This window comes from Micromonospora sp. DT44, assembly GCF_049841635.1.
Classification (GTDB): Bacteria; Actinomycetota; Actinomycetes; order Mycobacteriales; family Micromonosporaceae; genus Micromonospora.
The window spans coordinates 35432-91542 of the sequence record NZ_JBNCKS010000023.1 but is presented as its reverse complement, the minus strand read 5'-3'; the positions used below and the strand labels follow the sequence as shown (position 1 = coordinate 91542).

The 56111-nt window shown below is 72.1% G+C and carries 51 protein-coding genes (1 of these 51 cut by a window edge); 36 read left to right on the top strand and 15 right to left on the bottom strand.

Annotation, left to right across the window (positions count from 1 at the left end):
• Positions 1 to 990: the 5' portion of an acyltransferase family protein gene (locus ACLQ25_RS15700; RefSeq protein WP_425731596.1), read on the bottom strand. The gene continues 162 nt to the left of window position 1, outside the view; only the first 990 of its 1152 coding nucleotides appear in the window; it begins with the start codon at positions 988 to 990; its stop codon lies off the left edge, out of view.
• A gap of 531 nt (positions 991 to 1521) precedes the next feature.
• On the opposite strand from ACLQ25_RS15700, the gene ileS reads away from it, so the two are divergent.
• The gene (gene ileS / locus ACLQ25_RS15695) at positions 1522 to 4716 is read left to right on the top strand and encodes an isoleucine--tRNA ligase (protein ID WP_425731595.1); all 3195 of its coding nucleotides are present in this window, start codon (positions 1522 to 1524) and stop codon (positions 4714 to 4716) included.
• Between the two features lie 96 nt (positions 4717 to 4812).
• The gene (locus ACLQ25_RS15690) at positions 4813 to 5502 is read left to right on the top strand and encodes a lysophospholipid acyltransferase family protein (RefSeq protein ID WP_425731594.1); all 690 of its coding nucleotides are present in this window, start codon (positions 4813 to 4815) and stop codon (positions 5500 to 5502) included.
• A 48-nt stretch (positions 5503 to 5550) separates the two neighbouring features.
• On the opposite strand, the gene ACLQ25_RS15685 is transcribed toward ACLQ25_RS15690, so the two are convergent.
• Positions 5551 to 7143 (bottom strand): hypothetical protein, encoded by a 1593-nt coding sequence (locus ACLQ25_RS15685; protein WP_425731593.1) that lies wholly within the window; start codon positions 7141 to 7143, stop codon positions 5551 to 5553.
• 151 nt (positions 7144 to 7294) lie between these two features.
• Here ACLQ25_RS15685 and ACLQ25_RS15680 point away from each other — a divergent pair, with 151 nt between their 5' ends.
• The 8 genes from ACLQ25_RS15680 to ACLQ25_RS15645 all read left to right on the top strand — a co-directional run bounded on the left by ACLQ25_RS15680 (position 7295) and on the right by ACLQ25_RS15645 (position 16855).
• Entirely contained in the window at positions 7295 to 9298 is a 2004-nt protein-coding gene (locus tag ACLQ25_RS15680; RefSeq protein ID WP_425731592.1) for a TIGR03960 family B12-binding radical SAM protein, read from the top strand.
• Between the two features lie 168 nt (positions 9299 to 9466).
• Complete coding sequence (locus tag ACLQ25_RS15675) at positions 9467 to 10186, top strand: TIGR03936 family radical SAM-associated protein (RefSeq protein WP_425731606.1); 720 nt, start codon at positions 9467 to 9469, stop codon at positions 10184 to 10186.
• A gap of 131 nt (positions 10187 to 10317) precedes the next feature.
• Positions 10318 to 13401 (top strand): Rne/Rng family ribonuclease, encoded by a 3084-nt coding sequence (locus tag ACLQ25_RS15670; RefSeq protein ID WP_425731591.1) that lies wholly within the window; start codon positions 10318 to 10320, stop codon positions 13399 to 13401.
• Positions 13402 to 13542: 141 nt separating this feature from the next.
• Positions 13543 to 14019: a hypothetical protein gene (locus ACLQ25_RS15665; RefSeq protein ID WP_425731590.1), complete on the top strand. Its 477-nt coding sequence runs from the start codon at positions 13543 to 13545 to the stop codon at positions 14017 to 14019.
• A gap of 166 nt (positions 14020 to 14185) precedes the next feature.
• The gene (gene rplU / locus ACLQ25_RS15660) at positions 14186 to 14500 is read left to right on the top strand and encodes a 50S ribosomal protein L21 (RefSeq protein WP_007464063.1); all 315 of its coding nucleotides are present in this window, start codon (positions 14186 to 14188) and stop codon (positions 14498 to 14500) included.
• 11 nt (positions 14501 to 14511) lie between these two features.
• A complete protein-coding gene (gene rpmA / locus ACLQ25_RS15655) occupies positions 14512 to 14766 on the top strand; it encodes a 50S ribosomal protein L27 (protein WP_043966727.1) in 255 nt (84 codons plus the stop codon).
• 93 nt (positions 14767 to 14859) lie between these two features.
• Positions 14860 to 16335, top strand: coding sequence for a GTPase ObgE (obgE, locus tag ACLQ25_RS15650; RefSeq protein WP_425731589.1), 1476 nt, complete (start codon positions 14860 to 14862; stop codon positions 16333 to 16335).
• Positions 16336 to 16405: 70 nt separating this feature from the next.
• A complete protein-coding gene (locus tag ACLQ25_RS15645) occupies positions 16406 to 16855 on the top strand; it encodes a GNAT family N-acetyltransferase (protein ID WP_425731588.1) in 450 nt (149 codons plus the stop codon).
• A gap of 156 nt (positions 16856 to 17011) precedes the next feature.
• Here ACLQ25_RS15645 and ACLQ25_RS15640 read toward each other — a convergent pair whose 3' ends face one another.
• Positions 17012 to 17503, bottom strand: a complete 492-nt coding sequence (locus ACLQ25_RS15640) for a DUF4383 domain-containing protein (protein WP_425731587.1) — start codon at positions 17501 to 17503, stop codon at positions 17012 to 17014.
• 231 nt (positions 17504 to 17734) lie between these two features.
• Between ACLQ25_RS15640 and ACLQ25_RS15635 the strand changes: the two genes are divergently transcribed.
• Genes ACLQ25_RS15635 through ACLQ25_RS15625 form a run of 3 tightly spaced genes read left to right on the top strand, consistent with a single transcriptional unit; the run spans position 17735 to position 19678 of the window.
• Positions 17735 to 18532, top strand: coding sequence for a hypothetical protein (locus ACLQ25_RS15635; RefSeq protein ID WP_425731586.1), 798 nt, complete (start codon positions 17735 to 17737; stop codon positions 18530 to 18532).
• A gap of 31 nt (positions 18533 to 18563) precedes the next feature.
• Positions 18564 to 19031, top strand: a complete 468-nt coding sequence (locus tag ACLQ25_RS15630; protein ID WP_425731585.1) for a phage holin family protein — start codon at positions 18564 to 18566, stop codon at positions 19029 to 19031.
• A complete protein-coding gene (locus ACLQ25_RS15625; protein WP_425731584.1) occupies positions 19028 to 19678 on the top strand; it encodes a DUF3618 domain-containing protein in 651 nt (216 codons plus the stop codon). The genes ACLQ25_RS15630 and ACLQ25_RS15625 overlap by 4 nt, the downstream gene beginning before the upstream one ends.
• 98 nt (positions 19679 to 19776) lie before the next feature.
• On the opposite strand, the gene ACLQ25_RS15620 is transcribed toward ACLQ25_RS15625, so the two are convergent.
• Positions 19777 to 20817 (bottom strand): glycosyltransferase, encoded by a 1041-nt coding sequence (locus ACLQ25_RS15620; RefSeq protein ID WP_425731583.1) that lies wholly within the window; start codon positions 20815 to 20817, stop codon positions 19777 to 19779.
• A gap of 116 nt (positions 20818 to 20933) precedes the next feature.
• Positions 20934 to 22178, bottom strand: coding sequence for a cytochrome P450 (locus ACLQ25_RS15615; RefSeq protein ID WP_425731582.1), 1245 nt, complete (start codon positions 22176 to 22178; stop codon positions 20934 to 20936).
• A gap of 219 nt (positions 22179 to 22397) precedes the next feature.
• On the opposite strand from ACLQ25_RS15615, the gene ACLQ25_RS15610 reads away from it, so the two are divergent.
• On the top strand, positions 22398 to 22784 hold the full coding sequence (locus tag ACLQ25_RS15610; protein WP_425731581.1) for a hypothetical protein: 387 nt from the start codon (positions 22398 to 22400) through the stop codon (positions 22782 to 22784).
• Between the two features lie 142 nt (positions 22785 to 22926).
• Here ACLQ25_RS15610 and ACLQ25_RS15605 read toward each other — a convergent pair whose 3' ends face one another.
• Positions 22927 to 23145, bottom strand: coding sequence for a DUF397 domain-containing protein (locus tag ACLQ25_RS15605; RefSeq protein WP_355053179.1), 219 nt, complete (start codon positions 23143 to 23145; stop codon positions 22927 to 22929).
• Between the two features lie 69 nt (positions 23146 to 23214).
• On the opposite strand from ACLQ25_RS15605, the gene pepN reads away from it, so the two are divergent.
• Positions 23215 to 25731: an aminopeptidase N gene (pepN, locus tag ACLQ25_RS15600; protein ID WP_425731580.1), complete on the top strand. Its 2517-nt coding sequence runs from the start codon at positions 23215 to 23217 to the stop codon at positions 25729 to 25731.
• A gap of 83 nt (positions 25732 to 25814) precedes the next feature.
• Here pepN and ACLQ25_RS15595 read toward each other — a convergent pair whose 3' ends face one another.
• Complete coding sequence (locus tag ACLQ25_RS15595; RefSeq protein ID WP_425731579.1) at positions 25815 to 27038, bottom strand: FAD-dependent monooxygenase; 1224 nt, start codon at positions 27036 to 27038, stop codon at positions 25815 to 25817.
• Positions 27039 to 27198: 160 nt separating this feature from the next.
• Complete coding sequence (locus ACLQ25_RS15590; protein ID WP_425731578.1) at positions 27199 to 27858, bottom strand: PadR family transcriptional regulator; 660 nt, start codon at positions 27856 to 27858, stop codon at positions 27199 to 27201.
• Positions 27859 to 27964: 106 nt separating this feature from the next.
• Between ACLQ25_RS15590 and nadD the strand changes: the two genes are divergently transcribed.
• The 5 genes from nadD (at position 27965) to ACLQ25_RS15565 (ending at position 31407) form a co-directional block, all read left to right on the top strand.
• Positions 27965 to 28561, top strand: coding sequence for a nicotinate-nucleotide adenylyltransferase (nadD, locus tag ACLQ25_RS15585; RefSeq protein ID WP_421472705.1), 597 nt, complete (start codon positions 27965 to 27967; stop codon positions 28559 to 28561).
• A 110-nt stretch (positions 28562 to 28671) separates the two neighbouring features.
• Positions 28672 to 29079, top strand: coding sequence for a ribosome silencing factor (gene rsfS / locus ACLQ25_RS15580; protein WP_425731577.1), 408 nt, complete (start codon positions 28672 to 28674; stop codon positions 29077 to 29079).
• Positions 29076 to 29705, top strand: a complete 630-nt coding sequence (locus ACLQ25_RS15575) for a histidine phosphatase family protein (RefSeq protein ID WP_425731576.1) — start codon at positions 29076 to 29078, stop codon at positions 29703 to 29705. Before rsfS ends, ACLQ25_RS15575 begins: the two co-directional genes overlap by 4 nt.
• 69 nt (positions 29706 to 29774) lie before the next feature.
• Entirely contained in the window at positions 29775 to 30629 is an 855-nt protein-coding gene (locus ACLQ25_RS15570) for a DegV family protein (protein ID WP_425731575.1), read from the top strand.
• Positions 30630 to 30633: 4 nt separating this feature from the next.
• Positions 30634 to 31407: an SDR family NAD(P)-dependent oxidoreductase gene (locus tag ACLQ25_RS15565; protein WP_425731574.1), complete on the top strand. Its 774-nt coding sequence runs from the start codon at positions 30634 to 30636 to the stop codon at positions 31405 to 31407.
• 51 nt (positions 31408 to 31458) lie between these two features.
• Here ACLQ25_RS15565 and ACLQ25_RS15560 read toward each other — a convergent pair whose 3' ends face one another.
• Positions 31459 to 32937 (bottom strand): arabinofuranosidase catalytic domain-containing protein, encoded by a 1479-nt coding sequence (locus tag ACLQ25_RS15560; RefSeq protein ID WP_425731573.1) that lies wholly within the window; start codon positions 32935 to 32937, stop codon positions 31459 to 31461.
• A gap of 204 nt (positions 32938 to 33141) precedes the next feature.
• Here ACLQ25_RS15560 and ACLQ25_RS15555 point away from each other — a divergent pair, with 204 nt between their 5' ends.
• From ACLQ25_RS15555 to ACLQ25_RS15540, 4 genes are all read left to right on the top strand, one after another.
• Positions 33142 to 33906, top strand: coding sequence for a helix-hairpin-helix domain-containing protein (locus ACLQ25_RS15555; protein ID WP_425731572.1), 765 nt, complete (start codon positions 33142 to 33144; stop codon positions 33904 to 33906).
• Positions 33903 to 36287 carry a ComEC/Rec2 family competence protein gene (locus ACLQ25_RS15550; protein ID WP_425731571.1) on the top strand — a complete coding sequence of 795 codons (2385 nt, stop codon included), beginning with the start codon at positions 33903 to 33905 and terminating at the stop codon, positions 36285 to 36287. Before ACLQ25_RS15555 ends, ACLQ25_RS15550 begins: the two co-directional genes overlap by 4 nt.
• 155 nt (positions 36288 to 36442) lie before the next feature.
• Entirely contained in the window at positions 36443 to 37423 is a 981-nt protein-coding gene (holA, locus tag ACLQ25_RS15545; RefSeq protein WP_425731570.1) for a DNA polymerase III subunit delta, read from the top strand.
• Positions 37420 to 37833: a hypothetical protein gene (locus tag ACLQ25_RS15540; protein ID WP_425731569.1), complete on the top strand. Its 414-nt coding sequence runs from the start codon at positions 37420 to 37422 to the stop codon at positions 37831 to 37833. The genes holA and ACLQ25_RS15540 overlap by 4 nt, the downstream gene beginning before the upstream one ends.
• A gap of 193 nt (positions 37834 to 38026) precedes the next feature.
• Here the strand turns inward: ACLQ25_RS15540 and rpsT are convergent, their stop codons facing one another.
• Both rpsT and ACLQ25_RS15530 read right to left on the bottom strand, forming a co-directional pair.
• On the bottom strand, positions 38027 to 38293 hold the full coding sequence (gene rpsT / locus ACLQ25_RS15535) for a 30S ribosomal protein S20 (protein WP_355053192.1): 267 nt from the start codon (positions 38291 to 38293) through the stop codon (positions 38027 to 38029).
• A gap of 268 nt (positions 38294 to 38561) precedes the next feature.
• Positions 38562 to 39545 (bottom strand): phosphotransferase, encoded by a 984-nt coding sequence (locus ACLQ25_RS15530; RefSeq protein WP_425731568.1) that lies wholly within the window; start codon positions 39543 to 39545, stop codon positions 38562 to 38564.
• 61 nt (positions 39546 to 39606) lie between these two features.
• On the opposite strand from ACLQ25_RS15530, the gene ACLQ25_RS15525 reads away from it, so the two are divergent.
• The 7 genes from ACLQ25_RS15525 to ACLQ25_RS15495 all read left to right on the top strand — a co-directional run bounded on the left by ACLQ25_RS15525 (position 39607) and on the right by ACLQ25_RS15495 (position 46895).
• Complete coding sequence (locus ACLQ25_RS15525; RefSeq protein WP_425731567.1) at positions 39607 to 40143, top strand: DUF4240 domain-containing protein; 537 nt, start codon at positions 39607 to 39609, stop codon at positions 40141 to 40143.
• 117 nt (positions 40144 to 40260) lie between these two features.
• Positions 40261 to 42138: a translation elongation factor 4 gene (gene lepA, locus ACLQ25_RS15520; protein WP_425731566.1), complete on the top strand. Its 1878-nt coding sequence runs from the start codon at positions 40261 to 40263 to the stop codon at positions 42136 to 42138.
• A 487-nt stretch (positions 42139 to 42625) separates the two neighbouring features.
• Complete coding sequence (locus tag ACLQ25_RS15515; RefSeq protein ID WP_053656080.1) at positions 42626 to 42910, top strand: GlsB/YeaQ/YmgE family stress response membrane protein; 285 nt, start codon at positions 42626 to 42628, stop codon at positions 42908 to 42910.
• 226 nt (positions 42911 to 43136) lie between these two features.
• The gene (locus ACLQ25_RS15510; protein WP_425731565.1) at positions 43137 to 44423 is read left to right on the top strand and encodes a sugar ABC transporter substrate-binding protein; all 1287 of its coding nucleotides are present in this window, start codon (positions 43137 to 43139) and stop codon (positions 44421 to 44423) included.
• The gene (locus ACLQ25_RS15505) at positions 44420 to 45406 is read left to right on the top strand and encodes a carbohydrate ABC transporter permease (protein WP_425731564.1); all 987 of its coding nucleotides are present in this window, start codon (positions 44420 to 44422) and stop codon (positions 45404 to 45406) included. The genes ACLQ25_RS15510 and ACLQ25_RS15505 overlap by 4 nt, the downstream gene beginning before the upstream one ends.
• Positions 45403 to 46233 (top strand): carbohydrate ABC transporter permease, encoded by an 831-nt coding sequence (locus ACLQ25_RS15500; protein WP_425731563.1) that lies wholly within the window; start codon positions 45403 to 45405, stop codon positions 46231 to 46233. Before ACLQ25_RS15505 ends, ACLQ25_RS15500 begins: the two co-directional genes overlap by 4 nt.
• A 20-nt stretch (positions 46234 to 46253) precedes the next feature.
• Positions 46254 to 46895, top strand: coding sequence for an MOSC domain-containing protein (locus ACLQ25_RS15495; protein ID WP_425731562.1), 642 nt, complete (start codon positions 46254 to 46256; stop codon positions 46893 to 46895).
• A gap of 51 nt (positions 46896 to 46946) precedes the next feature.
• Here ACLQ25_RS15495 and ACLQ25_RS15490 read toward each other — a convergent pair whose 3' ends face one another.
• Both ACLQ25_RS15490 and ACLQ25_RS15485 read right to left on the bottom strand, forming a co-directional pair.
• Complete coding sequence (locus ACLQ25_RS15490; protein WP_355053200.1) at positions 46947 to 47849, bottom strand: phytanoyl-CoA dioxygenase family protein; 903 nt, start codon at positions 47847 to 47849, stop codon at positions 46947 to 46949.
• Between the two features lie 263 nt (positions 47850 to 48112).
• Positions 48113 to 49018, bottom strand: coding sequence for a hypothetical protein (locus ACLQ25_RS15485; RefSeq protein ID WP_425731561.1), 906 nt, complete (start codon positions 49016 to 49018; stop codon positions 48113 to 48115).
• Positions 49019 to 49217: 199 nt separating this feature from the next.
• On the opposite strand from ACLQ25_RS15485, the gene ACLQ25_RS15480 reads away from it, so the two are divergent.
• Positions 49218 to 49982 carry an SDR family NAD(P)-dependent oxidoreductase gene (locus ACLQ25_RS15480; RefSeq protein ID WP_425731560.1) on the top strand — a complete coding sequence of 255 codons (765 nt, stop codon included), beginning with the start codon at positions 49218 to 49220 and terminating at the stop codon, positions 49980 to 49982.
• 55 nt (positions 49983 to 50037) lie between these two features.
• Here ACLQ25_RS15480 and ACLQ25_RS15475 read toward each other — a convergent pair whose 3' ends face one another.
• Positions 50038 to 50847 (bottom strand): enoyl-CoA hydratase-related protein, encoded by an 810-nt coding sequence (locus ACLQ25_RS15475; protein ID WP_425731559.1) that lies wholly within the window; start codon positions 50845 to 50847, stop codon positions 50038 to 50040.
• Positions 50848 to 50866: 19 nt separating this feature from the next.
• Between ACLQ25_RS15475 and hemW the strand changes: the two genes are divergently transcribed.
• Positions 50867 to 52090: a radical SAM family heme chaperone HemW gene (hemW, locus tag ACLQ25_RS15470; protein WP_425731605.1), complete on the top strand. Its 1224-nt coding sequence runs from the start codon at positions 50867 to 50869 to the stop codon at positions 52088 to 52090.
• A 62-nt stretch (positions 52091 to 52152) separates the two neighbouring features.
• Here hemW and ACLQ25_RS15465 read toward each other — a convergent pair whose 3' ends face one another.
• Positions 52153 to 52794, bottom strand: coding sequence for a DUF4870 domain-containing protein (locus tag ACLQ25_RS15465; protein WP_425731558.1), 642 nt, complete (start codon positions 52792 to 52794; stop codon positions 52153 to 52155).
• A gap of 213 nt (positions 52795 to 53007) precedes the next feature.
• Between ACLQ25_RS15465 and hrcA the strand changes: the two genes are divergently transcribed.
• The 3 genes from hrcA (at position 53008) to ACLQ25_RS15450 (ending at position 55988) form a co-directional block, all read left to right on the top strand.
• Positions 53008 to 54030 (top strand): heat-inducible transcriptional repressor HrcA, encoded by a 1023-nt coding sequence (gene hrcA, locus ACLQ25_RS15460; protein WP_355053206.1) that lies wholly within the window; start codon positions 53008 to 53010, stop codon positions 54028 to 54030.
• A gap of 73 nt (positions 54031 to 54103) precedes the next feature.
• Complete coding sequence (gene dnaJ / locus ACLQ25_RS15455; protein ID WP_355053230.1) at positions 54104 to 55252, top strand: molecular chaperone DnaJ; 1149 nt, start codon at positions 54104 to 54106, stop codon at positions 55250 to 55252.
• Position 55253: 1 nt separating this feature from the next.
• Positions 55254 to 55988 carry a 16S rRNA (uracil(1498)-N(3))-methyltransferase gene (locus ACLQ25_RS15450; protein WP_425731557.1) on the top strand — a complete coding sequence of 245 codons (735 nt, stop codon included), beginning with the start codon at positions 55254 to 55256 and terminating at the stop codon, positions 55986 to 55988.
• The last annotated feature ends 123 nt before the right edge of the window (positions 55989 to 56111 follow it).

Sequence of the window (56111 nt, the reverse complement as noted above, 5' to 3'; positions counted from 1 at the left end):
CCAGCGGTAGAGCACGTCCGCGAGGACCAACGCCACCACCACGGCGGCCACGAAGATGCCGGTGCGGTGACTCCCGAGCGCGGGCAGCAGTCCGACCGCCGCGTGCGCCGCGATGGACTGGACCAGGTACATCGAGTACGACCGTTCGCCCACGAACACCAGCGGCCGCAGTCCCAGCACGCGGGCCAGGACGCCGCGCGACAGCAGAGCCGGCAACAGCAGCGCGGCCGCCGTCGCGTAGCAGCCGATCAACGCCTCCTGGCCGAAGCGGGCCGGCCAGTACCGCACGGCCACCTGCACCGCGGCGAAGGCCACGATCACCACGCTGGCGGTGACCGGGTGGGTCAGCGGCCGGAACAGGGCGAAGCCGCGCGGGTGGTGCATCAGCACGGCCGTCAGGCAGCCGAGCAGGATCGCCACGTAGTGGATGGGCCAGCTCAGCCAGGCGATCTGAGGGGGGATCAGCGCGACGAGGAGCACGAGGAGCCCGAGGGTCACGGCGAGCCGGCGACGGAAGGCGACGGTCACCAGCACGAAGGCGATCGCCGGCCAGAGCAGGTAGAACTTCTGCTCGATCCCGATCGTCCAGGAGTGCAGGTACGGGGCGTTGGCCGGCAGGAAGTCGTTGAGCAGCAGCAGGTAGTAGCGCAGCGAGCGTTCGACCGCGTCGGCGGTGCTGTTGAGCCGGGCCAGCGCCCAGGTCAGGAAGAGCACGAGCAGGTACACCGGCATGATCCGGAAGAACCGCCGCAGGTAGAAGGCGCGCAGCGAGATCCGACCGTAGCGGTGTTCCTCCCGCAACAGAAGCGTCGTGATCAGAAAGCCGGAGAGCACGAAGAACAGGTGTACGCCGATCCAGCCGGTCAACCAGGCCCACGACGGGCCGCCGAAGTGGAAGGCGAAGACCATCACGGCCGCGACGGCCCGCAGGCCGTCCAACGCGGGGAATCGACGCATGGCCTGGAACTCGTCGTGGTTCAGCGGACGCACCGGCGAAGTCTGCGCGAGCCCGTCACCGGGGTCAAGCCGCGCTGGCCGCGGGCTTGCGCCCCTCGGACAACAGGGCGGCGCCACTCTCTGGACCACCACCCTCCCAACCCCCCAACCCCACGGTCCCACCCCCGGGGCCTCGCCCTGTTGATCAAGAGGTTCGCGTCAGGATTCGGCGCGAATTTGACGCAAACCTCTTGATCACCGAGGGCGGGAATGGGTGGGGTGCGCGGGAGGGGTGGGGTGGGGGTTTAGTCGGGGGCGGGGGACGGGGTGGGTCTTGTATCGTTGGAGGCCGTAAGGCGATGACCCGGCTATCACCGGTGAGCCTCCGGAAGAACAGCCGGGTGACCGGCCCAGTAGAACCGGACGGGTCCGGCCCGTCACAGCCGACCAATGAGCGGGCGGTCGATCCTGACCGCCAAGCGGGGTGGTACCGCGGGCCACCCGGGGAGCGTCGTTGTCGGCGTACCCCGGACGGTTCGTCCTCGCAGACCCACGTTGAGTGAGCTGCGAGGAGAGCGACAGGCGATGGCCTATCCACTGCACGACCCCGCCGCCGGTGTTCCGGCGAGCCCGGACCTGCCCGCGGTCGAGCGCCGGGTGCTGGAGCACTGGACGGCCGACAAGACCTTCGAGGCCAGCATCGAGGCCCGTCCCGCCGGGACCGACGGCAAGAACGAGTACGTCTTCTACGACGGTCCGCCGTTCGCCAACGGCCTGCCGCACTACGGTCACCTGTTCACCGGGTACGTCAAGGACGTGGTGCCGCGCTACCAGACCATGCGCGGCCGGCACGTGGAGCGGCGCTTCGGCTGGGACTGCCACGGCCTGCCCGCCGAGGTGGTGGCCGAGAAGCAGCTCGGCATCACCAGCAAGGCCGAGATCATCGACCTGGGCGTGGCCCGGTTCAACGAGGCCTGTCGCACCTCGGTGCTGGAGTTCACCCAGGACTGGGAGCGCTACATCAACCGGCAGGCCCGGTGGGTCGACTTCACGAACGACTACAAGACCCTCGACCTGGACTACATGGAAAGCGTCATGTGGGCCTTCAAGACCCTGCACGACAAGGGTCTGATCTACGAGGGTTTCCGGGTGCTGGCGTACTGCTGGCGCTGCGAGACGCCGCTGTCGAACACCGAGACCCGGATGGACGACGTCTACCGGGACCGGCACGACCCGACGCTGACCGTGTGGTTCGGGCTGACCGCCGACGAGTCCGCCCCGGAGCTGTTGCGCGGGCCGGTCAAGCTCGGCGTCTGGACGACCACGCCGTGGACCCTGCCGTCGAATCTGGCGCTCGCCGTCGGCCCGGACATCGAGTACGCGGTGCTGGAGCACCGGGGCTCCCCCGACAGCGAGGGCAGTGGGGAGCGGTTCGTGGTGGGGGCGGCGCGGCTGGCCGCGTATGCCAAGGAACTGGACGGGTACGAGCAGGTCGGCACGGTGTACGGCCGGGACCTGGTCGGACGCCGCTACACGCCGCTGTTCGACTTCCTCGTCGACCAGGCGGGCGACAACGCGTACCAGGTGCTCGGGGCGGAGTTCGTCACCACCGAGGACGGCACCGGGATCGTGCACCTCGCCCCGGCGTTCGGCGAGGACGACCAGAACGTCTGCAACGCCGCCGGCATCCCCACCATCGTCACCGTGGATGACCACACGCGGTTCACCGCGCTGGTCCCGCCGTACCAGGGTGAGCAGGTCTTCGACGTCAACAAGCCGGTGATCCGGGAGCTGAAGGAGCGGGGGGTGGTGCTGCGGCAGGACACCTACACCCACTCGTACCCGCACTGCTGGCGCTGCGACACCCCGCTGGTCTACAAGGCGGTGTCGTCGTGGTTCGTGGCGGTGACCCAGTTCCGGGACCGGATGGTCGAGCTGAACCAGGAGATCAACTGGACGCCCGGCCACATCAAGGACGGCTCGTTCGGCAAGTGGCTGGCCAACGCCCGGGACTGGTCGATCAGCCGGAACCGGTTCTGGGGCTCGCCGATCCCGGCGTGGAAGTCCGACGACCCGAACTACCCGCGCCTGGACGTCTACGGCTCGCTGGCGGACATCGAGCGGGACTTCGGCGTACGCCTGAGCGACCTGCACCGGCCGGCGGTGGACGACCTGGTCCGCCCCAACCCGGACGACCCGACCGGTCAGTCGATGATGCGCCGGGTCCCCGAGGTGCTGGACTGCTGGTTCGAGTCCGGGTCGATGCCGTTCGCCCAGGTGCACTACCCGTTCGAGAACGCGGACTGGTTCGAGCACCACTACCCGGGTGACTTCATCGTCGAGTACATCGGGCAGACCCGCGGCTGGTTCTACACCATGCACGTGCTGGCCACCGCGCTGTTCGACCGGCCGGCGTTCCGCAACTGCCTGAGCCACGGCATCCTGCTCGGCTCGGACGGGCGCAAGATGTCCAAGAGCCTGCGCAACTACCCGGACGTCTACCACGTGTTCGACTCGTACGGGTCGGACGCGATGCGCTGGATGCTGATGTCCTCGCCGGTGCTGCGCGGCGGTGACATGGCCGTCACCGAGACGTTGATCCGGGACTCCGTACGGCAGGTGCTGCTGCCGCTGTGGAACGTCTGGTACTTCTTCTCGCTCTACGCCAACGCCGACGGATACCGGGCCAAGCGGAAGACCGACGCTGAGCCGACCGGCGGCCGGGACGCCGCGGGCACCCTGCTCGACCGGTACATCCTGGCGAAGACCAACGAGCTGGTGTCGACGGTCGGCGCGCAGATGGACGCGTACGACATCTCGGGCGCGTGCGCGACCGTCCGGTCCTACCTGGACGCGCTGACCAACTGGTACGTGCGCCGGTCCCGGGACCGGTTCTGGTCGGGTGACGCCAACGCCTTCGACACGCTGTCGACGGTGCTGGAGACGCTCTGCCGGGTGGTGGCGCCGCTCGCGCCGCTGACCGCGGAGGAGATCTGGCGTGGCCTGACGGGCGAGCGGTCGGTGCACCTGACCGACTGGCCGTCCGCCGAGGAGTTTCCGGCCGACCACGACCTGGTGGCGGCCATGGACAACGTACGGGCGGTCGCCTCGGCGGCGCTGTCGCTGCGCAAGGCCAAGGGGCTGCGCGTACGGCTGCCGCTGTCGACGTTGACCGTGGCGTCCCCGGTGGCCGAGCAACTGCGCCCGTTCGCCGACCTGATCGCCGACGAGGTCAACGTGAAGGCGGTGGAGTTCAGCGCCGAGCTGTCCGCGTACTGCGAGCAGGTGTTGACCGTGGTGCCCCGGGCGCTCGGCCCGCGCGTCGGCAAGCAGGTCCAGCAGGTGATCAAGGCGGTCAAGGCGGGCGACTGGGAGCTGGTCGAGGGCGCGCCGGTGGCGGCCGGCATCACCCTGGCCGAGGGCGAGTACGAGCTTCGTCTCGTGGCCGCCGACGCCGAGCACTCCGCGCCGCTGCCCGGTGGCGAGGGCGTGGTCGTCCTCGACACCGAGGTGACCCCCGAACTGGCCGCCGAGGGTCTGGCCCGCGACGTGGTGCGGGTGGTGCAGCAGGCCCGCCGCGACGCCGACCTGGACGTTTCGGACCGGATCGTGGTGTCGGTGTCGGCGTCCGACGAGGTGCGCGCCGCGGTGGGGGCGTACCTGGAGTTCGTGTCGGGTGAGGTGCTGGCCGACTCGGTCGACTTCGCCGAGGGCCTCGACGGTTTCGCCGGTGAGGTTGGCGAGGGCGAGCGGGTGACGGTCACCGTCCGTCGGTCGTAGAACACGCACGCGGACGCCTCCCACCTCCGTCGGCGAGGTGTGGGGGCGTCCGCTACCGTGACACCGCCTGCTCGCACCTCATCTGCCGGAGGACCAGTGCCCCTGCTCTACACCATCGGCAAGCTCACCGTGGCGCCCGCGCTGCGGTTGGCGTTCCGCCCGACCGTGGAGGGTCTGGAACACGTGCCGGAGACCGGCGGCGCGATCTTCGCCGGTAACCACCTCTCGGTGGCGGACGAGCTGTTCCTCGGCACGGTGGTGCCCCGGCACCTGGCGTTCTGGGCCAAGTCCGAGTACTTCACCGGCACCGGCGCGAAGGGCGCGTTCTCGAAGTTCGTCCTCACCGGTCTGGGCGCCATCCCGGTCGAACGGGCCGGTGGGCGTGCCGCGCTGTCCGCGTTCGACGCCGCGATCCCGGCGTTGCGGGGCGGTGACCTGGTGGTGGTCTATCCGGAGGGCACCCGCTCCCCGGACGGCAAGCTCTACCGGGGCCGGACGGGGGCGGCCCGGCTGGCCATCGCCGCCGGTGTGCCGATCATCCCGGTGGGCACGATCGGCACGGACAGGGCGCAGCCGATCGGGGCCCGGGTACCCCGCCCCGGCACTGCCAAGGTCACCGTGCGGTTCGGGAAGCCGCTGGACTTCACCGGCCGCCCGGACGATCGCACCTCGCTGCGGCAGATGACCGACGAGGTGATGAGCGAGATCCAGAAGCTCACGGGCCAGGAGTACATCCCCCGCTACGCCCCGAAGCGCGCCGACACCGACCCGGCCAGCGAGATCTGACCCCGCCCACGCCGTCCGGATGCCCGCCAGCGGCGGCACGGATGCCGCTCAGCCCTGCTTGGGCTGGACGATCTGCGTACGCAGGGTGTCGAGCAACGTCGCGCTGTCCGAGACGGAGAGCCGGGTGAACACGCCGGTGGCGATGCTGCCGTGGTCGACCGAGGTGCACACCACCACCTCACCCTCGGCTGGCCGGCCGATCGCGCAGCGCTCGTACCGACCCCGTACGCCGGTCCGCACCGTCTCGGGGGCCTCCAGCGCGTAGCGCTCACCGAGCCGCGTGATCTCCTCGTCCGCGTCCGCCTCGGGGGTCAGCCGGAAGCCGGTGCCGCCGAAGACCGTCACCTGCTTGCCGTCCGCCGTCCGGTAGACGCCCGCGAAGGTGTCCTCGGCGAGCAGGTGCTCCTGGCGTACCTCTCTCTCCAACTGCTTGGCCGTCTCGGAGCTGCTGTCGTCCTGCCGCAGGCTCAGGTCGGCGACCTGCTCGGGCAGCGCGACGCTGACCGGGTACTGGGACGAGATCGGCAGGCCGTAGTAGGCGGGGCAACCACAGCAGCAGGCCAGGCTGAGCAGCAGCAGCCACGGCCAGCGACGCCGCCGACGGCGTACCGGAGGAGGCGCGTACCCCTGGGGGTTCTCCCAGCCCGGCGGCGGCGTGGCCGAACGCCGGCCGCGACGCTGCTTCGGCACCCGGGCCGGCGGCGCCGGCCGGACCGGCGCGGCGGGTTGGGGCGGCGAGGCAGGTCGGGCGTGCGGTGGCGGGTAGGCGACCGGCGGCAGGTGGGCCGGCGGTGGCGGGTGGGCGGCGGGTTGGTGGTGGGGCGGCGGCGAGACGGGGTGCGTCCCGACCGGCGGCGGTGAGACGGGATGCGCGCCGACCGGCGGCCCGGGCCACTGCCGGGTGGCCGGCGGGACCGGGTAGCCCAGCGTCGGCGGCAGCGGAGGCAGCTCGGCGGACGGCAGGTCCCATCCGCCGGTGTCCACCCCGGCCCACGGGTCGACCGGGGTGCGGTGCTCGAGCGGCTGCTCCGGCAACGGCGGCGGCGGGGTCGGCTCGGCCGACTCCCCCCAGGCGCGCCGACGCGGCAGCGGAGGTGGAACCGACGCGGATCCGCTCCACCGGGGCGCGGGCGGCGCGGCGGGGGAGTCGGGGGAGTCGGGGCCGTCACCTACGCGCTCGCGGGCCGTGGGCTCAGGCCCGGCAGCCGGCCTCGTCTCGGCTGCGGGCTCCGGGGCAGTCGGGTGCGGCTCGGGCTTGTCGGCCGGGTCCGGCTCAGCCGGGGGCTGCTTCGCCGTCGGGTCGGGCTCGGCCGCCGGCTCGGACAGCGTCGGGTCCGGCTCGGCCGCCGGCTCCTTCGCCGTCTGGTCCGGCTCGGCTGCCGGCTCGGACAGCGTCGGGTCCGGCTCGGCTGCCGGCTCGGACAGCGTCGGGTCCGGCTTCGCCGCGGGCTCGGGCGTCGCCGCCTCCGCCGGGGCGGCGGCGGTCGGTTCGACCGGGGGCTCGGGGCCGTCGGGGGTGGCAGGCTGATCCGGGGGTACGGGTGGGGAGGTCGACTCGTCGGCGACCGCCGGCGCGTCGTCCGGCTTCGGGCCAGGGGTGCGCCCGTCGGCCGGCCGTGCTCCCGGCTGGGGCTCCGGCATCGCGGCAATCTCCTCTCGCGCCGGTCCGAGGTTAGTACCGTGCCGCCACCACCGCCGCCCGGGCACCGGGGCGCGGGCCCGGGGCGGCCGGTCGGCCGGCATCGTGGCGTGCGCGCGGTCACCGACGGGCGGGCGCGTACCCTTGGGCATCATGAGTGCCCCGTCCACGACGCCGCGTGCGGCCGCGACCAATTCGGGCGACGTTTCCAGCTCGGAGCCGTCGATCTGGCCCCGGCTCGAGCCGTTGCTCCCGCAGATCTCCAAGCCGATCCAGTACGTCGGCGGTGAGCTGGGCGCGGTCGTCAAGGACTGGGACGCGGCGACGGTGCGCTGGGCGCTGATGTATCCCGACGCGTACGAGGTGGGCCTGCCCAACCAGGGTGTGCAGATCCTCTACGAGGTGCTCAACGAGCTGCCCGACACCCTCGCCGAGCGGACGTACGCGGTCTGGCCCGACCTGGAGAGCCTGATGCGCACGCACGGCGTGCCGCAGTTCACCGTCGACGCGCACCGGCCGGTGCGCAAGTTCGACGTGTTCGGCATCTCCTTCTCCACCGAGCTGGGCTACACCAACATGCTCACGGCGATCGACCTGGCCGGCATTCCGCTGCTGGCCGTCGACCGTACCGACGCCGACCCGGTGATCGTGGCCGGCGGGCACGCCGCGTTCAACCCGGAGCCGATCGCCGACTTCATCGACGCCGCCGTGCTCGGCGACGGCGAGGAGGCCGTCCTGGAGATCACCGCGATCGTCCGGGAGTGGAAGGCCGAGGGCTCCCCGGGGGGCCGCGACGAACTGCTGCTGCGGCTGGCCCGTACCGAGAGCGTCTACGTGCCGCGCTTCTACGACGTCGACTACCTGCCGGACGGGCGGATCCAGCGGGTCGTGCCGAACCGGGCGGACGTGCCGTTCCGGGTGCACAAGCGCACGACGATGGACCTGGACGCGTGGCCGTACCCGAAGAAGCCCCTCGTGCCGCTCGCCGAGACGGTGCACGAACGGTACGCGGTGGAGATCTTCCGGGGCTGCACCCGGGGCTGCCGCTTCTGCCAGGCCGGCATGATTACGCGCCCGGTGCGGGAGCGGTCGATCACCACCGTGGGGCAGATGGTGCGTGAGGGCCTGGAGTTCTCCGGCTTCAACGAGGTGGGCCTGCTGTCCCTCTCCTCGGCCGACCACTCCGAGATCGGCGACATGTGCTCGGGCCTGGCCCAGCAGTACGAGGGCACGAACGTCTCGCTGTCGCTGCCGTCGACCCGGGTGGACGCCTTCAACATCGACCTCGCGCAGGAGCTGTCCCGCAACGGGCGGCGTACCGGTCTGACCTTCGCCCCGGAGGGCGGGTCGGAGCGGATCCGCAAGGTCATCAACAAGATGGTGTCGAAGGAAGACCTGATCCGCACGGTCGTCACCGCCTACAGCAACGGTTGGCGGCAGGTGAAGCTCTACTTCATGTGCGGCCTGCCCACCGAGACCGACGAGGACGTCCTCGAGATCGCGGAGATGGCCCACGAGGTGATCCGGGCCGGTCGGGCCGCCACCGGCTCCAAGGACATCCGCTGCACGGTTTCCATCGGTGGGTTCGTGCCGAAGCCGCACACCCCGTTCCAGTGGGCCGCGATGGACCGTCCGGAGGTCATCGACCACCGGCTCAAGATCCTCAAGCAGGCCATCAACTCGGACCGCTCGCTGGGCCGGGCCATCGGCTACCGCTACCACGACGGCGAGCCGTCGCTCATCGAAGGCCTGCTCTCCCGGGGTGACCGCCGCGTCGGCTCGGTGATCCGCAAGGTCTGGGAGAACGGCGGCCGGTTCGACGGGTGGAGCGAGCACTTCTCGTACCAGCGCTGGGTGGACGCGGCGGCCGAGACGCTGCCCGCGTTCGGGGTGGACCTCGACTGGTACACCACCCGCCAGCGCGACGAGCTGGAGGTCCTGCCCTGGGACCACCTGGACTCGGGCCTGGACAAGGACTGGCTCTGGCAGGACTGGCAGGATTCGGTCAGCGGGTTCGAGCAGGACGACTGTCGGTGGACCCCGTGCTTCGACTGCGGCGTCTGCCCCTCCATGGACACCGAGATCCAGATCGGCCCGACGGGCAAGAAACTCCTCCCCCTGACGCCGATCACCCCCCTGAAGACCCCCGCCTCCTGACCGACCCCAGCGGGTCGCTCGCGTCGATCATGAAGTTGTTGCCCGCGCCACGGCGTGTCGTCGACAATAACTTCATGATCAACGAGGTGCTGAGTTTCGAGGAGCGAGACGATCAGTAAGAGAAACCAGCCGGAGGGTGGGCAGGCGCCGGTCGTCCAGCGCGCCCGCATCCGGTACGCCAAGCGCGGGCCGCTGCGGTTCACCTCGCACCGGGACTTCGCCCGGGCCTTCGAGCGCGCACTGCGTCGTGCCGCCGTACCGATCGCGTTCTCCCAGGGCTTCACCCCGCACCCGAAGATCTCCTACGCCAGCGCCGCTCCGACCGGGGTGGCCAGCGAGGCGGAGTACCTGGAGATCGGCCTTCAGGCCCTGGTCGACCCGGAGGCGCTGCGCGCCGCGCTCGACGCCGCGCTCTCGCCCGGGCTGGACGTGCTGGAGGTGGTGATCGCCGAGGGTGGCAGCCTGGCCGACCGGATCGAGGCGTCGCACTGGCACATCGAGCTGCCCGAGGTCGACACGGCGACCCTGCGCGCCGCCGTGGACGCTTTCACCGCCGCCGACGAGGTTCTGGTCGAGCGGATGACCAAGCAGGGACGACGCACCTTCGACGCCCGCGGGGCAGTCATATCGATCGATGTCCTTACCCCGGCGCAGACGCCTTCCGAGGTGCCGGCCGTACCGTGTGCGATACTCGAACTGGTCGTACGGCAGGTCACTCCGTCCGTACGGCCCGATGACGTCCTTTCCGGCCTCCGCGTGGTGGCCGACCTGGAGCCGCCGGTCTCACCGAGGGTGACCCGGCTGGCTCAGGGCACGCTGACCGCGCAGGGTGCGATCGTGGATCCGTTGGATGCGGACCGCGGCGGGGCAGCCATCGTTGGGCACTGACCGACGGTCAGTGCTCTTGCAGGCAGACTTCGGCGGTCGCGCACCACGCGCGCCCGGCGGAAACACTTTTGCGGCGACCCTGCGTGGCAGCGCTCACCCGCGCCCGGGGCAGCCAGAACTGGAGAACGTCCATGCTCGAGAACGAGCCCGAGGGCGGCGAACGGACCGGTTCACAGCCGGCCGGGGAGACCGCTGAGCAGAGCACCACCGACAGCATCGCCGGTACCGAGCAAGCCACCGGCGCGGAGCAGTCCGGTGCCGAGAGCGCCGAGCCCGCCGCGAAGCCGCGACGGGCACGGGCCACCCGGCGTCGGGCCGCCCCACTCAACCAGCCGGAGCAGGCCGACGCGCCCGTCGAGGCGTCCACCGGTGGGGTCGGCGCCGTCGAGTCGCCGCAGGCGGAGGTCTTCGCCCCGATCTCCGGTGACCTGGACGTCCCTCCGAAGACCCCCCGCCGCCGTCGCAAGGCCGCTCCGGTCGAGACGACCGCCGAGGAGCCGCTGGTCGCGGCCAGCGCGGAGCTGTCGTCCCCCGAGGTCGTTCCTCCGGTCAAGGTGACCCGTACCCGGCGGAAGAAGGCGACGCCCGCCGTCACCGAGCCGGAGCCCGCCGCTGCCGTCGAGTCGGAGCCGGCCGTCGAGGGGCCGGCCGCCGTCGCCGAGCCCGAGCCCGTCCCGGCCGACGAGTCCGCCGCCGAGACACCGGCCGAGTCCGACCTGCGGCAGGCCGAAGCCGAGCTGGACGAGGCGCAGACCCCGCCGAGCGCGGCCGAGCAGGCGTTCGGGGATGTCGCGCCCGGTGTCGCCGTGGCGAACGTGACGGACGAGCCGATCGAGCCGGCCGAGGCCATCGAGGCCGAGCCGCCGAAGACCCGCCGTCGTCGCGCGGCGCTCTCCGCGCCCACCGTGCTGTTCATGGCGCCCCAGCCGGACGCCGTGCCGGTGACCCGAGCGGCCGAGCCCGAGCCCGAGCTGGTCGCCGAGGAGCCGGCCGTCGAGGCCGAGCCGTCCCGTCGTCGTCGGCGCGGCCGCCGCGACGCGGAGCCGGTGGAGCCGATCGAGGCCGTCGAGGCCGAGGAGGAGCCGACCGAGGAGGCCGACGAGGCCACCGAGGTGGACGAGGACGACGAGGACAGCGCCGCCGCGCGCCGTCGCCGCCGCCGTGGTCGCCGTGGTCGAGGGCGGGGCAAGGGTGGCGCCGACGACGCCGAGGACGAGGAGTCCGACGAGGCGGCGCAGGCCGAGGAGGAGACCGCCGAGGTCGAGTCCGAGGGCGAGGGCGACGAGGACGAGGAGTCCGAGGGCGGGGACGGGTTGACCCGCCGTCGCCGTCGCCGTCGTCGCCGGGGCGCGGGTGACACCGAGGGGGCGGCCGCCGACGACGGCGTGCCGACCGTGGTCAAGATCCGCGAACCCCGTCGTACGGTCGACGAGGTCCAGGGCGTGTCCGGTTCGACCCGGCTGGAGGCCAAGCGCCAGCGTCGCCGGGACGGCCGGGAGCAGCGCCGTACGCGGCCACCGATCCTCAGCGAGTCGGAGTTCCTGGCCCGCCGGGAGGCGGTGGACCGGGTGATGGCGGTCCGGCAGCGCGGCGACCGTACCCAGATCGCCGTCCTGGAGGACGGCGTGCTGGTCGAGCACTACGTCACCCGTAACTCCTCCGGCACCATGGCCGGCAACGTCTACCTGGGCAAGGTTCAGAACGTGCTGCCCAGCATGGAGGCGGCGTTCGTCGACGTCGGCCGGGGCCGCAACGCGGTGCTCTACGCGGGCGAGGTCAACTGGGACACCTCCGGGCTGGAGGGGCGGGCCCGCTCGATCGAGCAGGCGCTACGCTCCGGCGACTCGGTGCTGGTCCAGGTCACCAAGGACCCGATCGGGCACAAGGGCGCGCGGCTGACCAGCCACATCGCGCTCTCCGGTCGGCACCTGGTCTACGTGCCCAACGGCAACGCGTCCGGGATCAGCCGCAAGCTGTCGGACACCGAGCGCAAGCGGCTGCGGGACGTGCTCAAGAAGCTGGTCCCGGACGGCGCCGGCGTGATCGTCCGGACGGCCGCCGAGGGCGCCAGCGAGGACGAGCTGGCCCGCGACGTCAAGCGGTTGCAGGCGCAGTGGGAGGACATCCAGGCCAAGGCCGCCGAGGGTGGCGCCCCGGTGCTGCTCTACGAGGAGCCCGACCTGGTCATCCGGGTGGTCCGGGACCTGTTCAACGAGGACTTCCGCGAGCTGGTCATCGAGGGCGAGCAGTCGTACGGCATGGTCGAGTCGTACCTGTCGCACGTCTCCCCGGACCTGGTCGACCGGGTCCGTCGGCACGTCGGCACGAACGACGTGTTCTCCGAGTACCGGATCGACGAGCAGATCATCAAGGGTCTGGACCGCAAGGTGTTCCTGCCGTCCGGCGGTTCGCTGGTGATCGACAAGACCGAGGCCATGACGGTCGTCGACGTGAACACCGGCAAGTACACCGGCTCCGGCGGCAACCTGGAGGAGACGGTCACCCGCAACAACCTGGAGGCGGCGGAGGAGATCGTCCGCCAGCTCCGGCTGCGGGACATCGGCGGCATCGTGGTGATCGACTTCATCGACATGGTGCTCGAGTCGAACCGGGAGCTGGTGCTGCGCCGGCTCACCGAGTGCCTGGGTCGGGACCGCACCAAGCACCAGGTCACCGAGATCACCTCGCTCGGTCTGGTGCAGATGACCCGCAAGCGAATCGGCGCGGGCCTGCTGGAGGCGTTCAGCGAGACCTGCGACTGCTGCAAGGGCCGGGGCGTCATCATCCACACCGAGCCGGTGCCGGAGAAGCCGCGCAACGGCGGCGCCGCGGAGAAGGTCAAGGCCGTCGCGTCGTCGGCGCCGGCCGCCCCGGCCGCCCCGGCCGCGGAGAACGGCACGGCGTCCTCCCGCCGCCGGGCGCGCAAGAGCGCCCCGGCCGAGCGCGCCGTGGTCGAGGTTGTCGACACCGACAACCACGCCGAACCGCACGCCGACTACCAGGACACCATGGGGTACGACCTGTCCCGGTACGAGACGGAGACGGAGGCTGCTCCGGTGCTGTCCGACAGCCAGCGGGGTGAGTCGGCCCGGCTGGCCGCGGCGGACGACCCGGACGCTCTCGCCGACGCCGACGGCGACGAGGAGGCCGCCGAGGGTGGCACCGGACGTCGTCGTTCCCGCCGGGGTGGCACCCGCCGACGGACCCGCCCCTGAGGGCTGACCGGCCCGCCGTCCCTGACGGCTGACCGGCCCGGTGTTTGACGAGGTCCCTTTCCCGGCAATGTGACGGGGGAGGGACCTCGCCGCTCGGGTCATCCCGACGCGGGAACGCTCGGCCCCGGTCAGGAGAAGAAGATGCGTCGCCTGCTCGCTCGTACCCTGCTGGTAGCCGTACTCCTGGCCGTGGCGGGCTGCTCCGACGACCGCTCGGCTGGTGCGGGCCCGACCGGGGGTTCCGCGTCGACGGGTCCGGCTGCCACGCCGCTGGGCGGTGGCGCGGCGGGCGGTGACGCCCGGGTCTGTGCCGAGGCGCGGCGGGCCGGGACCACCGCCGTCCGGGATTACGTCGAAGGGCTGGGCCAGATGGTCGCCGCGGTGGGCGCGGGTGACACCGTGAACGCCGACGCGGCCCGGACCCGGGCGCAGGCGGCCCTGGCCGGCTGGCGGGTCGCGCTGCGGGAGCAGGGGGCCCAGGCCACCGACGCGCAGCTCAGGACGTTGCTCAGTGACCTCGGCACGGAGGTCGCCGCCCTCGGCGTCGATGTCGAGTCGATCGACGAGACCGAGCTGGACCGGCTCCAGCAGCGCCTCGATCAGCTCTGCGCCCGGTAACCAGGGTGGGCCGGTTTGGGGTCCACGCCGGCGATGGCGTACTCTTGCCTACGGCCCACTTTGGTGTGCCGAGTTCCCGCGTGCCCGCGCCGCCGTGCACTGCTACCCGGCGAGCCGCCGCGGGGACGACCAGTCAGCAGCCTCAACGACAGGGAGTCCGCCTCCGATGTACGCGATCGTCAAGACCGGCGGCAAGCAGTACAAGGTCGCCGAGGGCGACGTGATCGAGGTCGAGAAGCTCACCGGTGCCCCCGGTGACGCGGTGAAGCTCACCGCGGTGCTCCTCGTCGACGGTGACGACCTGGTGACCGACGCGGCGAAGCTTGCCGAGGTCGCGGTGTCCGGCGAGATCGCCGCGCACACCAAGGGCCCGAAGATCCGGATCCACAAGTTCAAGAACAAGACCGGCTACCACAAGCGCCAGGGTCACCGCCAGCCGTTGACCCAGGTCAAGGTGACCGGCATCTCCAGCGGGAAGTAGGTCGTCCTCCAATGGCTCACAAAAAGGGTGCGTCCAGCTCGCGTAACGGTCGCGATTCCGCGGCCCAGCGACTCGGCGTGAAGCGCTTCGGTGGTCAGGTCGTCAGCGCCGGTGAGATCCTCATCCGGCAGCGTGGCACCAAGTTCCACCCCGGTGACCTGGTCGGCCGTGGCGGCGACGACACGCTGTTCGCCCTGGCCGCCGGCTCGGTCCTGTTCGGCACCAAGCGCGGTCGCAAGACCGTCAGCATCGTTCCGCAGCAGTAGTTATCTTCGCTGAGCGGGCCGCGGACCTCCGGGTCCCGGCCCGCTCGGCTTTTTCGACATGCGGGGTCGACCCTCGCTGGAAGGATTGACGCCGTGGCGACGTTCGTTGACCGGGTCGTCCTGCATCTGCAGGCCGGCGATGGTGGACACGGTTGTGTCTCGATCCACCGCGAGAAGTTCAAGCCCTTCGGGGGGCCGGACGGCGGCAACGGCGGCCACGGCGGCAGCGTGTCGCTGGTGGTCGACCCGCAGGTGACCACGCTGCTCGACTTCCACTTCCACCCGCATGTCAAGGCCGACAACGGCAAGGGCGGCGCCGGGTCGAACCGGGACGGGGCCAACGGCCACAACCTGGTGCTCAAGGTGCCCAACGGCACGGTCGTGCAGACCACCGACGGCACCGTGCTGGCCGACATGGTCGGCGCCGGCACCACCTTCGAGGTGGCCCGCGGCGGGCGCGGCGGGCGCGGCAACGCCTCGTTGGCCAACGCCAAGCGCAAGGCGCCCGGCTTCGCCGAGCTGGGGGAGCCCGGCGACCAGCTCGACATCGTGCTGGAGTTGAAGAGCGTCGCCGACGTGGGCCTGGTGGGTTTCCCGTCGGCCGGCAAGTCGTCGCTGATCTCGGTGATCTCCGCCGCGAAGCCGAAGATCGCCGACTACCCGTTCACCACCCTCGTGCCCAACCTCGGCGTGGTCCGGCTGGACAACCACACCTTCACCGTCGCCGACGTGCCGGGCCTGATCCCCGGCGCGGCCACCGGCAAGGGCCTGGGCCTGGAGTTCCTGCGACACATCGAGCGCTGCGCGGTCCTGGTGCACGTGATCGACTCGGCGACGCTGGAGCCGGGCCGCGACCCGGTCGCCGACATCGACGCGATCGAGGCCGAGCTGAGCCAGTACGGCGGGCTGACCGAGCGCCCCCGGCTGGTGGCCGTGAACAAGGTCGACGTGCCGGACGGCCGGGACCTCGCCGAGATCGTCCGTCCCGACCTCGAGGAGCGCGGCTACCGGGTGTTCGAGGTCTCGGCGGCCACCCGGGAAGGGCTCAAGGAGCTGACGTACGCGATGGCCGAGCTGGTCGAGGCCGAGCGTAAGGCCGCCCCGCCGGCCGAGCCGACCCGGATCGTGATCCGGCCGATGGCCGTGGACGACGCCGGCTTCACCATCACGGCGGAGGCCGACGGCTCGTTCACCGTGCGCGGCGTACGCCCGGAGCGCTGGGTCAAGCAGACCAACTTCGACAACGACGAGGCGGTCGGCTACCTCGCCGACCGACTGGCCCGCCTCGGTGTCGAGGACAAGCTGGCCAAGGCCGGCGCCGAGCCCGGTGACCTGGTCCGGATCGGTGAGCGCGAGTTCGACTGGCAGCCGACGCTCTACGCGGGCGCGGAGTTCGTGCCCGGTAACCGGGGCACCGACGTACGCCTGGAGGAGAAGTCGAGCCGGGCATCGGCGGCGGATCGGCTCGCCGCGCGCAAGGCCCGCCGGGTGCGCCCGGAGGACGGGACCGGCGCGGACGACATCGGCGCGGACGTGGGCGACGACGACATCGAGGATGACGCCGAGTAGCCGGTTGCGCTCCGTGATCGGGTTGACTGCTGGAAACCTCCGCGAAATCCATCCCGCTTAGCGTCGGGTGATGCTGATCGAGTCGCGGCCCGCCATCGATCCCGAAATCGCCGCCCTGGTCGTCGCCCAGCAGCGTGAGCTGCGCGTCGCTGACGGCGGGTTGGACGGGCAGGTCACCGTCACCCACGACGACATCCGCTACCTGGCCGTGGTGGTGCACGGTCGGGCGGTCGCCTGTGGCGGACTCCAGTCACTCGACGCCGTCACCGGCGAGGTCAAGCGGATGTACGTGCGGCCGGCGTACCGGGGCCGGGGCATCGCCCGGCAACTGCTCGCCGCCCTGGAGGAGTGCGCGTTCCAGCAGGGGCACACCGTGGTCTGCTTGGAGACCGGCACGTACCTGCCGGCGGCCGTCGGGCTGTACACCTCGTGCGGCTACGAACCGATCCCGGTGTACGGCGAGTACGTGGGCAACCCGTACAGCGTCTGCTTCGCCAAACGGCTCCCGGTCGCGGCCTGACGGCTGCCGGCGGGCGCGGCCGGCGGCGGTCGGGTCGGGCGTGCAGGCGCCGGTCCCGGTGTACGCGACGGTGACCGGCTCCGACTCCGCCGACGCGGATCACCATCCGTGACGGTACCCCGCCCCTGCTCGCTCTCACACGCGCGAAGTAGCAGCTCAGGGGCGGTCGATCGGAGTGTCGAGGCGTCCGCCGGTCCCGGCTTCGTTCGACAGCAGCAGGCCGAGGGCCAGCATGCCGAAGCCGAGGGCGAGGTGCAGCCAGTTGTCGGCGCCGTTGACGGGCAGGATGTTCGCGCCACCCTCCTCGTCGATCGCCTCGATCGCCAGGCCGTACAGCCAGAGGGCGAGGTAGATCGCACCGCCCCCGGCCAGGAAGACCCGCGCGCCGGCGACGCTGCGGGCCAACACCAGACCCACCAGCCCGAACAGCAGGTGTACGGCGTTGTGCAGGATCGAGACCTGGAACACGCCGAGCAGTTTGGCGTCCGAGTGGTGCCCGGCGAAGGCCAGATCGCCGTAGTTGGTGGTGATGCCGGGGATGTAGCCGAGGACACCAATCAGCAGGAAGACCCCGGCCACGACCAGCGCGGCGACCTGCACCTGCGGTCGGGGCGCGGCAGGTCGGCCACCCCGCGCGTCTCGTGGCATCGGTGCCCCTTTCGTGGATCTCCCGGTCCCGCGAACGTCGCTGTCCGCAGCGGCGACGTGACGCAGCCCGACGATCCTCCATTTTGAAGTCCCTCCCGACGCTCGCGCAGAGAAATGCACGAACAGGTATGGAAGCCAAAACGCCGGGTAGGTGAGTTGTCAGCGGCCACGGCGACACGGCCGCATCCCCCCAGAACAACCGCGACGACACTTCCGAGCGGAAGGGAAATCATGACTTACGATCTGTCACCCACCTCCTCCACGTACGGCCAGGAGTCCACCAACGGCGGCGGCGTCCGCGAGCAGGCCCGGCACGTCGGGTCCGAGGCGGCGCACGCCGGTGGCGCGGTCGCCCAGACCGCCAAGGAGCAGGGCACCGAGGTCGGCCGTGAGGCCGTCCGGCAGGCCCGTAACCTCTACGGCGAGGCCCGCACGCTGCTCGCCAGCCAGACCGGCGAGCAGCAGCGCCGCGCGGCCGGCGGACTGCGGTCGATCGCCGACGAGATGCGCACGATGGCCGAGCAGGGTGGCCAGGCCGGTCCGGTGAGCGAGCTGGCCCGTCAGGCCGCCGACCGGGTGCACGGCGTGGCCGGCTGGCTCGAGGAGCGCCAGCCCGGCGACCTGATCAACGAGGTACGCGACTACGCGCGGCGTAACCCGGGCACCTTCCTGGTCGGCGCGGCGGTGCTCGGTGTGCTGGCCGGACGCCTGACCAAGGGCATCTCGGCCTCCGGTGACGACTCCGGCAACGGTTCCGCGGGTTACCGCGGCGCGGGGGCGTACGACCCGGAGCGCACCGCCGTGATCCCCACCCCACCGCCGGCGCCCCGTACGGCCGCGGACGCCACCCCGGCCGGCGGCTACCTCGACCCGACCCCGGGCACCTACACCGAGCCGACCTCCGGCGGTTACGCCGACCCGACGCCGGGCGGCTACACCGAGCCGGCGAGCACCGGTCAGCCGCTGCCGCCGGTGACCCAGACCGACCCGCTGCCGGGCGTGCCGTCCAGCGGCAGCCCCCGCCCGTGAGGCGCCGAGTCATCCGAAGGGAGACGGCGGCATGAGCATGCCGACGCAGGGGTCCGGACTGGACTCCGGTTACCACCCCGACGCGGGTGCCCCGCACACCGCGGCCGAGGTGAAGGGCAGTTCGCTCGGTGACCTGATGCGTCAGGTCACCACCGACCTGTCGACGCTGATGCGCCAGGAGGTCGAGCTGGCCAAGGCCGAGATCCGCCAGGAGGGCAAGAAGGCCGGCAAGGCCGCGGGCCTCTTCGGCGGTGCCGGCTTCGGCGGCTACATGGTGGCCCTCTTTGTATCGATCGCCATCTGGCAGTTCCTGGACAACGTCATGGACTCCGGCCTCGCCGCGCTGATCGTGGCCGTGGTCTGGGCCGTGGTCGCCGCCGTCCTCTACTCGGCGGCCAAGAAGAACGCCGAGCACGTACGCGGGCTCAAGCAGACCAACGACAGCGTGCAGCGGATCCCCGACGCGCTCAAGCCCCACCCGGAGGGAGTCACCCGATGAGCACCGACCCCGACCAGATCCGCCGGGAGATCGAAGCCACCCGCAACAGCCTCAGCTCCGATGTGGACGCGTTGGCGTACAAGGTCAGCCCCAGCCGCATCGTCGACGACCGTAAGCAGCGGGCCCGCTCCGCGCTGCAGAATGTGAGGGACAAGGTCATGGGAACCGCTTCCGACCTCGGCCACGGCACCGGCCACGCCGCCCACTCGGTGGGTGACCGCGCGTCGTCGGCGGCGTCCAGTGTCAGCGACGCCGCGCAGTCGGCGGCCTCCTCGGTGAGCGACGCCGCCCACAGCGCGCCCCGCGTGATCCGGGAGAAGTCGCAGGGCAACCCGCTCGCCGCCGGTCTGATCGCCTTCGGCGTGGGCTGGCTGGCCTCCTCGCTGATCCCGGCCTCCCGCCGGGAGCAGCAGGCGGCCGCCCAGGTCAAGGAGAAGGTCAGCGAGCACAGCGGAGTCGTCAAGGAGAAGCTGGGCGAGGTTGCCAGCGAGCTCAAGGATGAGCTGCGTGAGCCGGCCCAGCACGCCGCCGAGTCGGTGAAGTCCACCGCCCAGGACGCAGTGCACGCCGTCAAGGACGACGGCCGCTCGGCCGCCCAGGACGTCAAGGACCAGGCACAGCAGGCCCGCCAGCAGGTCAGTTCCTGAAGCCACCGACGTCGACGACGGCTCGCGGCCACCCCGGTGGCTGCGGGCCGTCGCCGTATCTCCCCGCGATCTTGCACTTCCTGTTGCCGCTCTGTTAGCTAACGGGGCTTTCGTCCCAGCAGAAAGTGCAAGATCGCGGGGACTTCGTGACGGTGGGCTGGGGTGCGGATCCTGGTGTCGCCGTAGCGGACTCCGCCTCTCAGCAGGCGCTGGGTTACCGCCAGCCAGCTGCAGATGCCGCGTTCGAGCAGCCAGAGCGGGGCGGCCAGCGTGGTGGTCGGTGGGAAGACGGTGGTACCGGCGGCCCGGCGGCGACCCGCCTCGGCCAGGGCGACGACGCTGGCCGTCATGCCGAGCAGCAGTCGGGGTCGGCGGGACGCGACCGCCACGGCCAGCGCGGGCACGACCGCGAGCGCGGTCACCAGGCGGACCGGCTGGGCCAGGTCGTCGTACGCCTGGCGGACCCGCTGGCGCCGGAAGTGCGCCGCGTCCGGCGGCAGCCGCCGTACGTACAGCCAGGGCGGCGCGGCCTCGACGCCGCCGTGGGCGCGGACGGTACGGATCAGCTCCAGGTTCTCGAAGAGCACGTCGGGGTCGTACCCGCCCATGGCGAGGAACGTGCTGCGGCGTACCGCGAGGGTGCCGGGGTAGTCGTTTCCGAGGGCGCGGTTGAGCAGCGTCCGCCCGGTGTCCCACCAGGCGTGCCAGGGCAGGGGGTCGAAGTAGTTCTGCGGCCGGACCAGGTCGACCCGGTCCAGCAGTCGGTGCACCGCGTGGAGCCCGGCCTCGTCGTACCGGACGTCGTCGTCGGCGATCACCACGTGCTCGTGGCGCGCCGCGCCGACGCCGGTGTGCACCCCCACCACCTTGCCGTTGAGCCCTCGCCGGGCGCGGTCGGGCGGCAGGTGCCGCACCAGCGGGCGCCAGGCCGCCGCGTGCCGGGCGAACAGCTCCGGAGGTGACCCGTCGACCACGATCACGTCGACGATCCCGCTCAGTCGGCGCAGGTAACCGGTCAGCTCGTCCAGGCCGGCGTCGGTGTGCCAGCGCAGCGGCAGGACGTACGCCATCGGCAGGGCTGTTCCGCCGGTGTCGGGACGCGCGGCGCGCCGGGCGTCACCGGGGGCCGGAGAGGGCATCGCGCCTCCTGGGCGGGTGCTGCGCGGCGAGTGTGCCGCCCGCTGCGCCTGCCCGCACGTCGGCCGCCCAAACCGGCGCGACGCACCGACACCCGGACAACGCCGGTGGGACGGGGTCAGGCGCGGCGGACGTTGGTGACGGTCATGCGGCCGGGCGGCAGGACGGGCATCCGGTGCAGGTCCAGGCGCAGATCCTGCGGCGGCACGTCGTAGCGCATGCCGGCGGTCAGGTGGGTGACCGCCCGCTTCATGAGGTCGATGGTGATCCACTCGCCGGCGCAGCGGTGCCCGGTGCGGTGGTCGCCGCCGCCCTGCGCGATCAGCGCGAACGGGTCCACGCGCCGGTCGGCGAACCGCTCGGGGCGGAACAGTTCCGGTTCGGGCCAGAGCGCCGGGTGGTGGTTCGTGCCGTAGAGGTCGAGCAGCACCCGCCGCCCCTGTGGGAAGTGGTGGCCCTGCCAGTCGAAGGGGCGCCGGACCCGGGCCGCGGCCATCGGGAAGAACGGGTAGTAACGGCGTACCTCCTGGACGAACTGCTCGGTGGCCCCGTCGTCGCCGTGGACCCGCTGTCGCCACGCGGGATGGTCGCGCAGAGCGAGCGCGGCGAAGACGATGTACCGGTCCACGGCGACCGTGGGACGCAGCAGGTTGAGCAGTTCGACGGCGGCGATCCGGCGGGGGAGCAGCGCCCCGCGCGTGTCGCGGTGCTCGGCGACGATCCGTAGCGGGCTGTCAGCCGGGGCCGGGTGGATGCCGACACGGGTCCGTTCGACGAGGTCGCCGATCCAGCGTTCGGCGCGGCCGCGGGCGAGCAGGCCCCGCCAGTGCCGTGGGCCGACGACCGCCGGGCTCTCGATCATGGCGTGCAGGTCGACGGCGCGGCGGTCGACCTGTGAGGTGGCCAGCGGCACGCCGGCCCAGGCGCAGACCACCCGGGTCAGCAGCCGGCCCAGCTCGTCGTAGAGCGGCACCGCGCCGGCCGCCTCCCAGGCGGGAATCCGTGCCCGCCACTCGGCGTCGAAGAGGTGCCCGAGTCGCCCGATCGCCGTCGGCGTCATGATCGACATGAACATGGCCTTGCGGTCGGTGTGCGCGGCGCCGTCCAGCCCCTGCACGCCGCCCCGACCGGTGAGGGTCCGCTGAATCCGCAGCGGCATGGCGCTGTCGCGCTGGAAGCGCTCGTTGTCGTAGAACAGGGTGGCGGCCGGCCGACCCCGCAGGCAGATGGTCGGCGCGAGCAGGATCCGGGTCGAGAAGACGTCGCTGCCCAGGCGGTCGCAGCGTTCGCCGATGAACCGGTAGCCGGCGCGCAGCAGGGCGAGGGTGCTGTCCGGGCTGCGGTCGGCCGGCATGGTCGCCATCGGGCCTCCTCGAGGTTCCGGCGGCGGCCCGCGTCGCCGCCGGGGCACGTCTACCCTCGTGGCCGCCGTGCAATCCCCGCGTCGACAGCGCGTCCGCTGGCCCCTCCCACGGGCGGCGGAACCTGGTTTGCTTGCCGGTGGGGCCGTCGCCGGCCGGCATCGTCGGACGACGGTGGCGACCCCGTCGGGCCGAGGTGTCCACGACCACGGGGAGGACGCATGAACGACAACAGGCCGCCGCGCTGGCGGCAGCGGCGGGCGGTCGACACGCCGGGCGCGGGCCGGACCGCGCGGCCGCTGATCGGCCCGCCCGGCCGGCCGGCCCGACCGCGCCGGTTCTTCACCGTGCACCTGGGCTTCACCGCGCCGGGCGCGGCCGACGCGCGTGAACAGGCGGTGGCGTACGCGGAGGCGCTGAGCCTGCTCCGCCCGGAGCTGGCGCTCGGTGCGGCGGCCCTGTCGCCGGCCGATGCGTGGCACCGGGCCGAGCGGCTGTTCTGCGGCGCGGTCGGCCCGGACGGGGAGCGCTGCGTCGACGTCGCCGACCATCCCGGCTTCCACCACGCGCCGGGCCCGGGCGGTCTCGGCTGGGGCGACGGCGACTAGGGCGGGTGTCAAAGTCCCGGGCCAGGGGGCTTTGACACCCGCCCTAACCCTGCTGAGACGCCCCACCCGCGCGTCCGCACCCAACGGCGCGACCCGTGCCGGTGTCCTCCTCGAAGAGGGCACCGGCACGTGCCACGGCCGATCAGTCGAGGTCGAACTCGCCGTCCTGCGCGCCGGCCACGAACGCGTCCCACTCGGCCTGGGTGAAAACCAGCACCGGGCCCTGCGGCTCGGCGGAGTTGCGCATCCCGATCAGGTCGTCGACGAAGGCGACCTCGACAGCGCTCTCGGAGGTGTCCCCCTCGGCCCGTTGCCAGACCGCGCGGGAGAGGTCGAAATCGCCCTTGGGGTGCTGCGCCATGGTTCTTTCCTCCACTGCAGGGGGCCAGGTGGGGACCGCCTGCCGATCCCCATCGGGCAGGATAAGCGGATGCCGAGCCTGACCCGTGTAGAGGCGACCGCGCGTGGCGCGGCGATTACTGTCGAGTCCTATCAGGTGGACCTCGACCTGACCGGCGACGGCGATCTGTTCCGGTCCCGCGTCGAGATCCGGTTCCGGGCGACCGCTGGGGCCGCCACCTTCGTCGAGGTCAGGCCGGCAAATCTTCTCGCGGTACGCCTCAACGACCGTGCCGTCGACCCCGCCACCCTGACCGACAACCGGCTGCCGCTGGTCGATCTCGACACGACGAACACCCTCGTCGTCGAGGCGGAGATGACGTACTCCAACGCCGGGGAGGGGCTGCACCGCTTCGTCGATCCGGCGGACGGCGAGACCTACCTCTACGCGCTGTCGTTCCTCGACAACGCCCAGCGCATCTTCGCCGCGTTCGACCAGCCCGACCTCAAGGCCCCGTTCACCCTCTCGGTCACCGCGCCGCCGCAGTGGACGGTCTCCGGCAACGCCGAGGTGGTCGCCACCCCGGCCCCGGGGCGCTGGGAGTTCGCCCCGACCGCGCCGCTGGCGACGTACTTCTTCTCGCTGATCGCGGGGCCCTACCACGTCCGCCGTGCCGAGCACGACGGCATACCGCTGGCGATCTACTGTCGACGGTCGCTCGCCGAGCACCTGGACGCCGACGCCGAGGAGATCTTCGACATCACCGGGCGGTGCCTGGACCGGTTCCACCAGCTCTTCGCCGAGCGCTACCCGTTCGGCAAGTACGACCAGGCGTTCGTGCCCGAGTTCAACGCCGGCGCGATGGAGAACCCGGGCATCGTCACCTTCCGCGACGACTACGTGTTCCGTTCGGCGGTCACCGACACCCAGCGTGAGGTTCGGGCCACCACCATCGCCCACGAAATGGCGCACATGTGGTTCGGTGACCTGGTCACCATGCGCTGGTGGGACGACCTGTGGCTCAACGAGTCCTTCGCCGAGTACCTGGGCACCCGGGTCACCGCCGAGGCCACCCGCTTCGACCAGGCGTGGACGACGTTCGCCATGCGCCGCAAGGCCTGGGGATACGCGGCCGACCAGCGCCCCTCCACCCACCCGGTCGCGCCGCCGGAGGTGGCCGACGCCGACGAAGGCCTGCTCAACTTCGACGGCATCTCGTACGCCAAGGGCGCCGCCGTGCTGCGGCAACTGGTGGCGTGGCTCGGCGACGAGGCCTTCCTCGCCGGCCTGAACGCGCACTTCGCCGCGCACCGCTTCGGCAACGCCACCCTGGCCGACCTGCTGACCAGCCTCTCCGCCGCCAGCGGCCGGGACCTGTCCGGTTGGGCCGAGCTGTGGTTGCGCCGGCCGCAGGTCAACACGTTGCGCGCCGAGGTCCACGTCGACGCCGACGGGCGCTACACCGAGGTCGCCGTGGTGCAGACCGCCCCCGCGTCGTACCCGGTGCTGCGTCCGCACCGCATCGGGGTGGGTCGGTACGCGGCGAACGGCGCCGTCCAGCGCGCGGAAGTGGATCTCGATCCGGCCGTCGACGGCGGTCGTACCGTGCTCGACGCGTTGACGGGCGAGCCGGCGGCCCAGGTGCTGCTGCTCAACGACGGTGACCTGACCTTCGCCAAGGTGCGCCTCGACGAGGCGTCGGCGGACGCGGTCGCGGTGGTGCTGCCTTCTCTGACCGATCCGCTCGCCCGGGCGGTGCTCTGGGGCGAGGCGCTGGACGCGGCGACCGACGGCGAACGGCCCGTCGCCGGCCTGGTCGACCTGATGGTCGCGGCGCTCCCCGTCGAGACCGAGGTGATCATCGCGGAGGACGTGCTCGTCCTCAGCCGATCGCTGGTGGACCGTTACCTCGACCCGCTGGCCCGTTCGGCGGCGCTGGCCCGGGTCGCCGAGGCGTGCCGGCGTCTGCTCGATGGCGCGCCGGCGGGGGAGTCGTTGCAGCTCGCCGCCGCCCGGGGCTGGATCGCCTCGACCACCGACAGCGACCTGCTCGTCGGCTGGCTCGCCGGCCGGGACGTACCGACCGGGCTGGCCGTCGACGCGGAGCTGCGGTGGGCGGTGCTGCGCCGGCTCGTGGTGCTGGGCGCGGCGGGCGAGGCGGAGATCGCCGATGAGGCGCGGGCCGACGTCAGCTCCGCCGGCGCGGAACAGGCCGCGTACTGCCGGGCCGCCCTGCCCGACCCGGCGGCGAAGCAGGCGGCATGGGAGATCCTCATGCGGAACACTGAGCTGTCCAACCGACTGCTCGAGGCCACGGCGGAGGGGTTCTGGCAGCCCGAGCAGGCCGAGCTGACCGCCGCGTACGTCGGGCGGTACTTCGCCGAGATGCCGGCCGCCGCTCGTCGTCGTACCTCCTGGACGGCCGACCGGGTGGCGAAGCTGGCGTTTCCCCGCTACGCCGTCGCGCAGCCGACCCGGGAGGCGGCCGCGGCGTTGCTGGCCCGCGACGACCTGACGGCGGGCCTGCGGCGGGTCGTCACCGACGCCGACGACGACCTGCGGCGGGCGCTCGTGGCGCGCACGGCGGTGGCCGCCGCCTCGGCCTGAGGCAGGTCGGCCGCCGTGGCGGGCGGCCCGGGTTGCGATGGTCGGAGCGCGGGGTGGCCCGAGCGGCCACCCCGCGCCCGTGCTCAGCGCAGGGCGGGTTCCGCCGTGACCGGAGCGTCGAAGTCGATGACGTAGCGCTGCTCGTGGGCGACGGTGCGTTCCGGATCCATCGCCGTACGCACCAGCAGCGGTATGAGCAGCGGCATCAGCGTCCGGGCGACCGGCCCGGGCGCCTTGGTGTGGTTGATCCGCGCGGCGCGGGCGGCGACCTTCTCGACCCGGGTACGGCGCAGCCGCACGTACGCCTCGAAGGCCGACGTCACGTCAGGTAGGTCCCGCAGGCAGCGGGCGAGCTGCACCGCGCTCTCGATGGCGAGCGAGGCGCCCTGCCCGGAGCTGTTCGACGGCGCGTGGGCGGAGTCGCCGACCAGCACCATGCGACCCCGGTGCCAGTGCGGCACGGGCGGCATGATCTGCAACGCGCCGGCCACCTGGAGGTCGTCGGCGGAACTGGTGGCCATCAGCTCCCGGCCCGGGTCGTCGTCGCCGTAGGTGGCGCGCAACGTGTCCAGCCACTGCCGCGCGGGCACCGTGCGGGCCTCGACGAGGCTCATCGGCCGCTGCCCCGGCAGGTTGGCCCCCCAGCGGGTGCCGCCACCCGGCTCCGGCCAGTACAGGTAGTAACCGCGCCGTCCGAAGGCGAACGTCATCGTGCCCTCCTCGGCGTCCACCTCGTGCCGGGCGACCGCCTCGAAGCCGAGCAGTCCGGTGAACCGGGGGCCGGGCGCGGCCGGGTCGATGAGGCCACGGACCGGGGACCGGATGCCGTCCGCGCCGACCAGGACATCGGCGGTCGCCGTGGTGCCGTCCTCGAAACGCGCGGTCACGCCGTCGTCGGTCTGCGTGACGTCGACCAGTCGCTTGCCGTACGCGAAGGTGATGCCCTCGGCGACGGCCCGGTCGTGCAGCACCCGGTGCAGCTCGGCCCGGTGCACCACGCGCAGTGGCGGCACTCCGGCCAGCATCGGCAGGTCGATCCGTCGGGCGCCGACGGCCATGACGCTGCGGTGGATCCCGGTGGCGATCGCCGTCACCGCCTCGTCCGCGCCGACGGCCCGCAGGGCTGCCACGCCGTTGGGCGCGAGCGCGAGGGTGCCACCGATGCCACCAATGCCACCGGCTCCGCTGGCGGGCGGCGGGTACGCCTCGACGACGGTGGCGGTGATGCCGGCGCGGTGCAGCGCGAGGGCCGCCACCGGTCCGGCGATGCCGCCGCCGATGACGAGTGCGGTTCGTACAGTTGTCATGCTCTTTCTCCCTGGTGTCGTCGCATGGGTGCGGACGAACCGTCCTGGGAGGGAACCCGGTTATCCTCGTGGTTGCCGCTTCGGGCCGGGTGCCTGCTCAGGTGTCGGTTCGAGGTAGGGCTCCGGCGGGGTGTTGGCGCACCCCGCCGGAGCTGTCTTCTCAGTCGGCGGTGTCGGGGTCTCTGCTGGTCCTCTCCGCCAGCTCGACGATTTCGGCCGGCATCTCGCCGGTCTCGTGGAAGGCCCGCCAGAAGTCCAGCCCCGGGTAGCTGCCCGAGGTCAACTCCGCCAGCAGGGCCCGCAGCCAGGCGGCCTCGGCGTCCCGGATGGCGAGGTCGTACTCGTTCTCGACCAGAAACAGTCGCGGGATGTCCCGCAGGTGGGCGTCGAGCGTCTCGCGGTCACGGCGGAGCGCGTCGTCCAGTCGGTCGAGCCGCTGCCGGAGCAGGTCGGTCGCCTCGTCGGGGTGCAGGGCGGCGAGCACGGAGAGGCCGGCCCGGAAGCGGGGATGCTCCGCCATGGGCATGCCGACCAGCTCCCGTGCCCAGTCGACCAGCTCGGCCCGGCCCGCGTCGGTGATCCGGTAGACGGTGCGTTCTGGGCGTCGGCCCTCGCGGACGCTCTCCACGGCGGCGATCAACTGGTGTTTGTCCAGGTTGCGGATCACCGTGTAGAAGGAGCCCCACTTGAACTCCATGTCCTGGTCCTTGCCCCAGGTGCGCAGTGTGCTGGCCATCTCGTAGGGATGCATGGGCCGCTGGACGAGGGCGGAGAGCACGGCCAGCGCCAGCAGGTTGCCGACCTTGCGCCGCTTCGGCATGACGCACCTCCCAAATACTTGTAGACGAGTATACGCATACGAGTATCTGTGTCGCCAGCCCTCGGGCTGATACGCCGGGTTCGGACGCCCGGCCTACGATCAACGGGTGGAGGAAGATATCCGGCGGATCGGGATCATGGGTGGCACCTTCGACCCGATCCACCACGGGCACCTCGTCGCGGCCAGCGAGGTGGCGGACCGGTTCGGCCTGGACGAGGTGGTCTTCGTCCCCACCGGGCAGCCGTGGCAGAAGGCCGACGAGCCGGTCAGCCCCGCCGAGGACCGGTACCTCATGACGGTCATCGCCACCGCCTCCAACCCCCGCTTCCAGGTCAGCCGCGTCGACATCGACCGCAGCGGCCCGACCTACACGGTCGACACGTTGCGCGACCTCCAGGCCGAGTACGGCTCCAAGGTCCAGCTCTTCTTCATCACCGGAGCGGACGCGCTGCAACGCATCCTGTCCTGGAAGGACCTGGACGAGATCTTCGAGCTGGCCCACTTCATCGGTGTGACGCGGCCCGGTTTCGCGCTGACCGACAAGCACCTCCCGGCGGACACGGTCAGCCTGATCCAGGTGCCGGCGATGTCCATCTCGTCGACCGACTGCCGTGCCCGGGTCGCCCGGGGTGAGCCGGTCTGGTACCTGGTGCCCGACGGTGTGGTGCAGTACATCGCCAAGCGACGCCTCTATCAGTCCTGATCGCGCCCGGTATGTGCTGGTTGGTACGCCTAACCGACCAGAACTGACGGGTCGGGACCTCGCCGGGTGTGAGACGCTTGGAGGATCGCACGCCTGATCGAAGGAGAACGGTGACAGTTTCCGAACGCGCGCACGAGCTGGCGATGGCCGCCGCCCAGGCAGCCGCCGACAAGAAGGCGCAGGACATCGCGATCATCGACGTCGGCGACCAGCTCGCCATCACGGACGCGTTCCTGCTCGCCGCCGCCCCCAACGAGCGCCAGGTGCTCGCCATCGTCGACGCCATCGAGGAGCGCCTGCTGGAGCTTCCGGAGAAGGCCAAGCCGATCCGGCGCGAAGGCGAGCGCGGTGGCCGCTGGGTGCTGCTCGACTACGTCGACATCGTGGTGCACGTCCAGCACACCGAGGAGCGCGAGTTCTACGGGCTCGACCGCCTCTGGAAGGACTGCCCCACCATCCCGTTCGTCGACCGCGACCTGGTCGAGGCCGACGCCAGCGGGTCCGCCGCAGCCGAATGACCCGGCTGATCGTCTGGCGGCACGGCAACACCGACTGGAACGCCGCCAACCGCGTCCAGGGGCAGACCGACGTACCCCTCAACGAGCTGGGCCGCGACCAGGCCCGCGCCGCCGCGCCGTTGCTCGCGTCGCTGCGCCCGGACGCGATCGTGTCCAGCGACCTGGGCCGCGCCGCGGAGACCGCCGCGGCGCTGGCCGCGATCACCGGCCTCGGGGTACGCACCGACGCCCGGCTGCGCGAGCGGCACTTCGGCCAGTGGCAGGGCCTGCACCTCACCGAGGTCGCCGAGCGCTTCCCGGGCGAGTACGCGCGCTGGCGGGCCGGCGACCCGGCGCCGGGCGCGGACCTGGAGCCGCTGCACGAGCTCGGCGAGCGGGTCGCCGCCGCGTTCCTGGCGGCGGCCGACGCGACGCCTGACGGCACGGTGGTCCTCGCCACCCACGGCGGCGCCTCCCGCCAGGGCATCGGCCACCTGCTCGGCTGGCCCTCCGAGGTGCTGCGCACCATCGGCTCACTGGCCAACTGCCACTGGACCGAGCTGCGACACGACGACGTCCGGGGCTGGCAGCTCCGTGGCCACAACGTCGGCCTCGTCACCGCCCCGGCCGTCGTCGACGCGCTCTGAGCGTCGATCCGGCCCGGGTCGGCGTTCGCACCTCGGCGCAGCGCGTCGTGATCGGCTAGCGTGCCGGGCATGCCCGTCGCGGTCGTCATCGACTCCACCGCCTACCTCCCACCCGAGCTGGTGCTGCGGCACCGGCTGACCGTCGTCCCGCTGACCGTCGTGCTCAACGGCGCGGAGGGATTGGAGGGGGTGGAGACCCAACCCGCCGACGCCACCCGCGCGCTGGGTGAACGGCGGGTGTCGGCCAGCACGTCCCGCCCGGCGCCCGAACAGTTCGCCCGGACGTACCGCCGTCTCCTCGACGAGGGCGCCGACGGCGTGGTCTCGGTGCACATCTCCGCCGGCCTGTCCGGCACCGTCGAGGCGGCCCGCCTGGCCGCCGTCGACGTCGGCGGTCGGGTCGAGGTCGTCGACAGCCGCTCCGCCGGCATGGGGCTCGGCTTCCCGGCCATCGCCGCCGCCACCGCCGCCGAGGCCGGGGCGGACCTGGCCGGCGTACGCGACGCGGCGCTCGCCGCGGTCGCCCGGACCACCGTCTGGTTCTACGTCGACACGTTGGAGTTCCTCCGCCGGGGCGGCCGGATCAACGCGGCCGAGGCGCTGCTCGGCACCGCCCTGTCGGTCAAGCCGATCATGCACATGCCGGACGGCGCGATCGTGCTGGCGGAGAAGGTGCGTACCGCCAGTCGGGGAGTTGCCCGGCTCGTCGACCTGGCCGTCGAGACGGCCGGTGACGACGACGTCGACCTGGGCGTACACCACCTGGCCGCGCCGGAGCGCGCCGAGGCGCTGCTCGCCGCGCTCACCGCGCGCCTGGGCGCACGGGTGCACGACACGTACGTCTCCGAGGCGGGCGCGGTGGTCGCCGCACACGCCGGGCCGGGTCTGGCCTGTGTCGTCGTGCACCGTCGGCCCAGGAGCTGAGATCGTGGCCGGCGCGTGCGTGGTGACCGGTGGCGGCCGTGGCGTCGGCCGGGCCGTGACGCAACGGCTGGTGACGAACGGCGTCACCGTCGTCGTCGTGGAGCGCGACGCCGAGGCGGTGGACTGGCTCGCCGGGCACCCGGTCGCCGATCACCTGCTCGCGGTGGTCGGCGACGCCGGTGACGAGCGCGTGGCTGAACACGCCGCCGAGGTGGCCGAACGCGTCGCCCCGCTGACCGGCTGGGTGAACAACGCGGCGATCTTCCGGGACGCGGCCCTGCACACGGCGTCGGCCGACACCGTGCTGGACCTGATCGGGCGGAACCTGCGCCCGGCCGTGGTGGGCGCCGCCGTGGCGGTGCGCCGCTTCCTGGCCGCCGGCACGGGCGGCGCGATCGTGAACGTCTCGTCACACCAGGCCCGCCGGCCGGTGCCGGGCGCCCTGCCGTACGCCACGGCGAAGGCCGCCGTCGAGGGGCTGACCCGGGCGCTGGCCGTCGAGTATGGGCGGCACGGCATCCGCGCCAACGCGGTCGCGCTCGGTTCGATCGCCACCGAGCGGCACGCCGAGTATCTCGCCGCGCAGGAGCCCACCCGGGCCGAGCAGATCGACGCCGAGCTGACCCGGCTGCACCCGGTGGGCCGGACCGGACGGGCCGACGAGGTGGCGGAGGCGGTCGCGTACCTGCTGTCGCCGGCCGCGAGCTTCGTCAACGGGGTGACCCTGCCGGTGGACGGGGGACGGGCGGTGCTCGGCCTCGACCCGGAGGCCCGCTGATCCGGTGCGGTCGGGCCGCCTCCGTCCGGAGACGGCCCGACCGCTGTCCGCTCAGCTCCGCAGGGACCACTGCTGGTTCTGTCCACCGTTGCAGGCCCAGAGGATGAGTTTCGTGCCGTTGGCGGTGGCGGCGCCGTTGGCGTCCAGGCAGAGCCCGGACTGGACGCCGGTCAGGGTGCCGTTGGCGTTGACGTTCCACTGCTGGTTCGCGCCGCTGTGGCAGTCCCAGATGATCACCTGGGTGCCGTTCGCGGTGCCCTGGCCGTTGGCGTCGAGGCACTTGTTGCCGTACACCTGGACCTGCTTGCCGGCCGTGTAGGTCCAGCGCTGCGCGGCGCTGTTGCTGATGCAGTCCCACAGTTGCACCTGGGTGCCGTTGGCGGTGGCGCCGTTCGGCACGTCGACGCAGCGACCGGACTGCGCGCCCACGATCTGGGCGTTCTGCTGCGGGTTGCCGCCGCTCGCGGGGGTGTAGGCGGCAGCGGCGATGTTCGCCTGCACGGCGTCCTCGGTGGCGGCCGTCGGGTAGCCGGAGGTCAGCACGCCCTCAAAGAAGGTGCCGCGACCGGTGATGCTGTTGTCGCCCCCGATGCCCAGGAGGATGGCCCCCTCCTTCTTCATCGGGTTGTAGCCGTTGGGCCGCCGACCGTCGAAGTAGGTGGTCAGGCCACCCGCCTGCGAGTTCCCGCCGCGGATCGCCCAGTGGTTCGGCTCGCCCTTGACCATGGCCGTCACGAAGCGGTGGTTGATGGACGCGATGTTGTTGTAGCCCGCGTTCACTCCGGAGAACAGGCCCCACTCCAGGTCGGCCATGATCCAGGGACCCGCGCCCGCCCCGTAGCCCCACTGCTTGTTGGCGCCGAAGTAGACCGTCTCCATGATGGCGCGCTCGTCGGCCAGGACGTTGGTCTGCGCGTTGCCGTAGTCGAAGCAGCACCACTGGTTGTAGTGCGTGCCGTCCACGACGGCGTAGATGCCCTCGGGCTGGTCGCCGGTCGCGACGCCGTTGGTGTTGTTGTTGCGGTAGCCGGTGCCGGGGGCGATGTAGACGCCGTACGCCTTCTGGCCGCCGATGGTGACCGGTGCCGCCTTCGCGTCGGCGAGGTTGTCGTACCCGCCGGCCGCCGGGCCGCTGAAGCCACCGGGAGGGGCCTGCGTGAGCCGGTTGTTGCGGCCGGACTGGTCGTAGATGATCGTGATGACGCAGCTCGTGTTGGCGCAGAACGCGTCCTGGGTGGCGGCGTTGGCGACACCACCGGCGCTGAGCACGCCGACGTCACGGGTGGTGTTGTCCGACGATCTGCGGACCTGGTAGAGCGCTCCGTTGTACGCGCCGTACAGGGCCCGGGTGGTGCTGTGCGCGGCGACGCACGGCGTCCCGCCGGAGGCGTAGATGTCGCACGGGCCGGTGCCGGCCGCCCGGGCGACGCCGGGCGTCTCCGTGACCAGGTAGACGCCGGCCCCGGCGACGAGGACCAGCAGGGTCCCCGCTGCGGCCAGCAGGCGGTGCAGTCTTCTCTTCATGTCCATGGTTCCCCTCAGGTGGCGGTGGTGGTGGGGGGTGATGATAGCGCTAACATTAATCCTCATCCATGAATACGCGCTACCTCCCGACCGCCCCTGCGCCGTACCAGACACGCGCATGATCAGGGCGTTGTCCACAGAGGCTTCCGTTGTCCACAGGTCGGGCCGGCGATGCGGGCGTCGTGGCGTCCGGCGTCCTAGCGTCGCGGCGTGGCAGAGGACGAGGAGACAGCGGTACGTCAGCGTCTGCGCCGGTTGACCGCCGCGACGGGCGTCGCGGCGCCGCTTCCGTCGGGGGCCGACGCGTCGGCAGCGGACGTGTCCGCCGACCTCGGCGGCGGTACGGCACGACTGCCCGGCCCCGGAGCGTTCGACCCGGGCAGACGCGGTGTACGGGCGCTGGCCGCCGTGGCCCTCGTGGTGGTGCTGGCCGCGGCCGGTTGGGCCTGGCGGTCCCGACCGCACGCGGAACCGGTCACCCCACCGCCCGGCGAGGCCACCTCGGCCGTCGTGACCGGGCAGGCCAGCGCGTCGGCGTCCGGCGAGCTGGTGGTGGCGGTCGCGGGCAAGGTGCGCAAACCGGGGCTGGTGCGCGTACCGGCCGGGGCCCGACTCGCCGACGCGCTTCGAGAGGCCGGTGGCCCGCTGCCCGGCGTCGACGTGGCGCTGCTCAATCCCGCTCGCAAGCTCGCCGACGGTGAGTTGATCGTCGTCGGGGTGACGCCCCCGCCGGCACCCGGCTCCGCCGCCGGTCCCGCCCCCGCCGGTGCGCCGGCCCCCGGCACAGCGCTGAACCTGAACACCGCGACACTGGCCCAGCTCGACGCGCTGCCCGGGGTAGGGCCGGTGCTCGCCCAGCGCATCCTCGCCTACCGGGACCAGCACGGCGGGTTCACGGCCGTCGGTGACCTGCGCCAGGTCGAGGGGATCGGCGACGCGCGCTACGAGCAGCTCAAGGACCTGGTGACGGTGTGAACGTCCCACCCGTCGTCGGCGACCCGCCGCCACCGGACCTCCGGCTCGCCGGACTGGCCGTGGCCGCCTGGCTCACCGCGCTCGCCGGCCTGCACCTCGGCCCCCGACCGCTGCTGCTGGTGGCCGGCGGAGCAGCCTTGTCGACGGCGCTGAGCGCCCTGCACCTGCTCGGTCGACTCGGTCGCCCAGGGGCTCTCGCCCGCCGTTTCGGCTGGATCGTCGTCGCGGTCGGTCTCGGCGTCCTCTGCGGCGCGGCGGCGACGTCGGCCCGGCTGCTCGTGCGGGACGCCCCGCCGGTCCGCGCCCTGGCCGAGAAGCACGCCCCGGTCACCGCCGACCTCGTCGTGCGTGACGATCCGCGCCCGATCCGCTCCGCCGGGCGTCCCAGCATGCTGCTGGTGTCGGGCGAGCTGATCCGGCTGACCGGTCCGGACGGCCAGCCGCTCCGGGCGTCGGTACGGGTGCTGGTCCTCGCCACCGACCCCGGCTGGCGAGGGCTGTTGCCGGGGCAACGGCTGACCGCCCAGGGGCGGCTCGGCCTGCCGCGCGGCGGTGACCTCACCGCGGCGGTCCTCGCGACCACCGGTCCACCGGAGCGGCGCGGTACGCCGTCGTGGGCGCAGCGCGCCGCCGGCACCCTGCGCGCGGGTCTGCAACGGGCCTGCGCGCCGCTGCCCGACGACCCGGGCGGTCTGCTGCCGGGACTGGTGGTGGGGGACACCAGCCGCCTGCCGCCCGCCGTCGAGGAAGACTTCCGGGCGACCGGCATGACGCACCTCAATGCCGTCTCGGGCAGCAACGTCGCGATCGTGGTGGGTGCGGTGCTGCTGGTGGCGCGCTGGGCACGCGCCGGCCCGTGGCTCGCCGGTGTGCTCTGCGGGGTGGCGCTGGTGGGCTTCGTCATCCTGGTGCGTCCGTCACCGAGCGTCGTACGGGCCGCCACGATGGGGGCGATCGGCCTCGTCGCGCTGGCCGCCGGTCGACCCCGGGCCGCGCTGCCCGCACTGGCCGCTGCCGTCACCGTGCTGGTGCTCGTCGACCCCGAGTTGGCGGGCGACGCCGGGTTCGCGCTGTCCGTACTGGCCACCGGGGGTCTGCTGCTGCTCGCGCCGCGTTGGCGCGACGGGCTGCGCCGTCGGGGCGTACCGGCCGGGTTGGCCGAGGCGTTGGCCGTTCCGGCGGCCGCCCAGGTGGCCTGCGGGCCGGTCGTCGCCGGGATCTCCGGCACGGTGAGCCTGGTGGCGGTGCCGGCCAACCTGCTGGCGGTGCCGGCCATCGCGCCGGCGACGGTGCTGGGCGTGACGGCCGCGGTGCTGTCGCCGGTCTGGCCGGCCGGGGCCGGGTTCGTCGCGTGGCTGGCGAGCTGGCCGGCCTGGTGGCTGGTCGTCATCGCCCGCCACGGCGCCCGCCTCCCGGCCGGCAACGTGGCGTGGCCGGGCGGGGCATGGGGCGCCCTGCTGCTGGCCGGGCTGACCGTCGCGCTGCTGGTGGCCGCGCGCCGCCCGCTGGTGCGCCGGTTGGTGGCGGTGGTCGCGGTCGCCGTACTGGTGGGCGCTCTCGGGGTCCGGTTGGTCGCCAGCGGCTGGCCGCCGCCCGGCTGGGTGGTGGTGGCCTGCGCCGTGGGGCAGGGGGACGCCCTCGTGCTGCCCGTCGCGCCCGGCCGGGCGGTGCTGGTCGACACCGGGCCGGAGCCGGGCGCGGTGGACGCGTGTCTGCGACGGCTCGGCATCCGGGAGGTGTCGCTGCTGGTGGTCAGCCACTTCCATCTCGACCACGTGGGCGGGGTGGCCGGGGTCTTCCGGGGACGACGGGTGGCCGCCGTGCTGACCCCGCCGTCGACGGACCCGGCCAGCGGTCGGACGGCCGTCCGCGCGGCGGCGACCGACGGCCGGGCCACGATGCGGGACGCCACCGCTGGGGCACGTCACCGGGTCGGCGGCGTCGAGCTGCTGGTGCTCGGACCGCCGTATCCGCTGGCCGGCACCCGCTCGGACCCGAACAACAACTCGCTGATGCTGCGCGCGACGGTCGCCGGCGTCTCGGTCCTGCTGCCCGGCGACGCCGAGACCGAGGAGCAGCACGCCGTCCTGGTCCGGACGCCGCCCGACCAGCTACGGGCGGACGTGCTGAAGGTCGCGCACCATGGCTCGGCGTACCAGGACGAGAGCTTCCTCACCGCGGTGCGGCCGGCCGTGGCGCTGGTGCCGGTCGGCACGGGCAACACGTACGGGCATCCGAACCCGGCGCTCCTGGCCCGGCTGAGCAGGGGCGGTACCCGGGTGCTGCGGACCGACACCGACGGCGACGTGGCGGCGATCCGGACGGCCGACGGCCTGGCGGTGGTCCGTCGAGGGCTGCCGCCGGGACGGCCGCCGCCGTGAGAGGCGCGTGGAAATTGCGCGCACTCGACCTGGAATCCCGACCATTTGCGGATTAGGTGGTGAACCGAGATAAATGTCTGGATTTGCGCTAAGTGCGGGCTGCGCCGACCGGGCGGCGAATGAGCAGGCCCGTACCCGCCACGGGCCGTGCGAATATGGGCGACGTGACCCCCGCCAGCCTCGCCCCCATTGTGCTCGTCGTCGGCGACGAGGAGCTGCTCGCCACGCGCGCGGTCTCCGAAGCTGTCGAACGGGCCCGCGCCACCGACCCCGAGGTGGACGTCCGCGAGTACCAGGCGGGTGCGCTCACCGTCGGCGAGATAGCCGAGATGCTCAGTCCGTCGCTGTTCGGCGGCCGGCGGCTTCTCGTCCTGCGCTCCGGCCAGGACGCCCGCAAGGACCTGGTCGCCGCGCTGCTGGCGTACGCGAAGAATCCCGACCCGGAGGTGCAGCTCCTGGTGCTGCACCTGGGCGGCGCCAAGGGCAAGGCGTTCGCCGACGGGCTGCGGTCGGCCGGCGCGACGGTGGTTCCGGCGGCCAAGCTCAAGGGCCACCGCGAACGGATCGCCTTCGTCCGCGACGAGATCCGCCGGGCCGGCGGCCGGTGCCCCGACGACGCCGCCGAGGCGCTGATCGCGGCGGTCGGCAATGACCTGCGCGAACTGGCCGCCGCCTGCTCCCAGCTCATGGCCGACACCGACGGGCGGATCAGCGCCGAGACGGTGTCCCGTTACTACCGGGGGCGGGTCGAGGTGACCGGCTTCACCGTGGCGGACGCCACCATGGTCGGCGACGTGCCGGCCGCCCTGGAAGCGCTGCGGTGGGCCCTGCACGTCGGTGTCGACCCGGTGCCCATCGCCGACGCCCTGGCCGACGGGGTGCGGACGGTGGCCCGGGTGGCATCGGCCGGACGGGGCAACGCGTACCAGCTCGCCAGCAGCCTCGGCATGCCGGCGTGGAAGATCGAACGGGCGCAGCGACAGGGGCGCGGCTGGACCCCGGAAGGACTGGTCCGCGCCATGCAGGTCGCCGCGGAGTGCAACGCGGCCGTCAAGGGCGGCTCGGACGACCGGGCGTACGCCCTGGAACGGGCAGTCTTCTCGGTGGCGGCGGCCCGGCAGGGCAGCAGCCGGTGACGGGGCCGAACCGTACGGCGTGGGCCACCGTGTCCGCCGACGAGGAGCGGTACCGGCCGCTCTACGCCCGGCTCCTCGGCCTGCGGTTCGTCAACCCCGGTGGGGTGCTCTGCTTCCTGTTCTTCGAGGGCGCCATCGCCCTGGCCGTGCTGCTCGCCCTCGCGGAGCTGGTCACCTGGTGGGCGGTGTTGGTGCTACCCGTGGTGGTGGCGGCGATGGTCAAGCTCAACGACATGGTGGCCGCGGTGGTGGTCCGTTCCGCCGCGCTCGTACCCGAACAGGAGCGCGACCGCTTCCGCCGGCAGATGGAGCCCGTGGTCGGCCGGGCCCGGGTCGAGTGGAGCGCCGTGGCTCCGGTGGTGGTCCGGCCCGGCCCCGCGCGGCCCAGGCGTAGGGACCCGCTGGACTGACGGTCGCCGAAGCCGCAGGCGCGCACCGGTCGAGCGGCGTAGCGCAGGCGCGGGCCGGTCGAGCGGCGTAGCGCAGGCGCGGGCCGGTCGACCGGCGAAGCGCAGGCGCGGCCCGGGCGAGCGGCGGTTCGTGGACACACGGAAGCCCCGGACCGAGGTCCGGGGCTTTCCGAATCAGTCTGACGACGAAGCGTCAGGCGGAGAGCGTCACCACGCGCTTCGCGATCGCCGACTTGCGGTTCGCGGCCTGGTTGGCGTGGATCACGCCCTTGCTGACGGCCTTGTCCAGCTTGCGCGAGGCATCCTGCATGAGAGCGGTGGCCTTCTCGACGTCACCGGCCTCGGCGGCCTCGTGGAACTTCCGGACGGCGGTCTTCAGCGACGACTTGACCGACTTGTTGCGCAGCCGGGCCTTCTCGTTCTGCCGGTTGCGCTTGATCTGGGACTTGATGTTCGCCACGCGACAGCCTCGTCTTGATAGCTCGGGTTGGTCAGCTTGCGCACGACATGACGACATGAGTCATCGCCGCGCGAAAAGCCAGGTTACCAGGTCGCCCGGGGACAAGCCAAAACGGCTCCATCCGACCGCGCGCGCTCGACTCCCGCGCCCAGCCGGGCGCTCGAGCCGTGATCCACTCGGCTTTCTGCAAACCAGGGTATCCGCCGCCCGCTGACCGACCGACTTCTCGGAAACCGGGGTGGATCAGGGGACGCCCGCGCCGGCCCGGTCACCGCCAGCCCTGCCGGCGGGCGAGCCAGTCGAGGGCCTGTCTTCCACTGGACCGCTGGTGCGCCGACCGGTGCGGCGAGGCCGTCACCGATGTCGCGTCCGCCCCGGTGAGGTAGTAGCCGGCCAACGCGGCGAGGGTGGCGTCCAGCGCGTCCGGGGGAGCGCCCGCGCTCGCCGGGTGCGTGGCGAAGATCCGATCGACGTCCAGGTCGCTGTCGTACGCGGTGAGCAGCAGCGTGACCAGGTCGAACCAGGCCGGCCCGGTGCAGGCCCACGTCCAGTCGACGATCCAGGCCCGGCCGTCCCGGCCGATGAGCACGTTGTCCACCCGCAGGTCGCCGTGGATCACGGCGGTCGCCCCGTCCGCGTACGCGGGGAGGCGGGACTCCAGCGCCACCAGCTCGGGGAGTCTGCCCCGGGCGGCGGCGGGCAGCGCGGGGAGCGGCTCCCGGCCCGCGGCGACCTCCTCCCACCAGAGGATGTCCGAGCGGGCCAGATCGCCCAGGCGGGGCAGGCCGAGCGCGGTCAGGCCGGTCGGTGGATCGGCGAGCGCGGCGGCGACCTCGGCGTACGCGGTGAGCGTGGCGTCCAGCTCGGCACGCGCCCAGGGCAGGAGTGGGAGATGGCCGTCGACCGCGTCGGCGCAGAGCGCGAACCAGCCGGCCTCGTCCAGCGTCCACCGTAGGCGGGGCGCGGGCAGGTCGGCCGGCAGCCGGTCGAGGATCGCGGCCTCCCAGGCGTACCCCTGAACCAGGCGCGGTTGCGCGACGGCGGGTGCCGCCTTGACGAAAGCCCGGCCGCCGTCGGCGGTGTCGAGCACGGCGGCGAAGCCCCGGGTGAAGCCGGCGGTGGCGACCTGGGCGGTGACCACCGGCGCGCCGAGCCGGTCGGCGATCGCGGCCCGCAGCGCCGCCGGCAGCTCCGGCCACGACGGGCGCGACGCGCCCGCGTGGTACGGCACCGGCGGTGGCGGAAAGGACACCCCACCATGCTGCCCCGGGGTACGCGCGCGGCGCGCGGCGACACTGCCAGACTGCCAAGCCATGAGGACCGAGGACTTCTGGCAGCTGATCGACCAGGCCCGCGCCGGGGGCGGGGGTGAGCCCGGGCCGGTCGCCGCTCGGGCCGTGGCGCTGCTCGCCGAGCGCGATCCGGAGGACATCGTCGGGTACGCCCAGCACCAGGCCAGAGTGCTGGCCGCCTCGCACAAGGCGGACCTGTGGGGCGCGGCGTACCTGATCAACGGTGGGGCGTCGGCGGAGGGTTTCGAGCACTTCCGGGGCTGGCTGATGACCCAGGGTCGGGCGGTGTTCGCCCGCGCGGTCGGCGAGCCCGACTCGCTGGCCGAGCTGCCCCAGGTGCGAGCCGCGTCGCTCAGCGGGGAGGAGTTCTCCGCCGAGCAGATGCTGGCGGTGCCGTGGGACGCGTACCGCAGGGCCACCGCGTCGGAGCTGCCGACGGACCGCGAGCCGGTCCGGACGCCGGACCTCAACGACTTCTGGGACTTTGACGACGAGGAGGAGGCCCGCCGCCGGCTGCCCCGGCTGGCCGCGCTCTTCGTGGAGCCGCCGATGGAGTGAGGCGTCGCGGGGGCCGATCCGTCGCCCGCGCAGTGGGCGTACCCCGGCGGCGTGGGAACATGGAGGGGGTCGGCGGCGCGCCGGCCTGTTCACGTCAGCCGACCAGAACGGACCGCTGTGCCACCGAAGCTCGATCCCGGCGCGAACGCCCCTGGTGCCACCGACCCCGGTCGCATCCGGAACTTCGGCATCATCGCCCATATCGACCACGGGAAGTCGACCCTGGCCGACCGGATGTTGCAGCTCACCGGCGTGGTCGACCCCCGGCAGATGCGCGCGCAGTACCTGGACCGCATGGACATCGAGCGCGAACGCGGCATCACCATCAAGAGCCAGGCCGTTCGCATGCCGTGGACCATCCGCGAGGGCGAGCGGACCGGCGAGCACGCCGTGCTCAACATGATCGACACCCCGGGGCACGTCGACTTCACGTATGAGGTGTCCCGGTCGCTGGCCGCCTGCGAGGGCGCCGTGCTGCTGGTCGACGCCGCCCAGGGCATCGAGGCGCAGACCCTGGCCAACCTCTACCTGGCCCTCGAGAACGACCTGCGCATCATCCCGGTGCTCAACAAGATCGACCTGCCGGCCGCCCAGCCGGAGAAGTACGCCGAGGAGTTGGCCCACCTCATCGGCGGCGACCCCGCCGACTGCATCCGGGTCTCCGGCAAGACCGGCGAGGGCGTCCCGCACCTGCTCGACGAGATCGTCCGGCAGTTCATCCCGCCGGTCGGCGACGCGGCGGCGCCCGCCCGGGCGATGATCTTCGATTCGGTGTACGACGTCTACCGCGGCGTCGTCACGTACGTCCGGGTCATCGACGGCCGGATCAGCGCCCGGGACCGGATCAAGATGATGTCCACCGGCGCCGTGCACGAGCTGCTGGAGATCGGCGTCATCTCGCCCGAGATGGTCAAGGCCGAGGCGCTCGGCGTCGGCGAGGTCGGCTACCTGATCACCGGTGTGAAGGACGTCCGGCAGTCCCGGGTCGGTGACACGGTCACCATCAACAGCCGCCCGGCCGCCGAGGCCTTGGGTGGTTACAAGGACCCGAAGCCAATGGTCTACTCCGGCCTCTACCCGATCGACGGGTCCGACTACCCCAACCTGCGTGAGGCTCTGGACAAGCTCAAGCTCAACGACGCAGCCCTGGACTACGAGCCGGAGACCTCCGGCGCGCTCGGCTTCGGCTTCCGCTGCGGCTTTCTCGGCCTGCTCCACCTGGAGATCATCCGGGAGCGGCTGGAGCGCGAGTACAACCTCGACCTGATCTCCACCGCGCCCAACGTCGTCTACCGGGCGATCACGGACGACGGCGAGGAGATCGTCGTGACCAACCCAAGCGAGTACCCCACCGGCAAGATCGCCGAGGTGTACGAGCCGGTCGTCCGCGCCACCGTACTGACGCCGAACGACTACGTGGGCGCGGTCATGGAGCTCTGCCAGGGCCGGCGGGGCAACCTGCTCGGCATGGACTACCTCTCCGCCGACCGGGTGGAGCTGCGCTACACGCTGCCGCTCGCGGAGATCATCTACGACTTCTTCGACCAGTTGAAGAGCCGTACCAAGGGGTACGCCTCGCTCGACTACGAGCCCACCACCGAGCAGGCGTCCGACCTGGTGAAGGTGGACATCCTGCTGCACGGCGAGCCGGTGGACGCGTTCAGCGCCATCGTGCACAAGGACAAGGCGTACAACTACGGCGTCACGATCGCCGCGAAGCTCCGTACGCTGATCCCGCGCCAGCAGTTCGAGGTGCCCATCCAGGCGGCCATCGGCAGCCGGGTGATCGCCCGGGAGACCATCCGCGCCATCCGCAAGGACGTGCTCGCCAAGTGCTACGGCGGTGACATCAGCCGTAAGCGCAAGCTGCTGGAGAAGCAGAAGGAAGGCAAGAAGCGGATGAAGATGGTCGGCCGCGTGGAGGTGCCGCAGGAGGCCTTCATCGCCGCCCTGTCCTCTGACTCCGGCGACGCCAAATCCACCGGCAAGAAGTAGCCCCCGTCCCGTCCCGTCCCGCCTCCCCGCCGTCCCGTCCCGCCTCCCCGCCGTCCCGGCCCGCCTCCCCGCCGTCCCGGCCCGCCTCCCCGCCCTCCCGGCCCGTCCCGCCCTCCCCGCCGTCCCGGTCCGCCCCGCCCTTCCGGCCTCCCCGGCCCTCCCCGCCCTTCACCGCGGTGATCAAGAGGTTCGCGTCATCCGAAGCCCGGATCCTGACGCGAACCTCTTGATCACCGGGGGCGGTCGGGGGTGGTCGGGGGTTGGGGCGGATTTTTTTTGGGGTTGGGGTCTGGGGTGGTCGCCCTGGGCAACATGTTGTCTGAGCTGTGTGGACGTGTTTCCGCGCCAACCGACGCAGACGATCGGCATCGACGCTGGCAACTTCTTGTGCGGGTGAGTCGGTTTGGATTTTTGGTGGGTCGGGAACTTAGCGGTCACGACAGGAAGCACACATTGTGTGTCAGACATTCTTTGAAGGAGCGCGACCGTGGAGCTCACCGTGTGGGGCATCATCACTGCCATCGTTGTTGGTCTCATCGTCGGGGCGCTCGGCCGCCTGGTTGTTCCGGGCCGCCAGAACATGCCGATCTGGCTGCACCTGCTGATTGGTGTTGGCGCGGCTCTGCTGGGCACGGTGCTGGCGCGGGCGATGGGTATCGCGACCGAGACTGCTGGTATCGACTGGACCGAGCTGCTGGTGCAGGTCGTGGTGGCCGCGATCGCGGTCGCGCTGGTGGCCGGTGTGGGTGGCCGCCGCCGCGTCACCCGGTAACAACCTGGCATCACCACAGGATGCGAAAAGAGCGCCCGGCCGGACGGCCGGGCGCTCTTTCGTGACGTCCTGCCCGGATTCGGCACGGTTCCATGAGTCTCTCGCGTCGGCGGCCTGCGATACGGTCGCCAGGCTTCGGCCTCCCCGCCCACTGTCGTAAAGGATTTCTTCGTACTAAGGTGCGGCGGAGAAGGTTAGTGCCAGGCGACGCGAGGGGAGAAGTGGCGTGAACAGGTGGAAGCGGTTGGCCCCGGTCACTGCCGTGGTGGCCTCGGTCGCCATGGTTTTGGGCGGCTGTGGGGGCTCCGGCGAGGAAGCGGCCGACGACAGCAAGCTCACCGTCTGGATGATGGGCGAGGGTGGCGACGCCCAGAACGCCTTCCTCGACGGCGTGGAGACCGAGTTCCGGCAGAAGCACCCCGACACCGATGTGGTGGTGCAGTACATCCCCTGGCTGGAGGCGCCGAAGAAGTTCCAGGCCGCGCTGGCCGGTGGTGAGGGCCCGGACATCACCGAGCTGGGCAACACCGAGACCCAGGGCTGGGCCGCGCAGGAGGCGCTCGCCGACGTGAGTGGCCGGATGGGCGGCTGGGCCGACGGCAAGGATCTGCTGCCCGACCTGGTGCGCAACGCGCAGCTCGGCGGCAAGCAGTACGGCGTCCCGTGGTACGCGGGCGTGCGGGCCATCTACTACCGCACCGACTGGTTCGCCGAGGCGGGCGTGCAGCCGCCGAAGACGTGGGACGAGCTGGTCACCGTCGCCAAGGCCGTGCAGGCCAAGAAGAAGGGCACCTACGGCATCGCGTTGCCGGGCAACTCCGAGCTGCCCTTCTACTCCTTCCTCTGGGGCGCGGGCGCGGAGATCGCCACCAACCAGGGTGGCGCGTGGAAGTCCGGCTACTCGACGCCGGAGGCGCAGCGGGCCGTCAAGTACTGGACCGACCTGGTCACCGTCCACAAGGTCGCCCCGCCGGCCGCCGCCGGCTGGAACGAGATCGACGCGCGGACGCAGTTCGCCACCGGCAAGGCCGCGATGGCGTTCGCCGGTAGCTGGCAGCAGGCCGCCATCAAGAAGGACAACCCCGAGATCGAGAAGGTCTGGGGTACGTTCCCGATCCCCGGCCCGGACGGCAAGGCCGCGCCCGGTTTCGCCGGTGGCTCCGACGTGGCGATCTGGAAGGACAGCGAGCGGCAGGACCTCGCCTGGGACTACCTGACCGTGCTGCTGAACAAGAAGAACGCGCAGAGCTTCGCGAGCAGCCTCGGGTTCTTCCCCGTCTACAAGGACCTGGTTGCCAGCGACACGTACGCCAACGACAAGGTGATGGCGGCCTTCGCCACCACCATGCAGAACACCAAGCTCACGCCGCTCACCCCGAAGTGGGTGGAGGTCAGCCGGACGAAGACGGTGACCCAGGCGATGAACAGCTCGGTCATGAAGGGTCAGAAGACGGTCGAGAAGGCTACCGCCGACGCGGCCGGTGAGATGGAAAGCATCCTCAACTCCAAGTGACCACGCTGACCGAGGTGCCGGAGACGTCCGCCGCGCGGGAGAACCCCGCGCGGCGGCGTCGCCGGGTCGACCGCCTGCCCTACCTGCTGCTCCTGCCCGCACTCGTCATCATCGGGGTTCTGCTGCTCTGGCCGCTCGGCCAGGTGGTGACGATGTCCTTCTACCGGCTCAACAGCGTCCGGCAACTGCGCGGCGACCGGGAGTGGCCGTGGGTGGGGCTCGGCAACTACACCGACATCCTCACGGACCCGTTCTTCCTGACCGTCCTGCGCAACACCGTGCTGTTCGCCGCGGCGAACGTGTTGCTCACGATGGTGCTGGGCACCCTGGTCGGACTGCTGCTCAACCGGCTCGGTCGCAAGATGGCGACCTTCGTGGCCAGTTGCGTGATGCTCGCCTGGGCCACCCCGGCGCTGACCGGCACGATCGTCTGGAAGTGGATCTTCGACGACACGAGCGGCCTGGTCACCTGGCTGTTCAACGCTCTGCCGGACGGATTCTCGAACGCCCTGTTCGGTCGCAGCGACTGGACCGGTTACGGCTGGTTCAACTCGCCGCTGCTGTTCTTCGCGATCCTCACCCTGGTGGTCGTGTGGCATTCGTTCCCGTTCATCGCGGTGAGCGTCCTCGCCGGCCTCAAGAGCGTGCCCAGTGAGTTGCACGAGGCGGCCCGGGTGGACGGCGCGAGCCCGTGGCGGGTCTTCTGGAAGATCACGTTTCCGCTGTTGCGACCAGTCTTCGGAATCCTGATCGTGCTCTCCACCATCTGGGACTTCAAGGTCTTCACGCAGCAGTTCGTGCTGGCCGGTGGCACCCAGGACCGGCCGACGTTCATGCTGTCGATCTACTCGTACGCCGAGGCCTTCTCGCCGCCGCCGAAGTACGGGCTCGGCGCGGCCATCGCGGTGATCCTCACGCTGATCCTGCTCGTGGTCACCGGCTTCTACGTACGGATGGTGCTTAAGCAGGAGGACGAGTCGTGAAGAAGGTCGCCCTCAACGCCGCCGGGCTGCTGGTCGCGCTCTTCGCGGCCTTCCCGGTCTACTGGATGATCTCGACGTCGCTGAAGCCCCGCAACGAGATCTTCTCGGCCACCCCGCAGCCGGTGCCGACCCATCCGACGCTGGCGCACTACCGGGAGATCCTCACCGGCAACCTGATCCCCGGGGTGACCTTCCTCGACTTCTTCGTGAACAGCGCGATCGTCGCGGTGTCCACGGTGGTGCTCAGTGGGCTCGTCGCCCTGCTCGCCGCGACGGCGGTGGCCCGGTTCCGCTTCAAGCTCCGGACCAGCTTCCTGATCATGCTGCTGATCGTGCAGATGATTCCGTTGGAGGCGCTGGTCATTCCGCTGTTCCTGATGATCCAGCGGCTCGGGCTCTACAACACCCTGCCCAGCCTGATCCTCACGTACCTCGGCTTCTCGCTGCCGTTCGCGGTGTGGATGCTGCGCGGTTTCGTCGCGGCCGTGCCCAAGGAACTGGAGGAGGCGGCGGCCATCGACGGCGCGAGCCGGGCCCAGACCTTCCGCCGGGTGCTGTTCCCGCTCGTCGCGCCCGGCCTGGTCGCGACCAGCATCTTCTCCTTCATCACCGCGTGGAACGAGCTGATCTTCGCGTTGACGTTCATCAACGACCAGGGCCGCTACACGCTGCCGGTGGCGATGACGTTCTTCTTCGGCCGCGACGACACCAACTGGGGGCCGGTGATGGCCGCCTCCACGCTGTTCACCCTGCCGGTCATCATCTTCTTCCTGCTGGTGCAGCGGAAGATGGTCTCCGGCCTGGTGGCCGGAGCGGTCAAGGGCTGACAGACCCTAGGCTGGCCGTCATGACGGGCAGGGTGGCAGCGGTGAACCTCGGCATCGTGACCGAGGCGGAGTGGGCCGGCGATGCGAGCGGTCGCAGCGGCATCGACAAGCGTCCCGTCGACGGGCCGGTGTCGCTGCTGACGGAGGGTCTGGCCGGTGACTTCGTCGGCGAGCGAGCCCACCACGGCGGGCCGGACAAGGCCGTCTACGCGTACGCCGAGGAGGACGCCGCGTGGTGGTCGGCCGAGATGGGCCGGTCCATCCGCCCCGGCGGCTTCGGGGAGAACCTGACCACCTACGCGGTCGACGTGACCGGCGCGGTCATCGGCGAGCAGTGGGCGGTGGGTACGGCGCTGCTCCAGGTGACCATGCCGCGCACCCCGTGCACCACGTTCGCCGGCTTCTGGGGCGTACGGGATCTGATCAAGCGGTTCACGGTCCGGGCCACCCCGGGGGCGTACCTGCGGGTGCTGCGCGAGGGCGAGGTGGGCGCCGGCGATCCGGTCGAGGTGGTGGAACGGCCGGCGCACGGGGTGACCATCGGCGAGGTGTTCCGGGCGACCAGCCTGGAGCCGGAGCTGCTGCCCCGGCTGCTCGACGCGACCGACCTGCCGGCACCGATCCGGGAGAAGGCCCGACGGCGGCTCGCCGGTCACGCCTGAGACGCGAGGAAGGCCCCCGGGCGGACCGAGGGCCTTCCTTCCAGCGGTATGTCAGCGCAGCCAGGGGATGTTGCGGTCGAGCAGACCGCGCTCCTTGAGCTCCTTGCGCAGCGGGATCTCGTCGTCGACGTACCCGTCCCAGTTGATGCCCCAGTAGTTGGCGGTGTGGGTGCCCTCACCGATCAGCTGGCGCTGCACGGGCGTGCGGTTGCGGTACCACTCGCCGTTCACGTCGGGGTGCAGCTCGTCCAGCGGACGGATCCACCGGTAGGTGTAGCCGACGAAGAGCATCTTGCGGGTGATGGTCGACAGGTTCGTCGAGCGCGAGTGCCACTGCCGACGGTCGAAGATGAACGCGTCGCCGGGGTTGGCGGTGATCTCCACCGTGCCCTCCGGGTCCGGGTTGTGCACGCTGAGGTCCTTGGGACGGTCCAGCGAGTTCCACAGGTGGCTGCCCGGGATGACCTTGGTGGCGCCACGGCCGGTCTCCGACAGGTCGGACAGCACGTACCCGACCTTCAGCGAGAACATCGGGCGGGGCAGGTTCGGGTCCATCGTCTCCGGGTCGGAGTTCTGCCGGTACCCGTCCTGGTGCCAACCCCAGTACGGCTTCTCCGGCTCGGCGGCCGGCGGGGTGACGTCCAGGTGGTTGTGGTGGGTGTAGATGTTCCAGCCGGCCAGCCCCCACATGTACGGGAAGGCGATCGGGTGGGTGAGCAGCTCGCCGAAGAGCTCGTCGCGCTCCAGGAAGCCCAGCAGGTGCAGGGTGCCGTCCTTCTTGGTGGTGCCCTTGGCCTGCTCCTCCGCGTAGACGCGGTCGACAGCCGCCTCCAGCGCCGCCCGGTGGTCCTCCGTCAGGACGTTGCGCAGCAGGAGGAAGCCCTGCTCGTGGAACTCCTTGCGGTCAGTGTCGCTGATCGGTTCGTAGCCGGTCCGGTCGCCGTAATCGAACACCGCGTCGTACCCCTCCCCATGAGGTGAAACCATTTCTGGCACAGGCCGCCGATCGTAACGCGAGTGCCGGGGCGGTGGGAGGGCGAGCGGCGGCGGTACGGCCCGGGGTCGGACCGCGCGCAGCGGAACCGGTGCGGCGAGTCACATTTACGTGATCACCGGGTGGTTCTGTGGTTGTTTGTCCGATTGTGCGGTCACTGCCGGTTAAGAGATCCGGGTCGGTGCGCCTCGGCCGCGGCCGATGGGCGCTCAGCGTCGGGCGCTCAGCCCTCGGCGAAGACCTCGGCCACCACCTGGCCGGCGGAGCCCTGCTCGCCGGTCACCTGGCCCCAGGTGCCGTTGCGGGCGGTCCACTCCAGGTCGCCGAAGCGGACCCGCTTCACCCCGTGGTCCTGGGCGTGCGAGACCAGCCAGTGCGCGTACCGCCAGCCGTCGCGCTGGTCCTGCGCGGTCACCGCCAGCCCGGTCTGGCTGGCCTTTTCGGCGCTCGAGACACCCCAGTCCAGCGCCAGGTTGCGGGTCAGCTGCGCGGCCGCCGCCGCGCCGTGCATCACCGGGGTACGCCCCACCGTGCAGGCCACCGCCTCGGTGGCGTCGCCGAGCAGGGCCTTGGTGAGCACCTCGGAGTCGTCGGCCCACTTCTGGTATGCCTCGGGGAACGCCGAGCGCTGCACCCGCTGGGCGGCGTCGGTGACCCGCATCTTCTCCCAGCCGCGCACCTTCTTGAGCGCCTTGTAGAACCTGTTCGCCGCGTAGCGAGGGTCACGGATCTGCTCGGGCGTGCCCCACCCCTTGCTCGGGCGCTGCTGGAACAGCCCGAGCGAGTCGCGGTCACCGTGGTCGAGGTTGCGCAGCCCCGACTCCTGGTACGCGGTTGCCAGCGCGACCACCACGGCGCGCTCGGGCATGCCGCGCTGGACGCCGATCGCCGCGATGGTGGCCGCGTTCGCCATCTGCTCCACGTCCAGGACCACCCGGCCGTCGGCCTGGACTGTGCAGGTGCGTCCCGCCAACGGCAGCCGCAGTTCGTCCCCCACCTTCCGGGCGACGAGCCAGATCGCGATCACGGCAACGAGGATGAGCACCACTCCGCCCGCCACGGCTGCCCGAGTTCGCACCCACACCTCCTGATCGACAGTTCGACAAGCGTACGTCCCCGCCGGCGTCATCCGGGCCGTTCGACCGGTTCGGGCTTCGCTCAGCCGTCACGTGCCGATCGGGACGTTCCCCCTGGCGCGCGGAACTCACCTGCGGATGAAGATCGTGTCTGCCGCGTCACCTGTCGTCAACAGCCGGAAGAGATTGCCTGGTCAAGGACTTTCACGATTGACACGTCAATCGGACGTGCGGGAGCCGAGGAGGAGTTCGATGGGAACGCTGGACGGCAAGGTGGTACTCGTGACCGGCACCGGCGGCGGTCTGGGCCGCGTCGCGGCGCTGACCTTCGCCCGCGAGGGCGCGAAGGTCGTCGGGGCCGACATCCAGGTCGACGGCAACAACGAGACGGTCGACCTCGTCCGGGCCGCCGGTGGGGAGATGACGAGCATCGCGCCCGTCGACCTGACCGACCCGGAGCAGGTCCGTCAGCTCGTCGAGGACGCGGTGGCCGCGTACGGAGGGCTCGACGTGGTCTACAACAACGCGGCCGCGCTGCGCTTCGGCCCACTGCCGGACTTCTCGGTCGACGACTGGCGGTACACGATCGCCGGTGAACTCGACATTCCGTACCTGGTGTCGAAGTTCGCCTGGCCGTACCTGGTGCGGCGTGGTGGCGGCGTCATCATCAACGCGGCCTCGATGGCCGGGATGATCGCCGGTCACGTCCCGCCGATGGTCGGGCACACGGCGGCGAACGCCGGCGTCATCGGCATGACGCGACAACTCGCGCTCGAAGGCGCGCCGCACGGCATCCGAGCGGTGGCGGTCAGCCCCGGGCCCATCCTCACCCCGGCCAGCGAACGCGACCTGGGGGACAACCAGGCGGCCCGGGACGCGATCACCGCGAAGACCATGCTGAAGCGGTTCGCCCGTCCCGAGGAGGTCGCCGAACTGGTGGTGTTCCTCGCCTCCGACCGCGCGTCGTACATCACCGGCGCCAACTACGCGGTCGACGGAGGCGCGAGCGCGTGGTGACCCGACCGACGAACCGGGGGCGCCGTCGACCATTCGGCGGCGTTCCCGCTCGGCGTCAGTCGGAATGATCACCGTGATCCGCGTCCAGAGCGGCCACCCATCGAGTCAATCTCTTCTCCCGGAACGCGGTGACCCCCTCGCGCCCCTCGTCGGAGAGGAAGTAACCCGTCGAGAGGGCGGACAGTCGGGCCAGGTCGCCGCGCAGCTCGGCGGTCCCCGGCCGGCGCAGCAGATCCTTCGCGCCGGCCAGCGCGCCGGGCGCGCCGCGGACCAGGGAGTCGCAGTAGCCCCGCACGACGTCGTCCAGCTCCCGGGCCGGCACCGAGGCCGTCACCAGGCCGACCTCGACGGCACGCCGCCCGTCGAAGGTGTTCCCGGTCAGGTACAGCTCGGCGGCGGCGCGGGGGTGCAGCCGGGGCAGCACGGTCGCCGAGATCACCGCCGGGATCACCCCGATGCGGACCTCGGTGAACGCGAACGTCGCCTCGTCGGCGCAGACCGCGAGATCAGCGGCGGCGATGAGGCCCAGTCCGCCGGCCCGCGCGGGCCCGGCGACCCGGGCCAGGATCGGCTTCGGGCACTCCCAGAGCGCCGCCAGCACGTCGCCCAGCATGCCGGCGGGCACGGTTCCGCTGGCGTACGCCGCGGCGGTCTCCTTCAGGTCCGCGCCCGAGCAGAAGACCGGACCGGTGTGGTCGAGCACGATCACGCGGACCGCGTCGTCGGCCACCGCGTCCGTCAGCCCGGCCAGCAACTGGGTCATCAGAGCGGTCGAGAGCGCGTTGCGGTTGTGCGGGCTGTCCAGGGTGAGGGTGGTCACCCCACGGGCCGTGGCGACCCGCACGAGCACGTCGGGAGAGGTCATGCCGGGCACACTAGTGGCCATGCCCGGCGTCCTTCCAGATGGTGAGACCGTCCCCGTCGACGGATCGTTGCCCGCCACCGCCACCACGGCGGTCGGCGCGCGCGGCTTCGGCGTGTACGTCCACGTCCCGTTCTGCGCCAGTCGCTGCGGCTACTGCGACTTCAACACGTACACGGCCGCCGAGCTGGGTGGGGGCGCGAGCCGCGAGGCGTACGCCGACACCGTGCTGGCTGAGCTGGCGCTCGCCGCCCGGGTGCTCGGCGACAACCCGCCACCCCGCGTCGACACCGTCTTCGTCGGTGGCGGCACGCCCACCCTGCTCCCCGCCGACGACCTGGCCCGCATCCTCGAGGGCATCGACCGCACCTGGGGGCTCGCCGCCGACGCCGAGGTGACCACCGAGGCGAATCCGGAGTCGGTCACGCCGGAGTCGTTGAAGCTGCTGCGCACGGCCGGCTACACCCGGATCTCGCTGGGCATGCAGTCCGCGTCGCCCGGTGTGCTGGCGATCCTCGACCGCAAGCACAGCGCCGGCCGGGCCACCGCCGCCGCCCGCGAGGCGCGCGAGGCCGGGTTCGACCACGTCAACCTGGACCTGATCTACGGCACGCCGGGGGAACGGGCCGAGGACTTCGCCGCCACCTTGGCGCAGGTCGTGGCCGCCGGGGTCGACCACGTCAGCGCGTACGCCCTCATCGTGGAGGACGGCACCCGGCTCGCCGCGCGGATGAAGCGCGGCGAGTTGCCGTACCCCAGTGACGACGTGGCGGCGGACCGCTACCTGGCCGCGGAGGCCGCCCTCGACGCGGCCGGCCTCTCCTGGTACGAGGTGTCCAACTGGGCGCGCACCGACGAGGCCCGGTGCCGGCACAACCTGCTCTACTGGACCGGCGCCGACTGGTGGGGCCTCGGGCCGGGCGCGCACAGCCACGTCGGCGGGGTGCGCTGGTGGAATGTGAAGCACCCCACCACGTACGCCCAGCGGCTGGCGGCCGGCGCGTCACCCGGCCTGGCCCGCGAGGTGCTGACCACGGACGAGGCGCACATGGAGGACGTGATGCTTCGGCTGCGGCTCGCCAGCGGACTGCCGCTGCGGGTGCTCGACGACGCCGGCCGGGCCGGTGCCGCGCGGGCCCTCGCCGACGGTCTGCTGGACGCCGACAGGTACGCCGCCGGACGGGCGGTCCTCACCCTGCGCGGCCGGCTGCTCGCCGACGCGGTCGTGCGGGACCTGCTGCCCTGAGCCGGACGCCCGCCCGGCCGGCGGCGGTGTGCCGGACCGGCCGGGGGAGCGGCCGGCCCGGATCACTTGATGAAGTTGGCGGAGAGCGGGTAGCGGTAGAGCTGCCCCTCGTTGGCCTTGATGCCGGCGAGGATGCCGCACACGGCTCCGAGCACGACGGCCGCCACGACGCCGATGAAGCCGATGAAGATGCAGGACAGCACCCAGCCGACCAGGCCGACGATCGACCAGATGAGCTGGAAGTTGAGCGCCGACACGGCGTGCGCCCGGACGGTCGGGGACTGGCTGCCCCGGGCCAGCAGCGCCACCAGCGGGGCGATCCAGCCGAGCACGCCGCCACTGATGATCATCCCGGCCGCGCCGCCGAAGTGGGCGACCAGCGCCCAGGTCTTGTCCTCGTTGTTGGCGTAACCGCCGCCGGGGCCGCCGTACGCGCCGCCGGTCGGATACCCGCCAGTCGTGCCACCCGGCGGGGGGTAACCCCCTGGTGGGGGGTAGCCGCCCGGCGGAGGGTAGCCGCCCGACGGCGGTTGGTCACCGGTGGGCGGCGGATAGCCACCGGCTGGGGGATAGCCGCCCGGGCCGGGCGCCCCGGACAGTGGTGCGGTGGGCGGCTCGGCCGACGAGGACGAGCCGGGGAGATTCGGCTCCGGCGGGTAGTTGCCGGGGTCTCCCGCGCCGGGAGGGCGAGGTGGTTCAGTCATGGTTGTCACGGTAGGTGCCGTGAGCAACGCTGCACCAGAGCGACATCGCCCCGTCGCCCGGGCCGATCGGCTCGCGCGGGATGTCACGGGCCGTCGTTGATCATCGCGTCGGCGGGCACGCCGACGTAGACTGGCACTCGTTACAGTCGAGTGCCAGGACGGTCCGTCGGCCCGGGTGGGCCGGCGGCCGACGTGCGACAGGAGGTGCGGAGGATGGGTCTGGACGACCGGAAGCTCGCCGTGCTCCGCGCAATCGTCGAGGACTACGTCTCGACCCAGGAGCCGGTCGGCAGCAAGGCGCTGGTCGAGCGGCACCAGCTCGGGGTCTCCCCGGCGACGGTCCGCAACGACATGGCCGTGCTGGAGGAAGAGGGCTACATCCGGCAGCCGCACACCAGCGCCGGCCGGGTGCCCACCGACCGTGGCTACCGTCTCTTCGTCGACCGGCTGTCCCGGGTCAAGCCGCTCAGTCCGGCCGAACGCCGGGCCATCGAGCGCTTCCTCGTCGGGGCCGTCGACCTCGACGACGTGGTCCACCGCACCGTACGGCTGCTCGCCCAGTTGACCCGGCAGGTGGCCGTGGTGCAGTACCCGAGCCTCGCCCGCTCCTCGGTCCGTCACCTGGAGCTGGTACCGATCTCCACCACCCGGCTGATGCTCGTGATGATCGCGGACACCGGCCGGGTGGAGCAGCGGCTGGTGGAGCTGCCCGGGCCGGTGCCCGCCGACGACGTCACCGACCTGCGTCGCCTGGTCAACGAGAAGCTCGCCGGCGAGCGCATGTCGGACACCCCGCCGCTGGTGCAGGCGCTTGTGGAAGAGGCGCCGGTGCAGCTGCGCCCGGCCATGACCACGCTCTCCACCGTCCTGCTGGAGACGCTCGTCGAGCGGCACGAGGAACGCATCGCCCTGGCCGGCACCGCCAACCTGACCCGGGGTGGTCTGCTCGACTTCCAGGGTTCGCTGCGGCCCATCCTGGAGGCGTTGGAGGAGGAGGTCGTGCTCCTCAAGCTCATCGGCGAGACCGAGCCCAGCACGACCCGGGTGCTGATCGGCGACGAGAACGAGTTCGACAACCTGCGTGCCGCCTCGGTGGTCAGCACCGGGTACGGCCCGGGGGCCACCATCGTGGGCGGCTTGGGAGTGCTGGGGCCGACCCGGATGGACTACCCCGGCAATATCGCCATGGTGCGCGCCGTGGCACGCTACGTGGGCGAGCTGCTGGCCCAGAACTGACCAGTCAGGGCCGACGGCCGGCTGCGGCCGCCGGTCGGCGCAACGCGAGACGAACATGAGGACACGGAACGCAGTGGCCAGGGACTACTACGGCATCCTCGGTGTCAGCCGGGAAGCCTCCGATGACGAGATCAAGCGCGCCTACCGCAAGCTGGCGCGCCAGTTCCACCCGGACGTCAATCCGGACCCGGAGGCCCAGGAGAAGTTCAAGGACATCAACGCCGCGTACGAGGTCCTCTCGGACGACCGGAAGCGGCAGATCGTCGACCTGGGTGGCGACCCACTCGCCCCCGGCGGCGGGGGCGCGGGCGGCCCGGGTGGTCCGGGGGGAGCCGGCCCGTTCGTCGGTTTCCAGGACATCATGGACGCGTTCTTCGGTGGTGCCGCGGGCGGTGCCGGCCGTGGGCCGCGTCCCCGGACCCGACCGGGCGCGGACGCGATCCTGCGCCTCGAACTGGACCTGCACGAGACGGCGTTCGGCGTCGAGGCCCCGATCACCGTCGACACCGCCGTGCTCTGCACCACCTGCTCGGGCGCCGGCACCGCGGCCGGTACCCACCTGGCCACCTGCGAGGCGTGCGCCGGCCGGGGCGAGGTGCAGTCCGTGCAGCGCACCTTCCTCGGCCAGGTCGTTTCGGCCCGGCCGTGCACCGTCTGCCAGGGCTACGGCACCACCATCCCGCACCCCTGCCCGACCTGCGCCGGCGACGGCCGGGTACGCACGCGCCGATCGCTCACCGTCAAGATCCCGGCCGGCGTCGAGGACGGCATGCGGATCCGGCTGGCCCAGCAGGGTGAGGTGGGCCCGGGCGGCGGCACCGCCGGCGACCTCTACGTGGAGATCCACGAGCGTCCGCACGACGTCTACTCCCGCAAGGGTGACGACCTGCACTGCCGCGTCACCGTGCCGATGACCGCCGCCGCGCTGGGCACCCGGCTCACCATCAAGACGCTGGACAGCGAGGAGACCGTCGACGTCAAGGCCGGCACCCAGCCGGCCAGCACGTTGCGACTGCGCGCCCGGGGCGTACCGCACCTGCGCGGCACCGGCCGGGGTGACCTCTACGTGCACCTGGACGTCCGGACGCCCACCAAGCTCGACCCCGACCAGGAGAAGATGCTGCGCGACTTCGCCAAGACCCGGGGCGAGGAGGTCGCCGAGCTGACCAAGCAGGGCGGCTTCTTCTCCCGGATGCGCGACGCGTTCAACGGGCACGCCTGAAGTGTCGGCGCCGCTGTTCCTGGTGGAGGCGCTGCCCATCGGTGACGCGCTGACCCTGGACGGCCCGGAGGGGCACCACGCCGCCACCGTGCAGCGGCTGCGCGTCGGCGAGGAGCTGCTGCTCGCCGACGGTCGGGGCGGCACGGCCGCCGCCGTGGTCACCGCCGTCGGCCGGGGCAGCCTGGAGGTCGCCGTCACCTCCCGGGGGTACGCGGACGCGCCCGTACCCCGGATCGTCACCGTGCAGGGCATCGCCAAGGGTGACCGGGGCGAGCTGGCCGTGCAGGCGATGACCGAGGTCGGGGTGGACGAGATCGTGCCCTGGGCGGCGTCGCGCTCGGTGGCCCAGTGGCGCGGTGACCGGGGCGTACGCGCACGCGACAAGTGGGTCGCCACCGCCCGCGAGGCGGCGAAACAGGCCCGCCGGCCCTGGCTGCCCGTCGTGGCCGGCGCGCCGGACGAGTCCACCGCCACGGTCGCCCGCCGGATCGCGGGCGCCGCCGCCGGGTTCGTCCTGCACGAGGAGGCCGAGGAGCCGCTGACCGGCGTCGACCTGCCGTCGGCCGGGGAGATCGTCCTGGTGGTCGGCCCCGAGGGCGGCATCGCCCCGGCCGAACTGACGGCCTTCCGCGAGGCCGGTGGCCGGCCGGTACGCCTCGGGCCGGAGGTGCTGCGTACCTCCACGGCCGGCGTGGCCGCGCTCAGCGTGCTGGCCACCCGCCTCGGCCGCTGGTAGCCGGCCACCCCCGACTCGCCGCCACCCTGGGCCTGCGTTCGCTTCGGCCGCCACCCTGGGCCTGCGTTCGCTTCGGCCGCCACCCTGGGCCTGCGTTCGCTTCGGCCGCCACCCTGGGCCTGC

What these genes read in the sequence shown, in the direction of transcription:
- ACLQ25_RS15620 (WP_425731583.1), bottom strand. Translation starts at nt 20,817, where the DNA reads ATGCCCTCTCCGGCCCCCGGTGACGCCCGGCGCGCCGCGCGTCCCGAC.
- ACLQ25_RS15605 (WP_355053179.1), bottom strand. Translation starts at nt 23,145, where the DNA reads ATGGCGCAGCACCCCAAGGGCGATTTCGACCTCTCCCGCGCGGTCTGG.
- ACLQ25_RS15575 (WP_425731576.1), top strand. Translation starts at nt 29,076, where the DNA reads ATGACCCGGCTGATCGTCTGGCGGCACGGCAACACCGACTGGAACGCC.
- ileS (WP_425731595.1), top strand. Translation starts at nt 1,522, where the DNA reads ATGGCCTATCCACTGCACGACCCCGCCGCCGGTGTTCCGGCGAGCCCG.
- ACLQ25_RS15480 (WP_425731560.1), top strand. Translation starts at nt 49,218, where the DNA reads ATGGGAACGCTGGACGGCAAGGTGGTACTCGTGACCGGCACCGGCGGC.
- pepN (WP_425731580.1), top strand. Translation starts at nt 23,215, where the DNA reads ATGCCGAGCCTGACCCGTGTAGAGGCGACCGCGCGTGGCGCGGCGATT.
- ACLQ25_RS15670 (WP_425731591.1), top strand. Translation starts at nt 10,318, where the DNA reads ATGCTCGAGAACGAGCCCGAGGGCGGCGAACGGACCGGTTCACAGCCG.
- ACLQ25_RS15630 (WP_425731585.1), top strand. Translation starts at nt 18,564, where the DNA reads ATGAGCATGCCGACGCAGGGGTCCGGACTGGACTCCGGTTACCACCCC.
- ACLQ25_RS15680 (WP_425731592.1), top strand. Translation starts at nt 7,295, where the DNA reads ATGAGTGCCCCGTCCACGACGCCGCGTGCGGCCGCGACCAATTCGGGC.
- holA (WP_425731570.1), top strand. Translation starts at nt 36,443, where the DNA reads ATGGGCGACGTGACCCCCGCCAGCCTCGCCCCCATTGTGCTCGTCGTC.
- ACLQ25_RS15525 (WP_425731567.1), top strand. Translation starts at nt 39,607, where the DNA reads ATGAGGACCGAGGACTTCTGGCAGCTGATCGACCAGGCCCGCGCCGGG.
- ACLQ25_RS15560 (WP_425731573.1), bottom strand. Translation starts at nt 32,937, where the DNA reads ATGGACATGAAGAGAAGACTGCACCGCCTGCTGGCCGCAGCGGGGACC.
- ACLQ25_RS15475 (WP_425731559.1), bottom strand. Translation starts at nt 50,847, where the DNA reads ATGACCTCTCCCGACGTGCTCGTGCGGGTCGCCACGGCCCGTGGGGTG.
- rplU (WP_007464063.1), top strand. Translation starts at nt 14,186, where the DNA reads ATGTACGCGATCGTCAAGACCGGCGGCAAGCAGTACAAGGTCGCCGAG.
- ACLQ25_RS15495 (WP_425731562.1), top strand. Translation starts at nt 46,254, where the DNA reads ATGACGGGCAGGGTGGCAGCGGTGAACCTCGGCATCGTGACCGAGGCG.
- hemW (WP_425731605.1), top strand. Translation starts at nt 50,867, where the DNA reads ATGCCCGGCGTCCTTCCAGATGGTGAGACCGTCCCCGTCGACGGATCG.
- ACLQ25_RS15645 (WP_425731588.1), top strand. Translation starts at nt 16,406, where the DNA reads ATGCTGATCGAGTCGCGGCCCGCCATCGATCCCGAAATCGCCGCCCTG.
- ACLQ25_RS15465 (WP_425731558.1), bottom strand. Translation starts at nt 52,794, where the DNA reads ATGACTGAACCACCTCGCCCTCCCGGCGCGGGAGACCCCGGCAACTAC.
- ACLQ25_RS15615 (WP_425731582.1), bottom strand. Translation starts at nt 22,178, where the DNA reads ATGGCGACCATGCCGGCCGACCGCAGCCCGGACAGCACCCTCGCCCTG.
- ACLQ25_RS15665 (WP_425731590.1), top strand. Translation starts at nt 13,543, where the DNA reads ATGCGTCGCCTGCTCGCTCGTACCCTGCTGGTAGCCGTACTCCTGGCC.
- hrcA (WP_355053206.1), top strand. Translation starts at nt 53,008, where the DNA reads ATGGGTCTGGACGACCGGAAGCTCGCCGTGCTCCGCGCAATCGTCGAG.
- ACLQ25_RS15590 (WP_425731578.1), bottom strand. Translation starts at nt 27,858, where the DNA reads ATGCCGAAGCGGCGCAAGGTCGGCAACCTGCTGGCGCTGGCCGTGCTC.
- ACLQ25_RS15570 (WP_425731575.1), top strand. Translation starts at nt 29,775, where the DNA reads ATGCCCGTCGCGGTCGTCATCGACTCCACCGCCTACCTCCCACCCGAG.
- ACLQ25_RS15610 (WP_425731581.1), top strand. Translation starts at nt 22,398, where the DNA reads ATGAACGACAACAGGCCGCCGCGCTGGCGGCAGCGGCGGGCGGTCGAC.
- rpmA (WP_043966727.1), top strand. Translation starts at nt 14,512, where the DNA reads ATGGCTCACAAAAAGGGTGCGTCCAGCTCGCGTAACGGTCGCGATTCC.
- ACLQ25_RS15485 (WP_425731561.1), bottom strand. Translation starts at nt 49,018, where the DNA reads ATGACGCCGGCGGGGACGTACGCTTGTCGAACTGTCGATCAGGAGGTG.
- ACLQ25_RS15640 (WP_425731587.1), bottom strand. Translation starts at nt 17,503, where the DNA reads ATGCCACGAGACGCGCGGGGTGGCCGACCTGCCGCGCCCCGACCGCAG.
- ACLQ25_RS15595 (WP_425731579.1), bottom strand. Translation starts at nt 27,038, where the DNA reads ATGACAACTGTACGAACCGCACTCGTCATCGGCGGCGGCATCGCCGGA.
- ACLQ25_RS15685 (WP_425731593.1), bottom strand. Translation starts at nt 7,143, where the DNA reads ATGCCGGAGCCCCAGCCGGGAGCACGGCCGGCCGACGGGCGCACCCCT.
- ACLQ25_RS15635 (WP_425731586.1), top strand. Translation starts at nt 17,735, where the DNA reads ATGACTTACGATCTGTCACCCACCTCCTCCACGTACGGCCAGGAGTCC.
- ACLQ25_RS15625 (WP_425731584.1), top strand. Translation starts at nt 19,028, where the DNA reads ATGAGCACCGACCCCGACCAGATCCGCCGGGAGATCGAAGCCACCCGC.